The following is a 55,215-nucleotide window of genomic DNA, read 5'->3' as shown; positions in this document are numbered from 1 at the left end:
CATGTAGCGATCATAGGGCAGCAGTAGCGGATCGGGCGTGTTCGCGATGACGAAATTGCTGGTCACCTGCTCGCTGCCCCACTCGGCCCACTTCGCGTTACCAAGAAGGCGCTGGGCCTCGGCGGAGAAGGCTTCGGCAAGGCTGCGTCCGGCGGAACAAGGCGCGAAACCCGCGAAGCCCGAACAGCCCCGGACATACTGCACATCGCCGATACCGGGGATCGAAACCCGGTCCATGCGCTGTTCGATCAGGCCCTGCACATGGCTGGTGTCATAGACCTGCTGCTGGCGCGCGATCGCCGCGGCATCCATCAGTTCCGCTTCGACCTCGCCCCGCAAGGTGAAGGAGCGGCCATCGGCGATGGCCTGCACGACTTCGGGCATGGGTCCGCAGGCGACGACATCCGAATCGATCTGGATCACGTAATCCCCACGCCGCAGGTCGAGGATCGTCAGCAAGCGTTCCCATGTGCCCCCGCGCGGGCACTGCCCGGTATCGACTGAGGCGATGGAAATGATCCGCGGATCGCCGCAATGGTGTGCCAGTAGCTCGCGATCGTCAACGGTCAGCGTGCCGTCGTCGAGGATGACGACACGCCCCTGCCCCAGGCCCGCATGGACCGACTTGATCGCGACGAGGTAGGGCAGCAGCACGCGGGTGCCCATCATCGAGAACAGGATCACGCCGTCCTCACGCGGCACGATCGGCGCGGTCTCCAGAATGCCGCGCGCAGCCTTGTTGTATCGGGCCTGCGCGATCCGCTCGGCAATCTTGTCGAAGACATGTCTCATTGCGCGACGGGTATTAGCGATCCGCCGTTAAGGATAGCTTGCGGGCCGCGAATGCGCTTCGCAGACGCGGTACGGGCCCCGTTTTCAGACTGCCGCCGCCATCCGTCACCATGCCTCGCGATCGAACCGCCCACAGCAGCAGGAGGTCAGAGGGAGGCCGAGCCGATTACCAATCAGTCCATGACATTTCGCGCATCGGGAGGAGCTAAGCGGGTGGGCAAGCCTTGCTCACGGCGAGCCGACAGCCCATCTTCTGCGGCAATGCCTCCCGAAACTCCCTCGCAGCAGCGCCCGGCCGACGGGTGGCCCACCCTGCGCCGCTTCCTCCCCTACCTCTGGCCGAAAGACCGGACGGACCTGCGCATCCGCATCGTCATCGCGTTGCTGATGGTGCTGGTTGCCAAGGGCGTCACGCTTGCCCTGCCCTATGCATACCGCGCGGCGGTCGACGCGATGGAGACGCCCGCCAACACCGCCGCCATGGTCGCGATATCCTTCGTGGCCGCCTACGCCGCCGGGCGCTTCGCCAGCGTCGCGTTCGACAATGTGCGCAACATGGTGTTCGAACGGGTCGGCCAGGACGCCACCCGCCAGTTCGCCGAGGACGTGTTCCAGCGGCTGCACCGGCTTTCGCTGCGCTTCCACCTCTCGCGCCGCACCGGCGAGGTGACCAAGACGGTGGAGCGCGGGACCAAGAGCATCGACACGATGCTCTATTTCCTGCTGTTCAACATCGCGCCCACCGTGATCGAGCTGGTTGCGGTGGCGGTGATCTTCTACCTCAATTTCGGGATCGGCTTGGTGCTCGCCACCGCGGTGACGGTGGTCGCCTATATCACCGTCACGCAAATCATCACCGAATGGCGCACGAAACTGCGCCACGAGATGAACGATCTCGACGGGCAAGCCCTGTCGCGCGCGGTCGATTCGCTGCTGAACTACGAGACGGTGAAATATTTCGGGGCGGAGGCGCGCGAGGAAGAACGCTATGCGCACGCGGCGCGGCAATATTCCGAAGCGGCGATCAAGTCCGATTCCTCGCTCGGCCTGCTCAACATCGCCCAGGCGCTCATCACCAATCTGCTGATGGGCGGCGCGATGGCGTACACTGTGTGGGGCTGGAGCCAGGGCAGCCTGACCACCGGCGACCTGGTGTTCGTGAATACCTACCTCGTCCAGCTCTTCCGCCCGCTCGACATGCTTGGCTTCGTCTACCGTACGATCCGGCAGGGGCTGATCGACATGGCGGCCATGTTCCGCCTGATCGATACCGAGGTTGAGGTGAAGGACGTGCCCGGCGCGCCCGCAATCCGGATCGACCGCCCCGGCATCACCTTCGAGAATGTGCATTTCGGCTACGACGAGGATCGCGAAATCCTGCACGGGCTCGACTTCGAGATCCGCGCAGGCGAAACGGTCGCGCTGGTCGGCCCCTCCGGCGCGGGCAAGAGCACGATCGCGCGGCTGCTGTTCCGCTTCTACGACCCGAATGCCGGGCGCATCCTGATCGACGGGCAGGATATCGCGCAGGTGACGCAGGAAAGCCTGCGCGCCGCGATCGGTATCGTCCCGCAGGACAGCGTGCTGTTCAACGACACGATCGGCTACAATATCGGCTACGGACGCGCGAATGCGGACGAGGTCGCGATCCGCGAGGCCGCGCGCGGCGCCGCGATCCTGCCCTTTATCGAACGCCTGCCCGAAAGTTTCGACACGCAGGTGGGCGAACGCGGGCTGAAGCTGTCAGGCGGAGAGAAGCAGCGGGTCGCGATTGCGCGCACGCTGCTGAAAGACCCGCCGATCGTCATCCTGGACGAGGCGACCAGCGCGCTCGATTCGCGGACCGAGCAGGAAATCCTCGCGACGCTCAACCGCGTTGCGCGCGGGCGCACCACGCTTGCCATCGCGCACCGCCTTTCGACCATCGCCGATTCCGACCGCATCCTCGTGCTGGACCATGGCCGTCTCGCCGAACAGGGCCGCCATGTCGAGCTGCTCAGGCGCGACGGCCTTTATGCGGAGATGTGGATGCGCCAGCAGGCCGACGGCGACTAGCTCAAGGCGTGCATATCCGCGCATACAGCGCCCGGTGGTCGGAGCTATTGTCCGGCAGCACCTCGAACTCGGTCAGCTCCAGATCGCCCTTCAGCATCATCTGATCGAGCGGCCAGCCCGCTGCAAGGAAAGCGGAAGGAAACGTAGGGTAGGAGCCCCGGCCGATCCGCGGATCGCGCCATTTGCCGGTGCCGCGAAACTTCGTGGTTGTCCGCGACCAGGGAACATCGTTGAAATCCCCCATCACGAAGGCGTCTGGCAGCCGGTCCGGCGTCTGCGCGCCTGCCCTCACGATGTTCCGGTCGCGCATCTGGGTGTTCCACGTCGGCAACGGCGGCTTGGGATGCAGGCCGATGAATTCCAAGGGCCGCGAGCCGGGCCGCAGCGTGGCGTAGAGCGTCGGCGTGTCTCGGTGGGTGTTCTCGACGATATTGCTCTTCATCACCGGAAGCCGGGTCGCGAAGACGAGGCCGAAAGCATGCGGCTGCGGATGCCGATCGACATGCGGATACTCCGCCAGCACCGGCTCGAGCTGTTCGATCCATTCGCTGTCGGTTTCCATCAGGAAAAGCAGGTCGGGGTCGATCTGCCGGATCTGCTCTGCGACCTGCGCATACTGGTCGTTCTTGACCTTCACGTTGACCGAGAGGGCGGAAAAACAGGTAGATCCTGCGGCCTGCCCGTTATTCTCGTAGGCCAGCTGTGTTCCGGCAAGGAAGCTGTAGGGCCAGATGCGCCAGACATTGATCGCGATCACCAATGCCAGAAGCACGACGGTCAGCCACCGCCAGCGGAACGACACGAACAACGCGGCGAACAGCAGGGTCGCGGCAAGGTATGACATCGGCTCGCGCACCAGATCGACCTGTCGCACGAACCAGGCATCGGTGCTCGACAGCGATACGAGCACCGCAACGAGCATCGCGGTGGCGAGGCCGAGCAGCGTATATCCCAGAGCTTTCACAGTTTTCTCCCCGTTGCCCGATCGCTACCGGAACGGCGAAGCGCTTCCAAGTCCGCGGGACGGCCCATCCTGTGGGGTTGTGTTGCAGCGCAGCATCGTGCACGAGACATGCGTTTCAATCTAAATCGACGGACTTTTACATGACGCCCACCACCGGCGCGCACGCGCATGCATCCAGAACCCAGCGTTGGAAGGCCGACTGGTTCGGCAATGTCCGCGCGGACGTGCTGGCCGGCATCGTGGTGGCGCTGGCGCTGATCCCCGAGGCGATCGGCTTTTCGATCATCGCGGGCGTCGATCCGCGCGTGGGGCTTTACGCATCGGTCGCCATCGCGATGGTGATCGCCTTCACCGGCGGGCGCCCGGGCATGATCTCCGCTGCGACCGCTGCGGTGGCGGTCGTCGTGGTGCCGCTGGTGCGCGATCATGGCGTGGAATACCTGTTCGCAGCGACGATCCTGATGGGCATCTTTCAGGGCATTGCCGCGCTGCTTAAGCTCAACCTGCTGATGCAGTTCGTATCCCGTAGCGTCATCACCGGCTTCGTCAACGCGCTCGCGATCCTGATCTTCATGGCGCAGCTGCCCCAGCTCGATCCTACCAATGAGGGTGTGAACTGGATCACCTATGCGATGGTCGCAGGCGGGCTTGCGATGATCTACCTCGTGCCGCGGATCACGACCGCGATCCCCAGCCCGCTGGTGGCGATCATCGTGCTGACCTGCCTGTCGCTATGGCTGGGTTCGCCGGTCAACACCGTGTCCGACATGGGCGAGCTGCCGCAGGGGCTGCCCTTCTTCATGCTGCCCGACGTCCCGCTGACATGGGAGACCCTGGCGATCATCGCGCCCTATTCGCTCACCATGGCGGCAGTCGGATTGCTCGAAAGCCTGCTCACTGCGCAGATCGTCGACGACATGACGCACACCGGGAGCGACAAGCGGCGCGAGTGCGGCGGACAGGGCATTGCCAACATCGTCGCCGCCCTGTTCGGCGGCATGGGCGGTTGCGCGATGATCGGCCAGTCGGTCATCAACGTGACGTCCGGCGGCCGCGGGCGGCTTTCCACCTTCACTGCAGGCCTGGCGCTGCTCATCATGCTGGTCCTGCTCGGCGGGATCGTCGGCCAGGTGCCCATGCCCGCGTTGGTTGCGATCATGATCATGGTGAGTATCGGCACGTTCAGCTGGAACTCGATCCCCAACCTGCGCGTGCACCCGTGGCAGAGCTCGATGGTGATGTTCGTCACCGTCGCGGTGGTGGTGTTCACCCACAACCTCGCCATCGGTGTGCTGGTGGGCGTGCTGCTGTCGGGCATCTTCTTCGTCCAGAAGGTGATGCACATGTTCGAGGTGGAGCGCACCCGCACGGTGACAGAGGAAGGCGAGACCGCCACCTACACCGCGCATGGCGAGATCTTCTTCGGCAGCGTCGCACGGTTCGAAGCCGCGCTGGGCCCGGAAAGCCTACAGCCCGACCCGGCCGATCACGTGATCATCGACGTCAGCCGCGCGCACTTCTGGGACATCTCCGCCATCGGTGCGCTCGACAAGGTGGTGGAGCGCATGCGGATGCATGGCCGCAGCGTGCAAGTCGTCGGGCTGAACGAGGCGAGCGCCGACCTGGTCGACCGCCACGGCGCGACCGACCGCACGGGCGTGGAGATCGGCCTGGCGCCGCATCCGTGAAGATGCGGGCCTAGCCTGTCGGCCGGTCTCTGTGCCCGTACAGGCGGTAACCCATGAAGGCGATCGCGGTCAGCGTGAGGCACGACAGCAGGATCGCCAGCGCGGTGCCGTGCCAGCCATAGGCCTCGAACAGCGCGGTGCCCGCGATGCTGCCGATGCCGCCGCCGATGAACATCATCACGATGTAGATCGTGGTCAGTCGCGTGCGCAGCTCGGGCTCGAGCGAGAGGAACGTCATCCGGCTGGTCACGTCGATCGCGGGGCCCACGATATTGCCGAGCAGGATCGGGATCATCAGCAGCCACAGGTTGTCGCCGAAGGGCAGCAGCAGAGAAATGCCTGCCGCCTGCACCACCGCGAACCACACGCGCGCCTTGCGCGGGCCGATCCGGTCCGCCAGCCGCCCCCAATAGGGGGTCGAGAACACGCTCACCGCCGCGAAGCCGGCGAGGTAGCCGACCACATCGGTCCCGTATCCCATCTCCGGCCCGGTCAGGTGCAGCGCCAGTGCCAGCCACAGCGCGATGAACTGCGCGAAGCCGATCGCCTGGATGGCGCCCGACAGCAGGATCTCGCGCCTCTCGCGCGCCAGCGCGAGAAGCGAGACGATCAGCGCGCCATAGCTCAGCCTGCTCGGGTCCTTGTCGCGCACGCCCTTTTCCATGATGGTGGGCAGCGCCAGCGTGATCGCGATCATCAGCCCGCTCGCGATCCAGTAGACGGTGCGCCAGCCGTAATGTTCGGCGACAACGCCGGCGCCCACCCGCGCGACGAGAATGCCGAAAATCACGCCTGCGGTGAGCAACGCGGTCACCTGGCCCAGCCGCTCGGGCGCGACGCGCTTCGATGCGTAGGCGGGCAGCAGGTAGGGCGCGATGGTGAAGAAGCCGAGCAGCGTCGATCCGACGGTGAACAGTGTCAGCCCCTGCGCCAGCGTCATGACCACCAGCCCGCCGCACTGGCCGATGGTGAACAGGATGGTGAGCGTACGGTTGGAAAAGCGATCGCCCAGCGGCAGCAGCAGCAGGATGCCCAGCGCCAGCGCCAGCTGGTTGAGCGCCGGGACCAGCCCGATCTGCGACGCGCTGACCCCGAAATCGCGCGCGACGTCGCCGATGATCGGGTGGATGTAATAGGCATTGGCAGTCACCACCGCCGCCGCGACGGCGAGCCAGTATTCCTGCGCTGTGGTGAGACGGGTCGGTTCGTTCATGCGCGTCCGCCTTCGGGGGTGGAGGCAGTGCGGTCAAGCGGCGATGGCTGGCGCTGCTACCTTGCCGCCAGGTCGTTCTCGATCGCATCGAGGAAGGCACTGGTCGACCAGTCGAGATCGGTCATCTCGATATCGGCGGAATAGACTTCGCCCCAGCCGCGCTTGCGACCGACATAGACCTTGTTCGGAATCGTCACGATGCCCGGCCCGGCGGGCAGGTCTTCGGTGCGCACGTCCATATAGGTCGAATCGGCCGAAGACGGCGCACCGATCAGCGTCACGTTCTCGAACGGCGTGAAATAGTCGAGCGCGTCGAGACATGCGCTCGCGCAATTGCCCGCCACGATGACATAGACGGTCGTCGCGAAGTCGGTTTCGGGTGAGGTCTCGCGCGCCGTCTCAGCGGCGGTCTCCTCCTCGAGCGCGCTTTCGGCAAAGAACACCTCGCCGCGCTCGTGCGCGGCGCGCATTCCTTCGGCGAGGCGCGCGATGAAGTCGGCCACTTCATCTTCGCCATTGGCGCGGAAATCCGCCTCGACCGAGGCGATATAGGCGGTGTTGCCGGGGCTGGTGCGCCAGAGCACATCGGCCGAGGATACCGTTCGGGCCTCGACCGCGTCCTCGCCCCACAGGATGTCGGCCAGCCGCTCGCTCCACCGCGAGCCCCCACCGCCATTGCGGCGCAGGTCGAGCACGAGTGCGCGGGCGTCCTTCAATTCGTCGCGCCGCGCACGCACATCGGCATAGAGCGCGTCGAAGGCGGCCACGCCGGCTTCGTCAGGGTCGAAATCCTGCAGACCGATGAAGTAGATGCCATCGCGTTTCTCGCTCAGCGCGGTGGGTTCGCGGTCGCCCCAAAAGCCGATGCTGCGCCACTTTTCCTCGTCCTTGCTCAGCGGCCGCCAGTCGAATGCAACTTCGGTTTGCGCGCCGTCGGGGAGCTTGAAAGTGCACGATCTCGGCTGCTCGTCCTGCAGTCCGGCCGAAGCGTAGAACAGCTGCATGGGACGCACCCACCACTGCCCCGCCTCGTTCGGGCGGAAGTACCGCATCGTGAGGCGATCGCGCAGGAAGGCTTCGATCGGTTCTCCTTCGCAGGAGACGAACCGCGCGCCGTAGAGCGGATCTGCCTTATCCTGCGTGCGCACGAACAGCCCTTCGCCGCGCCATACCGCGATGAAACCCGGCCATACCGGCTCTCCATCGCTCTGGGAGCCGGAGGGAACGCCAGCCCCGGCGTGCCCGTCCTGCAGCACGGCGGAAAACTCTGCGAGCGCCCGCGAATAGCCGCGCAGGTCCTGCGCCTTTGCGGCAGCCTCCAGACCGCGGGCACGCGCCTGCGCCAGCTGCGCCGGGAAGCCCGGATTGGCGAGGTCGTAGATCCCGGGATGGTTGCGCACGAAGGCGTCGTAAGCGGCCAGCACGTCGCGCCGCGCCGTGTCGGCCCAGTCGGTCGGCTCCGCCGCGGACGCAGGCGTCGCCGGATCGCGCCCATCCTGCGCGAGCGCGGGCGCCGCGGGCGTGGAAAGAACCATAAGGGCGGCGGCAAATCGCGTGATCGAGCTCATCCGCCGGACGCTATCCGCGCGACAGACCGCGTCAATCCGCAACCAACGGCCGACGCGATCCATCGACGAACGTCATGCGATCACAGGATATACTTGCTCAGATCCGTATCCCTGGCGAGATCGTCCAGCCGCTCGCGCACGTAGGCCGCGTCGATGGTGACGGTTTCGCCCGCGTGCTCTTCGGCCTCGAAGCTGATGTCTTCCACCAGCCGCTCCATGACGGTCTGCAGACGACGTGCGCCGATATTCTCGACCGCCTCGTTCACCTGCGCGGCGATCTTGGCAACCTCGTGGACCGCCTCGTCGGTGATATCGAGCGTGACCTTCTCGGTCCCGATCAGCGCGGTGTATTGCTGGACGAGGTTGGCGCGGGTCTCGCTGAGGATCCGCACGAAGTCCTCTTCGGTCAGCGCGCGCAGCTCGACGCGGATCGGCAGGCGGCCCTGCAGTTCGGGCAGCATGTCGCTCGGCTTGGAGACGTGGAACGCGCCGCTCGCAATGAACAGCACGTGGTCGGTCTTCATCGGGCCATGCTTGGTCGCCACGGTCGTGCCCTCGATCAGCGGTAGCAGGTCGCGCTGCACGCCTTCGCGGCTCACCGTGCCGCCACGCTGGTCGGAGACGGCGATCTTGTCGATCTCGTCGAGGAAGACGATCCCGTTCGTTTCGGCATTCTGCAGCGCGACGCGGGCGACATCGTCCTGGTCCATGCGCTTTTCGGCCTCTTCGTCGACGAGGCGATCCCACGCTTCGGGCACGCGCAGCTTGCGGCGGCTGGTGGGCTTCTTGCCCATCGCCTTGCCGAACATGTCGGAAAGGTCGATCATGCCGACATTGCCGCCCATGCCGGGGATGTCCATCGTGGTCGCAGGCTGGTCCTGCACCTCGATCTCGACCTCGACGTCGTTCATCGCATTCTGCGTGATCCGTTCGCGGAAGCTCTGGCGCGTGGCCTCGGAGGCGTTGTCGCCCACCAGCGCATCGAGCAGGCGTTCCATGGCCGCGTCGCTGGCGCTTTCGCGCACGGCCTCGCGCCGCCGGTCCTTCTCCAGCCGGATCGCTTCTTCGACGAGGTCGCGGGCGATCTGTTCGACATCGCGGCCGACGTACCCGACCTCGGTGAACTTGGTCGCTTCCACCTTCACGAAGGGCGCTTCGGCGAGGCGCGCAAGACGGCGGCTGATTTCGGTCTTCCCGCAGCCGGTCGGGCCGATCATCAGGATGTTCTTGGGCGTCACCTCGTCGCGCAGGTCCGGGCCGAGGCGCTGGCGGCGCCATCGGTTGCGCAGCGCCACGGCGACCGCGCGCTTGGCTTCCTTCTGGCCGATAATGTGTTCGTCGAGAGCGGCCACGATGGCCTTGGGCGTAAGGTTATCTGTCATCGCCGGGGCATTTGGGAGGCGCACGCCTCCATCGCAAGGCGGCAGGGCAGAAAGCCTACACGCCGCACCGCATCCGCCGATTGAAACTGGCATGTGCCGCAAGGATGCCGGCAATGTCTCGGGGCTGCGGCGTCGCGTCCCAGACCCCGCGTTCGTAGGTACCGCCCAGCACGATGCCGTCGGGCCGCGGGAACATGTAGCCGACGGGTCCGGTATAGGCGTGCCTGATCTCGGATTGCGGCAGCAGGATCGCCAGCTGGCCACGGATAGGCACCAGGCCATCGTCCCCGAACAATGCGCGGGCGCCCAGCCCGGTGCAGTTGAACACCAGCCGCTCGGGCAGAGCCGCAATCTCTGCGGGCGAGGCAAATGCGCGCCGCTCGATCGTCGCGCCGCCGATCCGCAGGTCGCGCGTGAGGTGTGCGAGCCAGCGCCCGGTCTCTACATACATCGTGCGCCATTCGCGCATCAGCGGTTGCGGGAACGGATGCTCGCCCTCCCGCAGCAGGCGCGCGGCGGGCATGATCCGACGGTCCAGATCGCTCAGCGGTCGCCCACGCGTCGCGTCGTAGGTGGTGTGCCAGCGAACCCCGGTATCCTCGCCGACCGAGATCTGGAACCGGCGATAGCTGTAATCGACCGCCGCCGCGTACTGGCGGCGAAACGCGTCGTCGACCGCCGAGTCATCGAACACGCTGGTCGGATTGACCTGCCCGCCCGCCACGTTCGAGGTCGTATGCGGCGGCAGGTTCTCCGCATAGATGCGGACCCGATACCCGGCCTCCTGAAGCAGCTTCGCGGTCGTCAGGCCGAGCGCACCGGCCCCGATCACCGCGACCGGGCCGGAATGCCCCGGCAGGCCCAGATCGACCGCGAGACGCGAGCTGCCCCAGCTCAGCGTGATGCCTCCGCCGCCATGGCCATAGTTGTGGATGACGCGCGTCTCGCCCAGCTGTTGCGCGCGGACCACGAAGCCAGTTTCGCGAAAAGGCCGCAATCCAGCAACGGTCCGGATCACACGATCGGGGCTGACGTTCACGCGTGGCAGACAAAGGGGCGCAGGCGCGCTCGCCGGAACGGTCGATGACGTGGCGCACCCACCCAGGGCGAGCGAAAGGCCGCTGGCCCCACCTGCGGCCAGCAGCCGACGACGATCCAGCATCGTACCCGCCATAAAGCAGTGCCCCCGGTAATGCGTTCGATCCCGCAAAGCGCGTTATGCGCAGGCCGGTAGTAGCGCAACAACCGCGCGTCGTGACGAGCGGTTTGGGTGGCTCAGACCGTTTCGAGCGTGACCTGGTCGTTGGTAAAGACGCAGACTTCGGACGCGACCTGCATGGCGCGCCGCGCGATCTTTTCGGGGTCGGTCTCGTAGTCCGAAAGCGCGCGCGCAGCGGCGAGCGCATAGTTGCCGCCCGATCCGATCGCGGCGATCCCGCCTTCGGGTTCCAGCACATCGCCATTGCCGGTCAGCACCAGCAGCACGTCCTTGTCGGCCACAATCATCAGCGCTTCGAGATTGCGCAGGTACTTGTCGGTCCGCCAGTCCTTGGCCAGCTCGACCGCGGCGCGCATCAGCTGGCCCGAATACTGGTCCAGCTTGCGCTCGAGCCGCTCGAACAGCGTGAAGGCATCGGCGGTCGCACCGGCAAATCCGGCGACGACCTTGCCCTCGCCGATCCGGCGGACTTTGCGGGCATTGGGCTTCATCACCGTGTTGCCCATGGAAACCTGGCCATCACCCGCAAGGACGGTGGTGTCCCCGCGCTTGACGCCGATGATCGTTGTGCCGTGCCATTGTTGCAGGCCGTGGGCCGATGCGCTGTCTGTCATGCCGCGCGATATGGGGCGGGTGCGCGCGCTATCAAGCGCAAGTGCACGCCGATCAGCGGCCCGGACCGCCGCCCGGCGCACCGGCACCCGGCGCACCGACGGTACCGATATTTCCGAACAGATCTTCCAGGAAGCCGCGCTCGCGGCCCAGGGTCGGCGTCGCGTCGCCATCGGGGGTCAGATAGACCACCTCGTCGATTCCCGACTTGTCGGCCGCGACGACATTGCCCGCACCGTCGAAGCGCACCGCCAGAACATTCTGCTCCACGATCCGCGGGCGAACGAACGGTTTGCGGCCCGTGGTGCTGGACACATAGTACCAGGTTTCCGGTCCGAACTGGCTGGTGAAGGTGGGACGGCCCAGCGTCGCCTGGACCGACTGCTGGTTGTCAATCCCCGGCTGGACGAGGGAAATCAGCCGTCCATCGGCAAAATAGCCGCGCTTTTCGCGGATCGACGTGCAGCCGCCCGCCGACACCAGCAGCCCCAGCAGAACGACCGGAGCAATAGCCTTCACGATGCGCATAAACAGTCAAACCCTCTTAGCAAATCCAGCGTGCGCCCTTTTGTGCGCGGGCGCACGCGCTATATCGTGGCGCGAGCCTTACGGCCTCGCCCGTCCCCGCGCAATGGCACCGCATACCGAGTGTCCGCAACGCAGGGATCGCGGCAGATGTGGCCCGCTCGCTTGAATTGCCGCTGAATAAGGACTCCCGCCCGTGTCGTTTCTTTCCCGCCTGCTGGGCACCCAAGCCGATCCGCGCGAGTCTTGGCGCCCGCTGTGGCACACGTTGGTGGGCATCGCGCGCGAGGAACACTGGTACGCGACACGCGGCGCGGCGGATACGCTGGACGGGCGGTTCGACATGATCTCGATGCTCACCGCGCTGTTCATGCTGCGGCTGGAGAGCGAGCCCGAAGGCATCCCCGCCGCAGCGCGCCTGACCGAACTTTTCGTCGAGGATATGGAAGGCCAGATGCGCGAGGCGGGCATCGGCGATCCCACGGTTGGCAAGATGATGGGCCGGATGATGGCGACGCTCGGCGGCCGGGCGGGCACGCTGCGCGTGGCGCTGGCGCAGCCCGGCGACGAGGAACTGGCCGGCGTGGTGGAGCGCAACATGCACCTTGCGGACGAGGAAAACGGACCGCACGCCATCGCACAGGGGCTCCGGGCACTGCACGCGCGGCTGGTCCGCACCGATTACGCCATGCTTCAGCGCGGTGAGGTGGCCGAATGACCGACGACGCCATCCCCCCTGCCCCCGCACCCGCACCCGAATTCCGGCGCCCGATCTCGCTGCGCCAGATCCCGGGCCAGCCGGTCGAGCTGACGGCCACCGAGGCCGAGCGTACGGCGCTTGCAAAGCGCTTCGGCATCAGCGCGGTCGACCGGCTGGTGGCGCGCATCTCGCTCGACCGTCAGGGCGAGCGGATCTCGGCCGAGGGCACACTGGAGGCGGACATCGTGCAGCCCTGCGCGGTCTCCGGAGAGGACTTCCCCGTCTCGATCGAGGAGGACGTGGCCCTGCGTTTCGTACCCGAAGGATCGATCCACCCCTCGCTGCAGGAGGGCGACGATATCGAGATCGAGCTGGAAGAAGGCGACCTCGACGAGATCGAATATTCGGGCGACAGCTTCGACTTGGGGGAAGCCGTGGCGCAGACGCTCGCGCTGGCGATAGACCCCTATGCCGAAGGCCCGAATGCCGACGCCGCGCGCGAAAAGGCCGGGATCAAAACCGACGACGCGCCCAGCGGACCGCTGGCAGAAGCACTCGGCGCGGCGTTGAAGAAGGGCTGACGCGGCCCGCCGCCGGTGCGGCGGTCAGATGGCCGAGAACTTCTCGATATCGCGGATCCTGCCCGAGACGACCAGTTCGTCGTCGGGGAAGATGATCGTGTCGGGTACGGCATGGATGAAATCTTCGCCGTGGCGCTTCACGCCCACGACCGTCACGTCGTACTTCTTGCGGCATTCGCTGGTCACCAGCGGCAGGCCGTGGATCGGCTCGGGCGCGGCGAGCTTGGCGATCGCGAATTCGTCACCGAAGGCGATGAAATCGAGCAACCGCTCGTTCAGCAGGTGCGCCACGCGTTCGCCCATGCGCTGTTCGGGGAAGACGACATGCGTCGCACCGGTCCGCTCGAGAATCCGCGCGTGCTTGTCGTTTGTGGCCTTGGCCCAGATGTTCGTCAGCCCCAGGTCCGCCAGTGCGAGCACGGTCAGCACGCTGGCTTCGATATCGGTGCCGATGGCGACAACGGCTGCGTCGAAATCCTTCGCGCCGAGGCGTTCCAGCGTGGTCGTCTCGGTCGCGTCGGCCTCCACCACCTTGGTCAGGTCGCGCGCGAATTCCTGGACCAGCGCGCCGTCGGTATCGAGCGCCAGCACCTCGTGCCCCATCCGCTCCAGCGTCTTGGCGACTGCGCCGCCGAACCGGCCAAGGCCGATCACGAGTATGGGTTTGCGCCTGTCAGCCGACAATGGGGTTCTCCTGCGGATAGCGATAGGGGCGTTCGCGCCCGCCGAGGGCAAGCGCGGTGGCGACGGTGATGGTTCCCACCCGGCCTACGAACATCAGCATGATCAGAACCAGCAGCGCGGTCGGCGGCAGTTTGGCGGTGATGCCGGTGGAAAGGCCGACGGTGGAGAAGGCGGAGATTGTCTCGAACAGGATGTCGTCGAGCGGGAGCGGGCTGATCGACGCGATATAGGTGGTGGAAGCAAAGATCAGCGAGGCGGAGAGCACGGTCACCGCCAGCGCCTGCCGTTCGATCTCGCGCCCGAAGCGGCGCTGGAACATGCCCGCATCGCGGCGGCCGAACACCTCCGACAGCACGATCGCGAATAGGACGAAGAAGGTCGTCACCTTGATCCCGCCTGCGGTCCCCGCACTGCCCCCGCCGATGAACATGAGGAAGAAGTTCGTCATGATCGTCTCGTCGTGGAAGGCGCCGACATTCAGGCTGTTGAACCCGGCGGTGCGCGGCATGACCGAATGGAACGCAGCGTTGAGGATCTTCGCGCCCCACCCCATCGGGCCCAGTGTACCGGGATTGTGCCATTCCATCGCGAGGATCGCAGCGAAGCCGCCCAGCAGCAATGCGACGGTCCCCGCGACCGTGACCTTGGTGTGAAGCGACCAGCGACGCCAGACGACGCCGTTCGTGCGGATGTCCTGCATGACGGGAAAGCCCAGCGCGGTCAGGATGATGGACAGCATGATCGGGACCAGGATCAGCGGATCGGACTGGAAGCCCATCAGGCTGTCCGAATAGCTGGAGAAGCCCGCATTGTTGAAGGCGCTGACCGAGTGGAAGACCCCGTGCCACAGCGCCAGTGCGGGCGATTCGCCGTAGGCCAGCATCAGCCGCACGGCGAGCACGGCGGCCACGACGCCTTCCACCACAAGGGTGATCCTGAGGATCAGCTTGAGCGCGGAGAGCGCATCGCTCGTCTCCAGCCGGTTGCGTTCCACCTGCGTCGCCATCCGGTCGCGCAGCCCGAAGCCGCGCCCCGCCATCAGGCCGAGCAGTGTCGCGGAGGTCATGATGCCGAACCCGCCGACCTGGAACAGCAGCAGGATGACCCCCTGCCCGAAGCCGGACCAGTAGGTCGGCGTATCCTCCACGATCAGCCCCGTCACTGCGACGGCCGAGGTCGAGGTGAACAGCGCCGTCAGGAAGGGCGCGCGGACGCCCTCGCTAGTCGCGAAAGGCAGGCTGAGCAGGATCGTCCCTATCACGATCGCCCCGAGAAAAAGGAGCGGGATCAAACGAATCGGGTCGCGAAGCGCGGTCACATTGGCGCGTGTGCGCCTATCGCGCGCCGGAATAAAGAGGCTTCGCGCGCCGCCCTATCGCTTTGCCTGCCCCCGCCTGTTCTCGACGATCATCAGCACCAGTCCGGCGAAGACCAGCCCGAACCCTGCGAGATGAAGCCACTGGAAGGCTTCGCCCAGCAGCAGGTAGGAAAGGACGAGCGCGGTGATCGGCATGATCGCCATGGCCGTCGGCCAGCCCGGGGCCTTGCGCACGCCGGTGTACCAGATGACGGGGCGAGCCCGCTGGTCGCCGCGCCCCGGAAGGCAAGCGCGCCGAGCCCAAAGCCAGTGGCCTGGCTGAAATCGAACGGGCGGCCGTCGAACACCAGCGCGAGCGCGACGAACAAGCGTCGTCTCGCAATCAGCCAGGCGATGGTGCCCGGGGGGGGGGGGGCGGAGGATGTGTTTCCAGACGCCCGGGAAAGACCACCGGGCGGACGGGACGTTCCGGGCAGGCCAAGGCCGACGGGTCGCCGACGACCGCGCGTCAGAGCGAAACCGACCTTTCGATACCGATCGCTTCGAGAAAGGCCGGATCGTGGCTCACCACCAGAAGTGCGCCATCGAACGCGCGCAGCGCGTCCTCCAACAGTTCGAGCGATCCGATGTCGAGGTGGTTGGTCGGCTCGTCGAGGATCAGGAGCCAGGGCGGCGTTGGGCCAGCCAGAGTTACCGCCAGGGCGGCCCGCAAGCGCTCGCCGCCCGACAGCGTACCGACCGTGCGCAGCGCGTCGCGATTGCGGAAGGCGAAGCGCGCGCACTGGGCATGGGCGCTCTCCCGATCCAGTTCGGGGTGACGCGCGCGCAGATTGGCGAGGATCGTCTCATCCCCATCCAGCAGATCGAGGTGCTGGTCTAGCATCGCGATACGTCCCTGCGCCCGGTATACCTCGCCCGCGACCGGATCCAGCAGGCCCGCCGCAACCCGCAGAAGCGTGGTCTTGCCCGCCCCGTTGCGGCCGGTCAGCGCCACGCGCTCGGGCCCGTCGATCCGCAAGCTCCACGGGCCAAGCCGGCGGGTGCCGACAGCGGCTTCGACGCGATCCAGCGTGAGCACCCTCGCGCCCGATGGCAGGCCGCTTGCGGGCATGTCGATTATGAGCGGGGTCACGATCTCCACCCGCGATTGCGCCTCCTCCCGGCGCTTGGCGGCCTCGCCGATCAGCCGATCGCTTGTCGCACCCTCGCGACCGGCGGTGTTCTCGGCCCGCTCGGCCCGGGCATCGAGCACGATCTTCGGCTCCGATCCCTTTGCAGCGACCGCCCGCCCCACCTTGTCGCGGCGCGCCTTGGCTTCGCGCCGCTCCTGCGCCGAACGCCGGGCGGAGCGAAGCGCGGCATCGGCCCGCTCGCTCTCCTCGGCAGCGCGCGTCCGCTCTGCCTCTCGCGCGGCAGCGAAGGCAGACCACCCGCCCCCGAAGCTGCGGACGCCGATGGGGGTCAGCTCCACGATCCGGTCCATGGCTTGGAGCAGCTGCCGGTCATGGCTGGCGACCAATACTCCGCCCCGCCAATCGGCGATCAGCGCCGCGATAGCAGCGCGCCCGGCGGCATCGAGATTATTGGTCGGCTCGTCCAGTAACAGGAGATCGGGCGCGTCCAGCCGCAGGCGCGCGATTCCGATGCGCGTCCGCTCCCCGCCCGAAAGCGTGCCGATCCGCCGGTCGAGCGGCATGGTGGGCAGGCCGACCTTCGCCAGCGCCGCCTCGACCCGTTTTTCGAGCGACCAGTCCGCGTTGGCGAAATCGTCCTGCGTCCCCTCGCCCGCCAGGATGCGTTGCACCGCGCCCCGACGATCTTCTACGCCGAGTGCACGCGCAATCGTCAGCTCCGGAGGCACATCCTGATGCAGGACGCCGAGCGTGCCCAAGCCGTGGATGCTGCCGCTCGCAGGCCTCGCCGCGCCAGCAATCATGTTGAGCAGGGTCGACTTGCCCGAGCCGTTACGCCCGACAAGGCCAACACGCTCGGCACCGATCGTGAGCGTCAGGTCATGGAAGAGCGGGCGGCCGTCAGGCGTATGTGCGGAAAGAGAATCGAGCGTGAGAAAAGGAGACATGGAGTACCGTGACAGGAGTGGAGACAAGGCGGTTTGCGTTGTTCGTCCTTCTATTCACGGCACAATTTCCTTCTCTGGCTCGGCTCGAATGTATGGATCAGGCGGACGCGATACAAGCGGCTACAGTGCGGGCCGATTGCGCGGCCGCACACCGGCGGAATACGGCAGGTTCGGCGCCAAGGCGGTATATCCGGCTATTCGGATCGAGGCAGACAATCCGCACAGCGAACCGCTGGCCAGAGCGCTTTTACAGGAGCATCCAAAGTAGCATCCGTATGTTTTACTTGACAGTTTTTTACGTCAAATATAGTTAACGCAACACCTTCTGATCTATCGGCGGATCACAGAATCGAGGGCGGAGGTACGGATCGCATATTTGAACGAGGTGTAAGACCTATGGTCGACATCATTTTCGCTGCGTTCTTCGGAACGGTAACAGCGATCTCCTCCGGGGTAATCCTAATCGCCGCGCAACAGTTTTTTCTTCTCTCCAGAAGTACCTCGATCAAGCTTGCTCGATTGCGTCGCATAAAGTCGCAGCCGCAGGTAAAAAGACTGCAGGCGTCCAATTGTGTGCCCGAAACCACGGTTGAACTCCACGGACCGGAGCCGGTTTCCGAAGAAACCACACGGACCGCTGCTTGAGACCACTTTGAAGACGGGAATAATCCGCTATCATCGCTCGCGGGATGACGGGACTTCACCGACTGCGAGGTTGCACCTCAGGATTGCCGGGTGCCAGTTTCGGAACATGTACGAGATTTGCGGCGTTCATGTTTTGAAATAGAAGTCATGGTTGGCGTTTTGCCGCTTCCCCTAGGGGCATGACTTTCGGAGCATGGCATCATGACGCCGATATTCTGGTTTATCCTTGCATTCGCGCTGACCTCAGCGGCGGCAGCGGCGCATCTGCTGCTCGAACGCGGAAGACTGCGGGCGGCAACCGACAGCACCGAACGAGACCAGGCATGGCTCGCGCTCGCCGAAGATGTCGGCGCGATAGCCACTTGGAGCCTCTCGGTCGCCAGGCAGGAAATCACCTGGTCCGACCGCGTCTTTGCCATTCACGCGCGAGACAAGGCTGAGGGCACTCCGACGCTTGGGGAGGCCATCGGCTATTATCACCCTGAAGACCGCGACATGGTGCGCGAAAATCTAGACCGATCGCTGGAGGTCGGTTGTCCCTTCGAAATCAGGGCCCGGCTTGTCGACGAAAACGCCTTGGAAAAGACAGTGATCGCACGCGGGGTCTGCAAGGTCGGGCCGACAGGCGAGGTCGCGGAGCTTTTCGGCGTGTTGATGACCACCGCTCCCTCGATCTCGATCAACGACGTCGGAAACGACAATCCGGAGCAGGACTTCATCGAAAGCGGATATCGGGCGAGCGACTAGTGCAAGCGGACAACGGGTCCGGGCGCGTCTGTTGCGATCCGAACGTTGCGGGCCTGCGGGCGAGCCTCCGAAGCTCGGTCAAATTGTCAGCAGACAAGGCAATACGGCTTTCCTACTCGCCACGGATGGGCAAGACTGTTCGCCGCTCTTTCCTGTCGTCTTATCCCGGTGAAAATCTCCGCCCCGATGGGGCCAACCTTTTGTCCCTTAGACAGTGTGTCAGGTGTGTCAGAAACCCTACAAAAAGCCCGTCAAAACGGCGCTGGCGGGCCGTAGAACATCGTGACCTCGATGATTCGGGTCACGTCCCTCGGCCAGGTCATCGTGACTTCGATCGTCCAGAGGGGCGCGTTGCCGCCGTTGGGGGCGACCGTGATCTCGTAGCGCGGGAAGACCTCGCCCTTGGGTGACTTGCGCTCGATCAGCCAGACATCGTCGAGGTTCAGATCGACGAAGGCATCGCGCGGGCCGATGCGGTTCTGGTCATAGGATGCAGGCGCCCCGCTGGAGAGTTCGAAATAGGCCTTTTCGCCGTTCTTCAGCTTAGCCTGCTCGCGGCGAAGCGCACCCAGCACAAGGCTCGCCTCGCTCGCATCGAGAGAACGCAGGTGCTCGGCGGGAAGATCCGGCTGCGATTGTGCATGAAGCACGCCGGGCGCACCGAGTGCCCCGGCGAGCGCTGCGATCGTGACGAGACGGAGCGAATGCTTGTTCATCCGCTCACACTATCCCGCCGCGCTGTATCGTCAGTGAATCTCTCCAGCGACCTAGAACGGAATGTCGTCTTCCAGATCGTCGTAATTGGCACCACCGCCCGAGCCACCGCCCGAACCGCCCCCGGAACCACCACCCTGGTTCCAGCCGCCACCCTGATCGCCGCCGTTCGGGCCGCCGCCGTAGCCGCCACCCGAACCGCCGCCGCGCTGGCCGCCGCCGAAGCCGCCGCCACCACCGCCGCCGCCACCCTGGGCGCCGTCGAGCATGGTCAGCGTGCCGTCGAAGCCGCGCAGCACCACTTCGGTGCTGTAGCGGTCCTGCCCGTTCTGGTCCTGCCACTTGCGGGTCTGCAGCTTGCCTTCGATGTAGACCTTACTGCCCTTCTTCAGGAACCGCTCGACCACATTGACGAGACCTTCGGAGAAGATCGCGACAGTGTGCCACTCGGTGCGTTCCTGCCGCTCGCCGGTGTTGCGGTCCTTCCACGTCTCGCTGGTCGCGATGCGCAGGTTGGCGACCTTGCCGCCGTTCTGGAAGCTGCGGATTTCAGGGTCCGCGCCCAGATTGCCGATCAGCATGACCTTGTTGAGGCTGCCCGCCATGATTCGTATCCCTTCGTGTCTGTTGCGCCCGGCCTATCGAATGGGGCGCATCGGGGCCAGTAGGGAAAGCGCCGATGTGAACAGGCTCGCTACAGGCCCAGCGCGACTGCGCTCCAGTAAGTGATCCCCGCGAACACATAAGCCAGCGCGAACAGGTAGCCGACCATGAAGGCGGGCCATTTCCATCCGTTGGTCTCGCGCCGCGCGACCGCGATGGTCGAAAGGCACTGCGGGGCGAACACGAACCAGGCGAGGAAGGCGAGCGCGGTCGGCAGGCTCCACCGGTTCGACAGGGTTCCGGCCAGACCTTCGGCCTCTTCCTCCTCGTCGTCCGCATCGATCGCATAGGTCGTCGCGAGCGCCGAGACGGCAACCTCGCGCGCGGCCATCGCCGGCACCAGCGCGAGGCTGATCTCGCGGTTAAAGCCAATCGGTTCGAGCACCACGCTGAGGCCGCCGGCAATCTTCCCCGCGATGGAAGCGTCGACCTGGCTTTCGCCCGGCTCCGCCTGCGGGAAGGTGAGCAGCAGCCACAGGATCACGGTGGCGGCGAAGATGATGGTACCGGCGCGGCGCAGGAACACCCACGCGCGCTGCCACAGGCCAAGGGCAAGGTCGGCCAGGCTGGGCAGCTGGTAGCGCGGCAGCTCCATGATGAAGCCGGTCGCCCCGCCCTTCGTCACCGTGCCGCGCAGCACCAGCGCCACGATCAGCGCGGCGACGATGCCGGCAAGGTAGAGGCAGAAGAGGACGAGGCCCTGCAGACCGATCCCTCCCCACACGGTGCGCTGCGGGATGAAGGCCGCGATGATAATGGCATAGACCGGCAGGCGCGCCGAACAGGTCATCAGCGGGGCGATGAGGATGGTGGTCAGCCGGTCCTTGGGATCCGCGATGCTACGCGTCGCCATGATCCCGGGGATCGCGCAGGCGAAGCTGGACAGCAGCGGGATGAAGCTGCGGCCCGACAGGCCCACCCCCGCCATCAGGCGGTCCATCAGGAAGGCGGCGCGGGCCATGTAGCCGGTCGCCTCCATGATCAGGATGAACAGGAACAAGATGACGATCTGCGGCAGGAACACGATGACCGCGCCCACACCCGCGATGACACCTTCGGTCAGCAGGTCGCGCAACAGGCTTTCGGGCATTGCGCCCTCCACCCATGCGCCAAGCGCACCGGCGGCCGCGTCGAGCCCGTCGGAGAGAGGTGTGGCCCATGCGAACACCGCCTGGAACATCACGAACAGCAAGACGAGCAGGACAACCGGGCCGATCCAAGGGTTGAGCAGGACCGTGTCCAGCCGGTCGCCCATACGGCGCGCTTTGGAAGTCTGGTAGACGACCGCCTTGGCGATCGTGCGCGCTTCCATCCGCCGCTCGGTCGCGTCGATCTTCGGTCGATCGGCCACGGTGCCGATATCGGCGCGCGCCGCGGCAATAGCGGACTTGAGTTCCTCGATCCCGCGACGGCGCACGGCCACGGTCTCGACCACGGGCACGCCAAGCGCTTGCGAGAGAACCGTCGCGTCGAGCTTCAGCCCGTCGCGTTCGGCCATATCGACCATGTTGAGCGCGACGATGGTGGGCTTGCCCAGCGCCAGCACTTCCTGCGCGAAGACGAGGTGCTGCTCCAGATTGCCCGCATCCAGCACCAGCACCAGCACATCGGGCTCCGCCTCGCCGGGAAACTCGCCGCGCACGACCTTGCCCGTCACCTCTTCGTCGGGGCTCGATGCATCGAAGGCATAGGCGCCGGGAAGATCGATCGCTTCGGCCTGAGAGCCGTCGGGCAACGCGAGGACACCCGCCACCCGTTCCACGGTCACGCCGGGATAGTTTGCGATCTTCTGCCGCGCACCGGTCAGCTTGTTGAAAAGGGCACTCTTGCCGGCATTGGGGTTGCCGAGCAGCGCGACGCGAAAGGAATCAGACATTGTTCGAGCTCACGCAGCTTCGAGGGAAATCGCAGCCGCCTGGCTCTTGCGCAGCGCGATGGTCATGCGCCCGATCGTGATCGCGACCGGATCGCGCCCACCGAACACGCCGTGATGCGCCATCCGCACCTCCACGCCGCTATCGAAGCCGAGTGCGCGCATGCGCTTGGCGTCGGCGATGGGCAGCGCGTTCCAGTCGATGGTCGCGATGCGAGCGGTGGTACCGGGTTCAAGGCTCTCGAGCGTCATGGCCGGGCTTCTGGCAAAGCGCCCATCATAATGCAACTGATTATCAATAAACCTTTGAGGTTTCTCGAAACGCCCTAGCGAGCCGGGTACCGCAGCCGCCCGAGCAGGCGTGCCGGGCTGAATCCGTCGCGCGGTGCGCCGCCCATAAACTGGGCCTTGGCCTTTTCGAACTGCATCACGTTCTCGATCCGCCGGTCGAGGAACGCCAGGGTTTCGGCCTTGCCCTCGCTCTGGTCGTCGACCCAGACGAGCAGCGTGGCACTGTAGAGCGAGGCGAGGATCATGCGCTTGGTATAGTGGTTGTAATCGGTCGCGGTGTCGCCTGCGAGCCGCCACATGAGATCAGCGCTCTTCCACGCCCCCCGTAGCGATGCGCTCACATTCAGGGGCATGGCGCCGATCGCCAGCGCGCGGCGCATCGCCTCTTCCTGGCCAGCGACCGCATCGAGCCGATAGAGCACGAGGTCGCGAATCTTCTCCCGGATCTTGCGGTCCGCCAGCACGTCCTGCGGCAGGTCGCGCGCCATCGCCGCATCGATCGACTCGATCCACGCGGACACCATCGCCATCGGCCCGCCCTTGAACGCAAGCCGCGCGAGCGCCGGATCGACGCCCTCCATTTCGGCGGCGGAGGTTAAGGCGGCATCGGTCCACCCGTCGAAGATCGCCGAGTCGGCGATGGCGGGGGCGAGCGCGATGCGCAGTTCGTCGAGTGTGAGGTCGGCAGCGTTATCGATCATGATGCGATTGGGCCCCTAGAGGCTCGGCCCGTATTGCTGGGTCGAGTTTTCCTTGCGAGCTGCTTCGGCGGAGGCGAATTCCTCCGAAAGACGCCGCTCGTTGATCAGCGCAACGTAGTCGCGCGCCGAGCGGCCCGAATTGTCGGCATGGTCGGGGTCCGCGCCATTCGCCAGCAGGACACGTACCAACGGCACATCGCGGCTGTGCACCGCAAAGATCAGCGGGGTCTCGCCGGTGCTCGACAATGGATCGACCCGTGCGCCCGCTTTGAGCAGCGCGGTCACACTCTCGATATCGCCCAGACGCGTCGATACCATCAGCGGCGTCACGCCTTCCTTGTTCGCGATGTTGGGATTGGCGCCGTTGCCCGTCAGGAACTTGATCCACTGCGAATCGCGACGCGCCGCAACGATATGGAGCGCAGTCTCGCCGCTGGTGAGGTCGCGCGAATTGATCGCGGTATTGCCGCCCGCCTGCTTGACGATCTCGGTCACCTTGGTGCCATCGCCATCACGCACGGCCTTGAGAAACTTCGCGCCGTCGGAGGGCAGGCTGCTTTGCGCGGCGACCGCGCTTCCCAGCGCGACGAGCGACAGAACGACCACGCGGGCCCCATTGCGGAAAAACGGCAGCGACACCTTACACACTCCTGTTATAGCCCCTAGTTCGTTCGGGACATGCCCTTCCCCATCCGCAGTTAGCAGACGCTGAACCCGATTGCCATGAGCACACTGACCACCACGATACGACTTCTCGCCCCGCTCGCGCTGGCCTTGTCCGCCTGTTCGCAAGGGACGCAGCCTGCCGGCCCGCCACCGCTCGAAGGGGCCGCGATCGGCGGCGATTTCACTCTCACGGGCGAAGATGGCAAACAGGTGTCGTGGAGCGATTTCGACGGGCAGTATCGCACGATCTATTTCGGCTACACCTTCTGCCCCGACGTATGCCCGGTGGACGTCCAGCGAGCGATGGCGGGGCTCAAGCGGTTCGAGCAAAGCGATCCCGAACGCGCGGCGAAGATCCAGCCGCTATTCGTCAGCGTGGACCCGGAGCGCGATACGCCTGCTGCACTCACCGAATTTACCGATGCCTTCCACCCCCGGCTGATCGGGATGACCGGCAGCAAGGAACAGCTCGACAAGACGGTAAAGGACTTCGCCGCCTATTACCGGATCGGTGACAAGAGCGAGGGCGGCGGCTACCTCGTCGATCACACCAACATCACCTATCTGTTCGGTCCCGAAGGCGAACCGATCGCGATCTTGCCGACCGACGAAGGCCCCGAAGCGGTCGCTACGGAACTCGCCCGATGGGTGCGCTGAGGGACCGCTTCTGGGAGCGGCCGCTGAGTGAACTCTCGCAGGCAGAGTGGGAGGCGCTGTGCGACGGCTGCGGCCGCTGCTGCCTGCACAAGCTCGAAGACGAGGACACCGGCGAAATCGCCGAGACCAATGTCGCGTGCCGCCTGCTCGACTGCAAGACCGCGCGCTGCCGCGACTATGCCAACCGCAAGAGCTATGTGCCCGATTGCCTGCGGCTGACCCGCTCGCTGGTCGACAAGCTGCCGTGGTTGCCGGAAACCTGCGCCTATCGCCGCCGCGCCGAAGACCGCCCGCTACCTGGCTGGCACTACCTGCTCACCGGATCGCGCGAGGACGTGCACCACGAAGGCGCGGGCGTTGCCGGGCGGGTCGTCTCCGAGACGCAGGCCGGGCCACTGGAGCATCACATCGTCGAGTGGAGCCAGTGATCGACTGGCTGCGCGAGCCCGCCGACCCGGTGGTCGCGCTGCCCGGGGGCGACCTTCCGCTGGTAATCAGGCGCCATCCGCGCGCCAAGCGGATGACCTTGCGCCTGTCCGACGATGGCGAGAGCGTCGCGGTCACGCTGCCGCGCTGGGGGACCACGCGCGAGGCGTTGCGGTTCGCGCAGTCGCGGGCCGACTGGCTGGAGGCGCAGCGCCAGCGCAGGCCGGGTCACAGCGAACCGCGCCCCGGCGATACGCTTCCCTTCAGGGGCCGCGATCTCGTGATCGACTGGCGCGAGGATCGGCCCCGCCGGATCGTGGCCAGCGACTCCACCCTCTCGCTTGGCGGGCCGCATGACAGCCTTGCCCCCCGCATCAAGCGCTGGCTGCAGGGCGAGGCGCGCGCGTTGTTCGCCCCCGACCTGGCGTTCTACGCGTCGCGCGCCGGGCTCATGATGCCGAACTTCGCGCTCAGCAGCGCGCGTCGTCGTTGGGGCAGTTGCTCTTCGAACGGGACGATCCGCCTCAACTGGCGGCTCGCAATGGCACCCGATGCGGTCCGCCGCTCGGTCGTCGCGCACGAGACCGCGCACCGCGTCCATTTCGACCATTCGCCTGCATTCCACGCCCTGCTGGCCGACCTGTTCGAAGGCGACCTGCCGGAGGCGGAAGGCTGGCTGAAAGCGAACGGGCCGCAGCTTTTCGCACGCTTCGGCTGATACGGGCGCCACATCCGCACTGGCGGGGTCACGCTGCAACGCTTATGTTGGGCGAATGCGCATCAGCCCCAAATACGATGTCGCCGGCGGGATCGGCGATTTCTGGAAAGAGATCCGGCGTCCCCAGCCCTTCCGCATTCCGATCCTGATCGCGTCCTGCGCGTTCCCGGCGTTCTTCCTCTACTTCTTTTCGCAGGAGCGCGTGTTCGTGCCCCCTGCCCCGCCCGAGGTGGTGTATATCACCACCTTCGCGCCGGACCGGAGCGAGGAAGAGATCATCGCTTCCAACCTCGAGAATCAGGAGCGCAAGGAAGCGCGCCAGCGTCTTGAAGAAGCGCGAATCGAGAAGCGGCGCGAGATGTACCGCGCGCTGGGCCAGGCGACCGGGCTCGATACCGACAAGATGGAGGCCGAGATCGCGGCCGAAAAGGCGCGCGAGGAAGCCGCCCGGCAGGAACGTCTCGAGCAGGTAACGGGCGGATCGGTTGACGACACCAGCGCCGAATGATGCACGCTGGCTCGCCGCCGCGGCGCGGCTGGCCCTGCGCGCTCGCCCCGCCAGCAACCCCAATCCGCCGGTCGGCTGCCTCATCGTGCAGCACGACCGCGTGGTCGGACGCGGCTGGACACAGGCCGGTGGGCGTCCGCACGCCGAAGCGATGGCTCTGGATGCTACGGGCCATGCGGCGCGCGGCGCGGATGTCTACGCCACGCTCGAGCCCTGCGCGCACCAGTCTCCGCGTGGTCCCGCCTGCACCGACCGGCTGATCGAAGCGCAGCCTGCACGAGTCGTCATCGGCGAGATCGACCCCGATCCGCGCACCGCCGGACAGGGGATCGAACGGCTGCGTGCGGCGGGGATCGAAGTCGTAGTGCTCGACTGCCCGCACAGCGCGGCGAGCCTTTCCGGATACCTGACTCGCGCGGCGCTGAACCGCCCGCATGTCACCCTGAAGCTCGCGCTCTCGCTCGACGGGTGCATCGCGATGGCGGACGGGACCAGCCAGTGGATCACCGGAGAATCCGCGCGCGCGCACGTCCATTCGCGCCGCGCGCTGGCCGATGCGATCCTGGTTGGCGGCGGCACCTGGCGCGGCGACCGGCCCCGGCTCGACGTGCGCCTCCCGGGCCTCGAGCAGAGCAGCCCGCAGCGTTGGGTGCTGACCTCGCAGGGGGTGGACGGCGCGCAGGCCATTGCGACACCGCAGGACATCGCGCAGATCCCCGCGCAATACCTCTACGTGGAGGGCGGCGCGCAAACCGCAGCCAGCTTCCTCGCGCAAGACCTCGTCGACCGGCTGGAGATCTACCGCGCCCCGATCCTGATCGGCGGCGGCATGCCCGCCCTGCCCGATTTCGGCCTTGCCGAGCTTGCACAGGCGCACCGACGCTGGCAGCCGGTCGAGCATCGGATGCTCGGCCCCGACACCTTCGAGGCTTTTGCCCGCATCCGCTGAAGGAGCACCAATGTTCACCGGAATCGTCACCGCCATCGGCACCGTTTCATCGATCGAGCAGCGGGGGGACCTGCACGTGCGGATCGCCTGCCCCTTCGATCCCGAACGGATCGCCATCGGTGCCTCGATCGCCTGTTCGGGCGTGTGCCTGACGGTGACGGAGCGCGGCGGCACTCCGGGCGATGCGTGGTTTGCGGTCGATGTTTCGCAGGAGACGGTTTCACGCACTGTGCCTGGCCAGTGGGAGCAAGGCGCGCGCCTCAATCTAGAGCCGTCGCTGCGCCTTGGCGACGAACTTGGCGGGCACCTTGTCACCGGCCATGTCGACGCGGTCGGCGAAGTGGCGGAGAAGCGCAACGTCGATGGCTCGATCCACTTCGAGATTCGCGCGCCCAAAACGCTCGCCCCGTTCATCGCGCCCAAGGGATCGATCACGGTCGACGGCGTCTCGCTGACGGTCAACGCAGTGGAAGACGAGGCGGACGGCTCGGCCCGCTTCGCGCTCAACATCATCCCCCATACCGGCGAGGTCACGACGCTGGGCGCATTGACGCAAGGTGACCACGTAAACCTCGAAATCGATGTGCTCGCGCGTTATCTCAAGCGGATGCAGACCTTGGCCGGCTGATCGGGAGACAGGTGATAACATACGGGTTTTTGCTGCTGCTGGCGCTGTTCATGCGCTTTGGCCCGGACATCCCCTTCCGGCGGATGTTCAACGAGCATCTGGTCGAGCGACCTCTCCACATCCTGCTGGCCAGGAAGCGGCACCAATACCTCGCCGTGGTAATTGGAGGCGTCATGCTGTTGCTCGGCGGCGAGATGGTGCTCCTCTTCGGGCCGGAACTGGTGCTCTCCTATGCCGCGGACCTCGCGCTGTATATCGATGCCGTGATCGTTGCCGCTGCTGGTACGTCGTGGAGCCGGACGCAGGGCCTAGTCGCCCGCTACCGGCCCCGCTTCGAGCGCAATCTCGGGGGCCAGCGCAAGGCTAGCGCGGCCACACCGCGTTCCAAACGCACCCGGCACGCGCCCGCCTCTCTGACCAAGGCCAATGACGACGATAGCGACCGAGCCGGTACCGGATTCGTTGCGGCATCGCAGCCTTTTGCAATCGCGGCCTGACACACTTGGCACACAGTCTAAGAGAGAAATTCCCGCCGGCCCTTCGCGGCGAATTTCGGGCAGGTTCGACGCTTTGAAAGAGCAGGACCGGGCCTAGCAGTCCGAAGCGCTGTAGGACAGTTTCTGCGGGTGGCTCAGCGCTCTTCGCGTGGCAGGGCCTCGCGCCCGATGTCGGCCTGTTCGCCATCGTCGAATGTCTCGATGATCTTGGTAACGAGGTCCAGAAAGCGGGTCCGTTCTTCTGCCGAGAGGCCGGACAGGGCCGCATCGTTCACCCTCACCGCCGCATCGATCGCCGGCCCCTTCAGGCGCTTGCCCAGATCGGTTAGACGGATTTCCTGCACCCGCCCGTCCGTCTGGCTGCGATGCCGTGCGATCAGCCCGTCGCGCTGCATCCGCGCAAGCGTGTTCGCCATGGTGGCCTGCTCCACCCCTATCCGGCGCACCAGTTCGGTCTGTGTCAGGCCATCTTCCTCCCACAGCTGAACCATCACCGGGAACACCCCGGTCGAGAGCCCGATGGGCTTTATCTTCGCCTGTAGCGCAGCGGCAAAGCGGCGCGCGACATCGTTCACGAGATAGCCGGCAGAGGTGTCTTTCGAAAATTCCATGATCCCGGATAGATCGCCACAAGACGCGATGCAAGATTAGTATAGCTTGCTATTTATATGTAGAATAGCTAGCTATGTATCTGGCAGGCCGCGTTTCCCGCGACGCGCCATTAGCATCACGGAGCACCACAATGTCGAAATTCGTCCACCCCATCGCCGGAACCCTCGCGACATTGCTCGTCGCGGGCTTCTGGCTGTCGACCGTCGCAGTTGAAGCCATCGGCACCCACGCGCAGATCGCGTCGCTGAAGATGGCCCTGCCGTGGGCGTTCCTACTGCTCGTCCCTGCGCTGGCGGCAACCGGTGGCACGGGCATGATCCGGTCGCGCGGTCACCGTGGAGGGATTGTCGGGCGCAAGCTGCGCCGCATGCCGATTGTCGCGGCGAACGGCATCATCGTGCTGATCCCGGCGGCGCTGTTTCTTGCATGGAAAGCGCGCGCCGGCGAATTCGATACGGCGTTCTACGCGGTACAGGCGCTCGAACTGGTGGCGGGCGCGGTGAATTTCGCATTGCTGGCGCTGAACATGCGCGACGGCCTCCGCATGACCCGGCGTCTACCTGTGGCGCTGCGGCGGAGCTGACCGGGGGCTAGGCGGGCGCTTTCTCGTCCTGCCTCAGCGTCAGGACCTCCACCCCGTCCGCTGTCACTGCGACAGTATGCTCGAACTGGGCGGAGAGCTTCCCGTCCCGGGTCATGACCGTCCAGCCATCGTCGCGCGTGACAGTCGCCGCGCGGCCCAGGTTGACCATCGGTTCGATGGTGAAGGTCATCCCTTCGCGCAGGCGCAGGCCCCTTCCCGGCCGGCCATGGTTTAGCACCTGTGGCTCCTCGTGCATCTCGCGCCCGATGCCGTGGCCGCAATATTCGCGCACGACGGTGCAGTTGTTCTTCTTGGCATGTTTCTCGATCGCGTAGCCAACATCGCCCAGATGCGCGCCGGGCCGGACCGCGCGGATGCCCGCCCACATGGCGTCCTGCGCTATCCGGGCGATACGCTTGCCCTGCGGCGAGACGTCACCGACAAGATAGGTCTTGCTGGAGTCAGCGATGAACCCGTCCTTCTCCAGCGTGATGTCGAGATTGATGATGTCGCCATCGCGCACGATCACCTCGTCGGACGGCACGCCGTGACACACCACCTCGTTGATCGAGCAGTTGAGCACGTACTCGTAGCCGTACTGCCCCTTGCTCGCAGGGCGCGCGGCGCAATCTTCGCGGATGAAGCGCTCCACCAAGTCGTTGATCTGCATCGTCGACATGCCCGCCAGATCGACCGTGTCGAGCATTTCGAACACCGAGGCGAGCAGCCGCCCCGACGCGCGCATCAGCGCGAGTTCTTCCGTGGTCTTGACCATGTCAGGCGGCGGCGCGAGTTTCGCCATCCTCGCCCTCGCCCTCCTCGGCAAGAGCGAGCTGCTGGCTTACGATCTCGTTGAACGACAGCGACGGATTGGCCTCGGCCAGCCGCCCGATCTTCATCCAGAACTCGGCCTGCGCATTGATAGAGCGGCACATGACCGAACTGGCCCTGCGCACCTGTTCGTGCAGTTCGTCGTCGATCTTCACCAGCCCCATTGCGCACCCCTTAAGCGATTCGGATATGGATCATATATAGATCATCTCGATCCGTCGTCCACCAATCTGACGACCGCACTGTCGGAGGGGCGCATGAGGATTTCGAGGCGCAAGGTCGTGGCCACACCGAACCGACCTTCCCCTTAGTACATGTGCTGTCCGCCATTCATCGAGAGGGTCGAACCGGTCATGATGCCCGCTTCCTCGGAGCACAGGAACAGGACCCCCCGTGCAATCTCTTCGGGTTGTCCGAGGCGCCCGATCGGGATCCTGGCCACGATCGCCTCCAGCACATCCTCGCGCACATCGGCCACCATGTCCGTTGCAATATAGCCGGGCGCGATGACGTTGACGGTGACCCCTTTTCGGGCGCCCTCGAGGGCCAGCGCCTTCGTGAAGCCGTGCAAGGCGGCCTTGGCAGCCGAATAGTTCGCCTGCCCGAACTGCCCCGCCTGACCATTTATCGAGCTGATATTGACGATGCGCCCCCATTTGCGCTCGCACATTCCGCCGAACACGGCCTTGGCCATGTTGAAGCAGCCGCCCAGATTGGTCTCGACCACGGCGCTCCAGTCTTCCTGGCTCATCTTGAGGAACGAGCGGTCGCGCGTGATGCCGGCATTGTTGACCAGGATATCGACCGGTCCGTGTTCGCGCTCGATCTGCGCCACGCCATCCTGACATGCCTCGTAGGAAGCGACGTCCCAACGGTAGGTGGGAATGCCGGTCTCCTGCCCGAAACGTTCAACATGCTCGCCATCCGAGACATGCGTTGCGACGACGCTGAAGCCGTTCTGCGCAAGTGCCTTGGATGTGGCAGCTCCGATTCCACGCGTACCACCGGTTACGATTGCAATCTTGGGCATCGCCCTCTCCCTCTCACCACGATGATTGGCTCATCACATTTTCTGGTTCGGACGAAGCTAACATATTGGTCAACGATTACATACCACTCGAAGGGAAATACTGGGGCCGAACAGACACGCTCGAGGCGTGATGAATTCTTCGGTCATGTGTCTCCCGATGATGCGGATGGGCCGGAGCAATTGCTTCCCTCCCGCCGTGACGGAAGGATTGCGACCGGACAGAACGGCGCAGCCTGCACCCCGGTCGCACCCGCGATACGCCGAGACGAGCCAGCCCGATGGATGGCGAGCGGTCAACGCGTGTTGGCGGAGGTATTTAAATAGGTTATCGGGCGCGCCTTAGTTTTCGAGGGGATAATTCGCGTGCCGAATGAACAACGCCGGACGATCGGCGGAATCATGGAAGCCAACAAGGGGATCGGCCCCGGCTTCGATTCGTTGCGTGTCGCGCTGGCAGTGGCGGTCGTTTTTAGGCACTGTTTCCCCCTGACCTACGGCAATACCGAGGCCGCAAGCTCGGGCATTCTGTGGACGGCGACGCTCGCGATCGTGCCGATTTTCTTCATTCTTTCAGGCTTTCTGGTCACGGGCAGTGCCCTGCGCCTGTCGCTCGGCAAATTCGTCCTAAGCCGTGTCCTGCGCATCGTGCCCGCCCTCGCGGTCGACACGCTGTTTACGGTCCTCGTGATCGGCGCGCTATTTACCACGCTTCCGCTCGCGGACTATTTCTTCAACTGGCAGACCGCAGCCTATCTGCTGAACATGATCGGGGAGATACACTACTATCTTCCCGGCGTGTTCGAGGACAATCCGCTTCCGGGTGTCGTGAACGGCTCGCTCTGGACGATTCCGCCGGAACTCGGCTGCTACGTGATGATGTGCGGCCTGATGTTCTTCAAGCTCGCACGCGACTGGCGCTTCGTCAGCGTGGCGGCCGTGGCCGCGCTGGTCGCCATCGCGCTCGTCCCGATGTTCGAGGATTCGCTTCCCTGGATCGTGGTAAAGGTCGTGGGATATCAGGGCGCGATTCTCGTGCCGGAATTCCTGATCGGCGCGCTGATGTACCTCAAGCGCGACAAGATTCCCTATTCGCCGCTGCTGTTCGGGATCTGCGTGCTGGCGATTTTCGGATCGGGCTTCGTCCTTCCCCAGGCCGTTTACTCGCAGATGCCGATCGCCACGATCCTCGCGATCCCGGCCTATTGCTATGTGATGGTGTTTCTGGGCGTCACCCGGCTGCCGCTTCCGTGGCCATTCCGTCGCGGCGACTACAGCTACGGCATCTACCTGTACGGCTTCCCAATCCAGCAATCGATCGTTGCGGCGACTGGAATGGTCTCGCCGCTCTTGCTTTTCGTGACCGCCATGCCGTTCATCTTCGCGCTCGCAGTCTTGTCGTGGCATTTCGTGGAGCGGCCCACCCTCAAGCTGCGCAAGGGCTTTTCAATGGCCGCAAAGCGCGAAGCGCTACGACAGGCGGAAATAGAAGCAGCCCAGCGCGCCGATGAGGAGGCGGGGCATCCGTTCGTCGATGTGGATCAGAGCGATGCGCCTTCGACCAATAAGACCTCTCTTTGAAGGCAAAGTCAGGATGAAATGCGCCGCCGGTACCGGGCCACGAGCCTGCGCCCGGCGACCGCATCGAAACCGAATGTAAGGCTCGACCGGCGCTTAAAGCCTCGCCGGTCTGCTGCGTTATTGCCTCGGACGAGGGCTTCGACAGGCTTGATGAAGGCTCTTCGTCCGTGCCTGCCAGAGACCGGAGTGAGACGCGCAGGCCACTCTTGCGTAATCGTCCCCCGCCCGGTGCCCTGGAACAATCCTGCCTAGACGGTCCCTTGCGCCAACGGCCCGTTAGCGAAATCCGCTCGCGTGATCGCGTAGACGATGTGCAGGACACGCTTGCCCCGATGCTTGGACAGCTCGGTCCGCCGTGTCCGTATGGCCCCGATCTTCTCGAGCGCGATCCGGCTGCGCCAGTTCGCTTCGCCGACGCGGAAGTCGACGCGCTCCACGCTCGCCAGCGCGTGCGCCAGCATCAGCCGCTTGACCTCGCGGTTGGCGCCCTTGCCCCAGTAGCTGCGGGAGAGAAACGTCCAGCCAATCTCGACCCAGCTTTGCTCTTCCTCGTCCTCTTCGGCACTTTTGAGCGCCTGAAACCGTGACGAGCCTATGATGGCGCCCTCGCCGCTGTCGATCTTGCCCTTGTCGACAATCGCCAGCGCACCGCCCTTGGCCAACGCATCGTCGAAGAACGCACGAAACACGTCCTCCTGCCAGCGATCGGTCATCGGGTGCTGTTCCCACACGCCCGGGTCGGACGCGATTGCGTAGAGCGCGTCCCAGTCGTCCCCGGCCAATGGCCTGAGCTGGTACCGATCCCCTTCGAGGACCGGCTGCCGGTTCAGGTCAGCCCGCGACATCCGCCAGCGCGGCGACGAACTTGTCGATATTGCCCTTGGTCAGCCCGGCGATGTTGATCCGGCCCGAACCCGCCATGTAGACCGCGTGATCCTGGCGCAGCTTGCCGATCTCGTCCTTGTTCAGAGGCAGCATCGCGAACAGGCCGTTCTGCTCCTCGAGGTGGGCAAGCGGCACGCCATTCACCTTGTCTTGCGCCGCAGCGAGATAGGCGCGTACCCAGCGCAGGCGCTGGCGCATGCCGTCCAGCTCTTCCAGCCATTGCGCACGCAGTTCGTCGTCGCCCAGAATGATGCGTACCGCAGCGCCGCCGTGGTCGGGCGGCATGGACCAGTTGGCCCGCGCGAGCGCGGCGGCGTTCGACATCGCGGCGCTCATCTGCGCAGGCTCGGCGACCTTGGCGTAGAAGGCGCCCACGCGGTCGCGATAGAGGCCGAAGTTCTTGTCGCAGCTATAGGCGACCAGCGCATAGGGCACCTTGGCCAGCACCTTGCGAAGGCCGTACGCGTCTTCCTCCAGCCCTTCGCCCAGCCCCTGATAGGCGCTGTCGATGATCGGCAGCACGCGGCTGTCGGCGAAGGCATCGGCGATCGCGTCCCACTGCTGCGCCGTGTAGTCGATGCCCGAGGGGTTGTGGCAGCAGGCGTGGATCAGCACGGCATCGCCTTCGCGGCCCTGCCGGATGATCTCCAGCAGCGCGTCCAGATCGGCGCTGCCGTCTTCACGTGCATGCGGGAAGGTGACGGCCTTGAGCCCGACATCCTCGATGATCGGGATATGGTTGGGCCAGCTGGGCGTGCCGACATGCACGCGGGTGATGCCCGCACGTTCGGCCACTGCGACGGCAAGCCGCACCGCGCCTGTACCGCCGGGGGTCTGTACCCCTTCGATCAGTCCGCCCATGGTCCCATCCGCACCGGCTTCGGCGCCGAATATGATCGGCATGAGCGCGTGGACAAAGCCGCGGTCGCCCTCGGGGCCGAGGTAGCTCTTGGAGTCCTGCTCTTCCAACAGGCGCTTCTCGGCGCCCTTGATCGCCTTGAACACCGGCGTTGCGCCGTCATCGGTGCGGTAGACACCGACACCGAGGTCGATCTTGTCCTCCCGCTCGTCGGCGGCGAATTGCGAGATCAGCGCAAGCAGCGCATCGGGCGGGGTGTCTTTGAGGCGGTCGAGCATGCCCCGCCCCATGCTATCGCCGGGGCGCGAGGGCAACCGATAATATGCGCCGGGGCAGCCTCAGAAAGGCAACCACCGATGCTTCTTGGAAAACTTCATGTAACCTGCATTGATGCCGAGCCGCAGCCCCGCCCCCATGCGGATCGGGATGAGCACGGTGTCGCCCTTGCGCAGGTAGCTCGCGGTGAGGCCACCGATCAGGTAGGCCTGCCCCTCGCCAGCAGGGAATCGTTCGTAAAGCTGCTCCGTATCGAACAGGTTGTAGACCAGCACGAAGGTCTTGCCGCCATTGGCGCCGACATCGAAGCCGATCGACGGGCCCGTCCAGTAGACCGGCATCTGCCCTTCGATCTTGTGATACAAGGTGCCCGATCCGTAGCGCGCACCGACGATGAAGGCCCCGCTCGCCTCGCGGCCTACGATATAGCCATTGGGCTTGCCCTGGTCGGCCAGGACCCCTTCGATCATCCGTGCGATGCCTTCCGCATTCTCGCCGAAGAAATTCTGCGCCGCCCCGATCAGGTCGTCATCCTGCCAGGTTTCGGCATCTGCCGCCGGCACGGCGGGCGTATCCGCATAGGGCTGCGCATAGCTTTCGCCCTGCGCTGCGGTTGCGGCCGCGTCGTCCCGATCGGGCGAGAGATCGGTCCAGCCCGAAACGCCCGCTTGCGGTTCGGCAGGCGCAGGCTGCTGCGGCTGGGGTTGCGGCTGCTGGTTTGCCGGGTTGCCATAGACCGAAGGCTCACCGGGATTTTCGACGAGATCGCCGTCGATCGCCTGGTTGGGATCGACCTGTTCGATCGACTGGGCCGCAAGCGGCGCTGCGGCAATCGCGAAAATCGCGGTGAAGAGCGCCGCGAAGCGCCGGATGCTGTCGATGCGGGTCATGGGCCGCGCTCCTTTTGCGTGCTTTGCGTTGTCTGAACCCGGAGGGGCTTAGCCTGAATCGCATGAACCTCACGCATCAAGCCGGTTGGCGGCGAAGCGAATCGAAAACGCGGCGAGGCGAGTCATCTCTCGAAAACCTCGACCAAAGCGACCACGCCCCCCTTGTGCCCACCCCATGTGCTGGTTATAGCGCGCCGCTCGCAACGCCATGGATCATGGTGCGATGCGATGCGGAGACGTGGGTGAGTGGCTGAAACCAGCTCCCTGCTAAGGAGCCATACCTGGTAACGGGTATCGAGGGTTCGAATCCCTCCGTCTCCGCCACCTTCCTTCATAAATCGTTGATGTTACAGCTTTTTCCGAAGGATGGTTGCCCCGTCGCACAATCCGCCCCACAGCTTGAAGACGATTGATTTGGCGAGATTTCGCCGCTGTGGCGACGGTCCATCAAGAGATGTCTTCGGCTTCAGGCTCGCCATGATCATCGTCCGAATCTTCGTCGGTGATGCCCCAACGCGCCCGCTTTTCCGCTGTGATGCGCTCGTGACAATCATGGCAAAGCCCCAACAGCTCGAACAAAAATTCGTTGAACAGATGGTCATAGGTCATGTGGTGCGCTTCGGTCGCTCGGCGGTCCCGCACCCCTCGCAGACGCCGCCGCACCGTTTTAGCACTAGCGCCCGCTTTGCTTTCCAAGCGTCTGATTTCAGATACGCCGTGTAAGCTTCGGTGAACCTACCGCGTCTGGCATATTGTTTACGAGCAAGTGCAAGAAGCGCGGCGTGGTGTTCCGCGTCCCGCCGGTTTTTGTAGGAATTGATTAGCGCCGGGTCCGCCCAAGGAAGCGAATTGACCCAAGTTTTGTCCTTTTGCGGCTTCGCCAGCCCGACGCTTCGCCTAAATCTTCTTCGCTTTCGGCCACAATCGTCGCGAATGCGCCCTTGCGCGCTGGATAGGTGTAAAGTTGGTTTGGCTTGTAATTCGCCAAATATTCAATGTCGTCCGTCACCGCCTTTCGATACTACACAATTGGCGCTAGCAAAGCCGCACACAGAATGGCGGATGATACATCCGCCATCGCAGCCCGTTAATCGACGATCAGCGAATACTGAGAGGGCCCTCACCAGTTGATCGGGCCTTCGACCTCCCGGATTTTTCGGATCGAAGGGCGTGCTTCCAGCCGCTCCATGTAACCGCGGATGTTCGGGTAGGCATCGAGCGACAGCTTGGCTGGCAGCGACCAGTTGAGAACGATCAGGGCGTATCCATCGATTACCGAGTAGTCGTCGCCGAGGATATACCGGTTGTCGGCCAGCCGTGCTTCCAGGACCTTCAGGCGCCGCGCCACCCGGCCTTCGTAGAAATCGACGAGACGCGCCCGCTCGGCCTCGGTCTCACCTAAGCTCTTGTAGATGTATTCGATGATCACCGGGTGGAGGTCGGAAGCCACGAACGCCATCCAGCTGTCCGCATGGGCTCGCTCGCGCGTGCCGGGTTTCGGCAGAAGCGCCTTCTCCGGGGCGAGATCGGCGATATAGGCGAGGGTCGCGGCATTCTGGGTCAGGACATCGCCATCCTCGAGCACGAGGACGGGCGTCATCGCCATCGGGTTCAGCGTGCGCACCTTCTGGGCGATGGGATCGTCTTCGCGATCGAGATGCACCTCGATGGCTTCGTACGCGACCCCAGCGTCTTCGAGGGCGAAGTGGTTCGATGTCGAACAGGCACCACGGTGATAGTAGAGTGTCAGCATTTCAGTTTTCCTGGTTTTGGAGGCGGAGTGCGGCCTGCGCGGCCCCACATGGGGCGTAGCGATCAGGCCACTGGCTGCGACCGCGTGTCGATACGGGCATCCTGTCCGGCTGTGATCAGGCCGCGGATGCGGGGATCTTTCAGGACCGTGTAGGGAAAGATCTCCGGGATCGCGCTGACCCTGTCGAGGCGCTCGATCTCTTCTGCCGACAGGCGCAAATCGGCGGCTGCGAGATTTTCCTGGAGCTGCTTCAGACTGCGCGGGCCGATGATTGGGAAGATCCCCTTGGAGGCGACCCATGCGATGGCGACTTCGCCTGGCGTGACCTCATGGTCTTTGGCAACCGCGATCACGGTATCGAGGGTTGCCGTGCGTTGCGCAGTGTCTTCGGGATGGAAGGCCGCGCCGTTGAGCCCTTCCTCGCGACCGGTCGCGTCGAGCGGCTTGCGATATTTGCCCGTCAGGACGCCCCCACCGAGCGGGGAGAAGGCGGTGATCCCCAGGCCGAGGCCGTGGCCGGCTTCGATCAGCTCGGCTTCTGCGGTGCGCGCCACGAGGCTGTATTCCAGTTGCAGCCCCGCGATCGGGACGGTGCCGCGCAGCTCCGCCAGCGTCGCCGCCCGGGACACGCGCCAGGCCGGAAAATTCGAAAGCCCCGCATAAAGGATCTTGCCCTGTCGCACGAGGTCTTCGAGCCCGCGCAGGATCTCGTCCATGGGCGTCACACCGTCCGCGACGTGAACCCAGTAAAGATCGATCCGGTCGGTCTTCAGTCGCTTCAGGCTCGCTTCGAGCGAGGCGACCATGGCCTGGCGGCTATTGCCCGTGGTCAGGACGTTCGCCGTCTCGTCGGTGGCGACGGAAAATTTCGTTCCCAGTAGGAACCGGTCGCGGCGCCCGGCTAGCAGTTCCCCGAGGAATTCCTCCGCCTCGCCGCTCTGATAGCCGTTCGAACTGTCCAGAATGTTGCCGCCTGCCTCTTCATAGGCATCCAGCATCAAGCGGGCTTCGGGCAGTTCGGTGCCATGTCCCCAGCGGGTCCCGAAGTTGGAGGTGCCGAGCACCAGTTCCGAAACCCTGAGCCCCGTGTGTGTGCCAAATAGCTTGCAACGCATCATCGTCTCCAGAGCTGGGCTATGGTGCCGTCCTTTGAGCACCTTTCGCCTTTCCAATCCGAAGCGGCTTCGCTATATCCGGATCACTGCTCCGTTATAAGTGGATCAGTGATCCGTTTGTCAATGGCAGAAGTTGGTTTTCATATGCGTGCTGATGCCAAGAAGAATTACGAACACCTCCTCGCCGTAGCGCGCGAGGTGATTGCAGAGCAGGGGGTCGATGCGTCACTGCGCGATATCGCGCGCCGGGCCGACGTTGGTCTGGCAACGCTCTACCGCCACTTTCCGACCCGCGATACCTTGCTGGAAACCCTGCTGCAGACGGCTCTTGGCGACCTCATTGCGCAGTCTGAGATCGTGTCGCAGAAACACGCGCCCGGCGCGGCGCTGACCACCTGGTTTGTCGAAGCGACAAAGTTCGTCCACGTCTTCAACGGGATCGTCGATCTGATGGCCAAGGCCCTTGCCGATCCCGACTCCGCTCTGCATCAGTCCTGCAAGGATCTGCGTGCAGCGGGCGCGAAACTCCTGGATGATGCCCAGCAGGCTGGCATCGCGCGGCAGGACATCGACGGCGAGGATCTCTTCGCCCTCATCGGCGCTGCTGGCTGGATCGGTGACCAGCTAGCATTCACGGATCGGGCCGATCGCCTGTCCAACCTCGTCGCCAGCGCCCTGCTCTGTCAGTCGGCCGAGACTGGCAGCGCCTAGCCATTCTAACTTCCGAGCCGCCAGCCTCACTATCCGGTCGCACGTCGACTTCTCAGGAGGCGTTGGATTGTCGAGAACGTCTGCGGATAAATCGCCAGTGTATCGATGAGAGGAGAACGGCAGCTTTTGCCGTCCGCCGCTTAGGAAGTCGATGGTCTCCTCTCCTCCCGAATTTGACCACAGCGCTCTGAAAGCTGACATTGGAGGAGCGTCACCGTAAGATCGAGGGCCCCTCTTCTCAGCAGTTCCGGTCTAGATAGCGGCAGGCCCGAGTAGGCCTGCCGCGCTGATGAACGATGATGTTTGCCGGGGGTCAGTTTCCCTTGTCCACCTGACCCTCGGGCTGATCGTCCTGGAACGGCGGCAACACATCTTCGGGCTTCAGCACGGTGATCGGCAGGCCCAGCGGTTCGAGCTGCGGCTTGACGATGTCCGCATCGCCCACGACGACCCAGACCCATTGGGAAGGCGCAAGTGCGGCGTTCATGTCGGTCCGCACCTCGTCCAGCGTCACCGCCTTGTATTGCTCGCCCAGCGTCGAATAATAGTCGTCGGGCCGTCCGCGACGCACGTTTTCCTGCATGCCCGCCAGAACGCCACCAGCCGAATTGAACCAGCTGCTCATCGAACGCAGGCGGCTGTCGCGCACGAAATTCAGCTCTTCCTGGCTGATCGGGCGGGTGGTGACGAAATCCATCACCTCCTTGCGCAGCTCTCCCACAGCGGGGCCGGCCTTGTCCTGCTGAACACTTGTGGCGGCAACATAGGACGTTTCCTGCAGCTGATCGACAAAGCTGCCGCTCGCCCCGTAGGCCCAGTGCTTGTCTTCGCGCAGGTTCATGTTGATCCGGCTGAGGAACCCGCTGCCCAGAACCTGGTTGGCGAGATCCATAGAGACGAGATCGTCGCTGGTCACGCCTTCGACCAGCTGGCCGCCCGCTATCGTGGTCTGGGCCGAATCCACGCGGTCGATCAGCACGATCTGCGGCGAGGCCGGATCGGGCTCCGCGCGGGTGGGCATGGGCGGCGGCGTACCGGCGGCCTCCCACGTCCCGAATTCCTCTTCCAGCTGCGGCTGAAGCTGCGCCAGCGGCAGATCGCTGACCACGAAGATCCGGGCGCCCTCCGGCCTGACCCATTCGTCATGCGCTGCATCGAGCTGCGCAGGCGTGATGCTGGCAAGCACCGCAGGATCGCCGATGCCGTTATGGATCGCATAGGGCGAATTGGCATCGATCAACCCCGGCAGGACTTCCTGCACCAGAGCGTCAGGCAAGATCCGGCTACTCTCGTAGCGCGCGAGGTAATCACGCCGGATCCGGTCGATCTCGTCCTGCGGGAAGGTCGGCTCCTTCACGACGCTGCCCATCAGATCGAGCGCGGGCGCGAGGTTGATCGACGGGGCGCGGACATAGAGCGAGCTTTCATCGACCGTGGCACCTCCGCCCAGAGAGAGGCCCAGCCTCTCCTTCTCGGCTTCGATCGAGGCGGAATCGCGACCGGGAATGCCTTGGTCCAGCGTCGCTATCATCATTCCGAACAGGCCGTCCTCGCTGGGCGCATCCACTGCGGTTCCAGCCGGAAAAGACAGCAGGATCTGCGTGAAGGGCACGGTGTCCTTTTGCGCGTAGATCACCTCGATCCCGTTCGACAGCGCCGCGCGGGTCACTTCGGGGAAGCGCGTTCCGCTCGGCTCGCCCAGCGGCGGCATCGGCATGCGCTGCTTGCGCTCGACCTGAGTCAGCTCATCGGACGGCGTCGCCGCAGTCGGCGTTCCCGGTCGGGCCGCGGCCCCCTCTTCCTCGATCCGCGCGCCGGGTACGACAGTCAGCGCATAGACCGGGCGTGTCAGCCACTTGCGCGCCGTGGCAATGACATTTTGCGGTGTCTGCTTCGCGTAGAAATCGATATCGCGGCGGTACGCCCCGGCATCGCCGATCAGCACCTTGCCGGTGGCCAGCGCCTCACCCCGCGAGGCGAGCGATTCCTGCCCCATGGCATAGCCGACAACGAACGGGGTCACCCACCGGGTCACTTCGTCCTGAGTGGGCGTGCGCGCCATGAATTCGGCGATCATCTCGTCCAGCGCCTTCCCTGCCAACGCAGGATCGACACCGTCGGCCACCTGCCCGCGGATCGTGAACGTCCCGCCCCGGGCGAGGGTCGAATTGCCGGTGCCGATGAAGTCGAACAGCTTGCGCTCGCGGACAAGCACCCGTTCGAGCAGCGAATTGTCGATCTGCCCCATGACGCCCGCCACGATATCAAGGCCCAGGGCTTCGGTATCGTCATAGCCCGGCACGGCCCAGGCGCGCACGATGGTGGGCTGCGTGACCGGCGCGGTCACCGTCTCGTCGATCCTTTCAGGAAGGGTCGGGACGGGCGCGACGGTGGCCGGATTTTCCGGTCCGCGCGGGATTGCGCCGAAATATTTCGTGACCAGCCTGCGCCCCTCGCCCTCGTCGATGTCTCCCGTGAGGACAAGAATCGCGTTGTTGGGCCCGTAATGCTTGCGGAACCAGTCCCTCACATCGGCGAGCGTCGCGGCATCGAGGTCGGCCATCGATCCGATCACGCTGTGCCCATAAGGGTGGTCTGCGGGATAGAGCCTCGTGATCAGCCGGTCGTTGATCACCGAATAGGGGTTGTCATCGCCCTGCCGCTTCTCGTTCTGCACGACGCCGCGCTGTTCATCCAGCACCTCCTGCGTCACCGCGCCCAGCAGGTAGCCCATCCGGTCCGATTCCATGAACAGCGCGCGCTCCAGCGCGGAAACCGGCACGGTTTCGTAATAGTTCGTGCGGTCATAGCTGGTGGTGCCGTTGATCCCGGTCGCGCCAGCTTCCTCCAGCGGCTTGAAAAAGTCGCCCGGCACATTCTCGCTCCCGTTGAACATCAGATGTTCGAACAGATGGGCGAACCCGCTGCGCCCCTCCGGCTCGTTCTTGGATCCGACATCGTACCAAATGCCGATCGAGACCTCGGGGGTGGTCCGGTCGGTGTGGACGATCACGGTCAGCCCGTTGTCCAGCGTGAACTCGCTATGGGGGATGTCGATCTGCGAGACGAAGGCTTCGAGCGGCGCGGCGACCTCCGCAGCATCGGTCGCTTGCGAAGCGACTTCCTGCGCCTGGGCAGCGACCGGGAGGGGAAGCAGCGACAGAGCGCAGCCGGCAAGAAAGAGGGCTTTGAGGTTCATGTTGGGGCTCCGGGGGAATGCGCGCAGGTGCGGGCCGGCACGCGATTGCGCCAGCCCGCAGCCACGAATCAGAAGGACTTGGTGAGCGTCAGGTAGAAATTCGTCAGCCGCGGGTCGGCATTGCGGCTGTAGAAGATCGGCGATGCGAGCGTGTCGATCGGCGGTTTGCTGCCGAGCACATTGTTGATCCCCGCACGAACCTTTAACCCGCGATCGAAATCGTAGGTTGCCGCGATGTCGTGATAGAACACGCTATCCACCTTGGCCGAACCCTGGGTCGCAACGAAGGACCGATCCAGTTCAAGGTAGTAGCTGTCGACATAGCGGCCCTGCCACGCGATCGAGAGAGGCCCCTTGCTCCAGCGTATGCTGCCATTGCCGCGCCAGCGCAGCGCGCCGTTTTCGCCATAGCCTTGGCCGTAACTCACCGTGTTCACGCCGGCGTAGTCTTCCTCGGGCTGGCCGGGATAGGTCTCGACAGACAATTCGCGCACCCAGGTCGCCGAAGCGGAGAAATCGATCGTCCCGCCGAACAGTTCGTCGCTGTAGTCGAGCGAGAAATCGACAGCTTCCGCCGTCGACCCGACGAGGTTGGCCAGCGAGATATCAATCGAGGTGATCGGGCCGACGTCGTAGCCGTCCGACGCGGGGCCGCGCTCCACCCTGTCCGGATAGCGTTCGAGGAAGATTTCCAGCGCTTCCTGCGTGGCATCGTCGTACGCGTAGAGCAGATTTGGCGTGAAGTAGTTGTCTTCCTTGCGGATCCGTGTCCAGTCGGCCGAGAACCTCAGGCCGGGCAGGAAACGCGGCGTCAGGATCACGCCGATGGTCCATGTCTCGGAGCTTTCCGGCTTCACGTCGGGGTTGCCGCCGTAATAGCCCTGAATCTCATACCCGAACGCGGTCGGCGTCCCGATCGGCTCACCACCGCGCAGCGGGTCGCGGGCCTCCACGCCCAGAACGCCCTGAAGCTTGGTCAGCTGGTCGAGCGTGGGCGGCAGGTAGCCGGTGGTGTAGGAGCCGCGGAAGGTCACGTCTTCGATCGGCGACCAGCGCACGCTGACCGACGGGTCCGTATGGCTGTTCTCGGTCGTCGCCAGGCCGAGGTCCGCACCCTGCGGCGGGCAATCCTGATAGATGTCGTCGCTGGGCAGCGCGCCGAACCCGAACTGGCAGATGATATTGGCCAGCGCGCCTTCGCCCTTGTACTGCTCGTGCCGGGCGGCGATCCGCAGTTCGAGCGAGCGGATCAGCGGAACCTCGTTGTCCACCCCCACGATCGGGAAGGCAATCTCCGCAAAGCCGGCCAGAATGGTCTGTTTGCGCTCGGGCGTGTAGGTCACGCTCGAAAACTCGCTATTGATCGCGGAGATCACGCTGCCGGCCACCTCGACCGAACGCTCGACATTGAGCGTCATGCGCGGCTGCCCGCCCGGCAGGTCGATCGGCACCGGCCCCGCCAGCCGCAGCGACTGGGTCGCGATGGTGGTGGTGGCGGGCGTTGTGATCGAGCCGAAATCGCTGTCGATATAGGTTAAGTCGAGTGGATCATCTCGCAGGTCGCGCAGCACGTCCTGCGATCCGGCCCCCAGCAGCATGGTCAGGCCGGGGGTGTAGTTGGAAGGCGACTTGTCCGCAGTATAGCGGTTCTTGGCCCAGGAAAAGTCGGCCACCGCCTGCCAGTCGAAAGGCAGCTTCACGATCGCGCCGGCGACCCCGCGCAGCTGGTCGTTCCGGCTCGAGACGTCGGCCTCGGCATTGCCCTGCGGCAGAGCGACGTTGATGTCCTGTGCGAAGGGATTGTTCGGCGCATCGGCGAGCAGCGTCACGCTCGAGGGCGCGCGGGTGACCGTGTTGCGCGAGATCGCCCGCGAAGCCGCGCCTTCGACATAGACGCTCAGCCAGTCGTTGAACTCGCGCCGCACGGCGAGCGTACCGGCGAGATTTTCCGCACCGTAGAGCAGCGGTGCCAGCTTCCCCTCACCAACGGCGCTGATCGGCTGATCGAAATTGTAACTGCCGATCGTCGCGATGAGCGGATCGACCCCGTCCAGCGCCACCCCGCGATAGCCATTGGGCACATAGGCGATCGGGCTGTCGAACAGCGTACCGCCATATTCGGGATCGAGCTGGAGCGGGCTGCCGTCGATGCTCTGGATATTCGGGGTCGCGCCAGAGGGCGGCAACGCGTCGTAGAAGGCCGAGGGATCGTTTTCGAGGATCCGCTGACGCCCGCGCTCGAACAGTTCCGAACGGTCGCCGTAGAGCAACGGGGCCTGCTTGCGCCAGCTGCCGGTGAACGAGATGTTGGTCCGCCCGCCCTCGATGGTCGTCGCGCCGGTGAAGTCGATCCGGAAGTCCGGCTGCGCGAAATCATAGGTGTCGGAGTAGTTGGCACTGATCTCCGCACCCTGGTAGTCGCGGCGCAGGATGATGTTGATGACGCCGCCGCTTGCGCCGCTGCCGTAAAGGCCCGAGGCGGATGATGCGAGCACCTCGATCCGCTCGACCGCGGCCAGCGGGATGCCGGTGATCTGCGGCTGGTTGATCTGCCCCTGCCCCAGATTGATCCCCGGCTGCCTGCGTCCGTCGACCAGGATCAGCGTGTCGCGCGAGCCGAGGCCGCGCAGGTTGATATTGCTGAGGCCGCGCTGCGTGTAATTGGTCCGCCCGCTCATATCGCTGGTCGAGGGTGCGGAATTCACGTTCAGCTGGTTGCGCAGGAAGGTGTCGAGGTCGGGCGCGCCGGACTCCTGAATGTCCTTCTGGGTCAGGACGATGAACGGCTGGCTGTCGTCCTCGCTACGTTCGATGCCGGTGTTGAGCGACCAGTTGCGCTTTCCGGTGACGAGGATTTCCGGGGTGGCGTTTCCCCGCGCCTCCTGCCGGACAATCGCAATCGCGCCGCTCTCGTGGAAGGCGACGCCGAAGCCCGTTCCGTCGAGAATCCTCATCAGTGCCTGTTCGGGCGTAAGAACCCCGGAGACGCCCTGGGTGCGCACCTCTGCGATATCCGCCTCGCGATAGACCAGTTCGCGGCGCGACTGGCGCGTCCAGCGGTCGAGCGCGCTCTTCAGCGTGCCTGACGGAATGGCGAATTCCTGCCTGGTGGAAGCGACCTCTTCCTGCGCGAAGGCAACCGTCGGCGTGGCCAGCACTCCGCCCGCGACGCCGGCCAGCAGTAGTGAAACTGATTTTGCGAATGTCATATAAAAACCCCCCGGTTTCTCCTGCCGGCACGCCTGACTTGGGCCGGCCTCGAACACAGGGACAAGCGAGCGTCACCGATCCGTAACGCCGTTCTCAAAAAAATGTCACCGCCGTGAAATTTTCAAGTCGGGTGCAAAAAGATGTTACGGATTTGCCGCGTTCGATTGTCGTGGCATTCGTGACCGCAAAGGAAATGGCGTCGGCAGGGCAATGGTGGACGACACCCAGCTTCAGATATGGTTCTGCGAGGAGGTTCTCCCCCTCGAACTCTCGCTGACGCGCTATTTGCGCAAAAACTGGCGTACCGAGGAAGACGTGACCGATCTGCGACAAGACGTATACGAGGCCGCCCTGAACGGCGCGCGTCGCGGCTTGCCCGATCGCACGCAGGGCTATCTGTTCACGATCGCGCGTAATATTCTGATCAACCGGGCCAAGCGCGACCGCATCGTCTCCTTCGAACAGGTGGCCGATCTGGAAAGCGCGGCGAACGCGCACATAGATATCGAAGGTTCGGAGCGTCATCTTGCCGCGCGCGATGCCCTGCGGCGGGCGCAGGCGGGCATGGAAGGTCTGCCCCCGCGTTGCCGGGAAGTGGTCCGCCTGCGCAAGGTGGAAGGGATGTCGCGGATCGAAGCGGCCGAGGCGATGGGCGTCGGGCTCGACACGATCGACCGGCAATTGCGGCTCGGCATTCGTGCCATGGCCGACGCCATGCTGGGCGGATCGGGTCGGATTCAGCGCGAAGAACCCCAACGCGCGCGGCGGAGCAAATCGCAATGAGCGCCGCAGAGATCGAAGATGTAGCAGCCGGCTGGCTGGCAAGACGCGAAGAGTCCGACTGGACTGAGCAGGACGAGGCGGAGTTCGCCGCGTGGATGGACCGCTCCATGGCGCATAAGGCAGCGTATTGGCGGCTTGAACACGGCTGGCGGGAGGCCGATCGCATTCCCGCATTGGGCGACACGCCGTCTTGCGTTGAGGAAGAGGAGGCTCCGGGCCGCCGCCGGACGGTTTTCGCGCTTGTCGGCGCGCTGGCCGCCTCGCTCGTCCTGGCACTGACCGGGATTGCGATGTGGAATCCGCCGGTCCCGACCGAGCCCCCTGCCCGGTACGAGACGGCACGCGGGGCGCGCGAAGCGGTGAAACTCGCCGACGGGAGCACGGTGGAACTGAACACCGCAACCAGGCTGCGGGCTGCCAGCGGCCGGGACGCACGCGAAGTGTGGCTGGATGAGGGCGAGGCCTTTTTCGACATCGTGCACCGCCCGGATCGCCGGTTTATCGTCCATGCCGGTCCCAGGCGGATCGTGGTTCTCGGCACGCGCTTCTCGGTCAAACGCTCCGGCGACGATGTGACGGTGGCCGTGGTTTCGGGACGGGTGAAGGTAGAAGATAGCGCCAGCGCCGAGAGCGCGGGTGCAGCGATCGTATCGACCGGCGATGTCGCCTACATCCGCAAGCAGAACACGCTGGTGGTCGGATCCAATGGAGACGAGGTCAACGCGATGACCGCGTGGCGCGAGGGGTTGCTGGTGTTCGACAACACGCCGCTGCGCACCGCCGTGACGGAATTCAACCGCTATTCGGGCAAGCCGATACAGGTGGCCCCGGATATCCAGCAGCTCAGGATCGGCGGCTCGTTCCAGACGCACAACGCCGATGCCTTTCTCGACCTGCTTGAGTCGGCCTATGGTCTGCGCGTGGTTAGGCACAAAGACCGGATCGATTTGCTTCCACAAGGGTAGCAATTCGGTGCTCAAAACAGCGCATGCCAAGTGAGTAAGGAAATCTCCCGGCTCTGATCCGGTAGTTCGATGAACATTGGTCTTTTGAGGCTCGCCGCATTTTGTGCAGAGATCGCCGTAAGCAAACTAAAAAGCGATCTCCCCGCGCTACAATCTTTGCTACAATTTCAGCAGACCCCAATTCTCTAAGACGCTGCTTCCAAAGCGATAAAATCCAGAGGTTGAGTATCCCTCCGTCTCCGCCCTTGCTGCCGTAGGCTGCCCCCTGCACACACGGACGACATCGTGCAGCGGCAAGCCAGTGGCATATCCGGCCCCTTTTTGATCGAAACAAAGGCGCAAGGCGTCTTTGATGCGCATAGCGCCCTTATCCGGCGCGCTTGGCGCGATGCAGCCCTATGGTCGTGGTCGTTGGCCTGCGCTGGTTCGATATCGAAACGTGATTTTTCTCTCCCCCAGGTCCGCTCAGATCTCGGTTTTTCCTAGAATTACGGGACGCTTGGCAATGGAATTGCAGGGCCCCGCCGCTATATTCAACAGCCATTGAATATAGCCCTGCCGCCCCTTATGTTGCGACGCACAAGGAACGGTGAATGACTGAGCGACGCGGGCGTGGACGCCCTAACAAGACGGATACCGATACCGGCCGGGCGATCGCTCGCGCAGCGATGCACCGGTTTGCCGCGCAGGGATTCGATGCGACCGCGCTGCGCGAAATCGCGGCGGATGCCGGGGTCGACGTAGCGATGATTTCCTATCACTTCGGCGGTAAGCAGGGCCTGTGGAAGGCGATCGTCGCGCAGGCGGGGCGCGAACTGCGCGCAGCCCTTGAGGCGGCACTGGCAGATGCCGAAGAGATCGGTGCCCAAGCCCGGCTCGACCGGTCGGCGCGCGCATTCCTCGCGCATCTGCTCGAGCGTCCAGAAATTCCGAGACTGCTGCTGCGCGACATCACGTTCGACAGCGACCGCTCGCAATGGCTGCTCGAGACGCTTTCGCTGCCGCTGCACTGCCACTTCAACGAGCTGGCGCAAGCGGCCGCGCAGGACCGCGCCGATCCGCCCGCCTATCTCCAGTTCCGCGTGGCCAATTTCATCTACTGCGCCGCGAGCTCGGTCGTCCGGCGTGAGCGTCTCGGCAAGCTTGTCGACGGGATTGCCGGCGATGCGGAGTTTGCCGCCGCGCTCGAGGGCACGCTGGTCGAGGGGGCGCTGGCACTATGAGCGAGCATCCTCATTTCGTCGACACCGTGGGCGGCTATCGCTTCAAGCCCCACGAAATGCCGGTCCTCCCCGGCTCGCCCGCGAATCCCGACCATCCGCACGCACGCCGCGCGATCTATTTCGCAATCGGAATCTTCATGGGGCTGCTCGGCGGATCGCAGAACGGCTTCCTGCTCGCGAATGCGCCCGCCCTGCAGGCCGAATTCGCGCTGACGCCGGTCGAGGCTGGATGGCTGACCGTGGCCTTCTATTCGACCTATGCGACGATGAGCATGCTGCTGTTCCGCGTGCGGCAGCAATTCGGCATCCAGCCCTTCATCCGCTGGGCCATGGCGGGGCTGGTCGCGGCCAATTTCGTGCAGATGATCGGCCCGGGCTACTATCCCGAACTCGCCGCGCGCGCGGTTGCGGGGGTGACGGCGGCGGGGCTGTCGGCGCTCGCCATCTACTACCTGATGCAGGGCCTGCCTTCCGCCATACGGGTGGCAGGGCTGGTGATATCGATCGGCCTGTCGCAGATTGCCTTCCCGCTCACCCGCGCGCTGTCGCCGGCGCTGCTGGTAGATGGTGACATGAGCCATGTGTTCCAGTTCCAGTTTGCGCTGTCGCTGGTCGGGCTGGCGCTGGTCTATGCGCTGCGCCTGCCTCCGGGCATCCGCAAGCCGACGTTCGAGAAGCTCGACATCCCAAGCATCGCGCTGTTCGTCATCGGAGTAGCGGCACTGTGCACCTTCCTGATCCAGGGGCGCATCCAGTGGTGGGACACGCCATGGCTCGGCTATGCGCTGGTGGTCGCGATCCTCGGACTGGGCGGATGCTTCCTGATCGAAGCCCATCGGCATAGCCCGATGCTCGACCTCAGCTGGCTGTCGAGCCGGTCGATCCTCGTCCTGGCGCTGATTGGGGCGACCGTGCGCGTCCTCGTCGCCGAACAGGGCTTCGGCGCGAGCGGACTGTTCTCCGCCCTGGGTTACGGCAGCCAGCAGCTGACGAGCTATTTCTGGATCCTGACGGGCGCGACAATTGCCGGGGTAGCGCTGTCGGTGGTGCGTCTCGATCCGCGCGACCTCACACGCCCGGTGCTGTTCGCCATTCTCGTGATCGGCGTCGCTGCCTTCGCCGATACGCGCAGCGGCGTGCTAACCCGCCCGCAAGACATGTATCTGACGCAGGCCGCGATCGCCTTCGCCGCCGTCTTCGCGATGGGGCCGATCATGATGGAGGGCATGCTGCGCGCGCTGGCCGCGGGGCCAAGCTATGTCATCAGCTTCATCGCCGTTTTCTCGCTGTCGCAATCGGTCGGCGGCCTTGCCGGCATCGGGCTGCTGTCCGCCTTCCACACGGTGCGCCTCAAGGCGCATCTCATCGACGCAGGCAGCACGCTGACGATGGCCAACCAGCAGCTCGCGCAGACGATCGGGAATGCCGGGCGCCGGGTCGCATCGCTCCAGGGCGATCCCGCGCTGCAACAGCAGACCGCGATGGCGAACGTCTCGCGAGAGATTAGCCGCGAAGCCGCTGTGCTGGCCTTCAACGACGTCTTCTTCCTCATCGCCACGCTGTCGGCGGTGACATTTGCCGCGCTGTTCGTGCCGTGGCTGATCAACAAGATTCGCGGGCGCAATCCGCTCGCCAAGGAACTGGCCTTCATGGAGGCCATGCGCGCAAGGACGAAACAATGACGCAAGCAACCCCGGCCGAAGCCGATCTCGAAACGGACGCCGAAACCGCGGCCGCCCCCGAACGCCGGACGGGCTGGTCGCCCGATCCCTCACGCCGCCGCATCGCAGTTGCCGTTCTCCTCCTCTTGGTCGGCGTGCTCGCCGCCCTCTACGCCTGGGGCCTGCCGCCTTTTGCTGGCGGCGACGAGACCACCGATAATGCCTATGTCCGCGGTCGCACCACGGTGGTGAGCCCACAGGTCGGCGGCTATCTTGTCGAAGTGCCCGTGGTGGACTTCCAGCGGGTAGAGAAAGGCGATCTGCTCGCGCGGATCGACGATGCGCCGTTCCGCGAAAAGGTCCGGCAGGGCGCGGCCAATTCGGCGGCGCAGCGCGCCACGCTCGCCAACAGCGCGCAGAGCCAGCGCTCGGCGCAGGCGCAGCTCGAGTTGCAGGATGCCGCAGTCGCTTCCGCACGCGCCGGGCTGCAGAAGGCGCAGGCCGACATGAACCGCATTTCCGAACTGGTCGACGAAGGCTCGGTCTCGCTGCGGGAGCGCGACCAGGCCCGCGCCGCACTGCAACAGGCGCAGGCCGGCGTGCAGCAGGCGCAGGCGCAGCGGGCCATCGCGGCGGAGAACCTGCGTTCGGTCAGCGTCGGTCGCGGTGCGCTCGAGGCGCAGGTCGCAGGAGCCGAGGCGTCGAGCGGACTGGCCGAGTTCGAGCTGGAGCGCACCGAGATCCGCGCCCCGCGTGCAGGGCGGCTGAGCGAAGTCGCCGCGCGCGTCGGCCAGCTGGTCAGCGCGGGCACGCAGCTGATGTTCATCGTCCCCGACGACCTGTGGGTGGTCGCCAATTTCAAGGAAACGCAGACGGCCGAGATGGCTGTCGGCCAGCGCGCCACGCTGGAGGTGGATGCGCTCGGCGGGGCGAAGCTGACGGGCCGCGTCCAGAGCATCGCGCCCGCCGCCAGCAGCGAGTTCAGCCTGGTGAAGCCCGACACGGGTGCGGGCAATTTCGTGAAAGTGCCGCAGCGCATCGCCGTGCGCATCGTACTCGACAAGGGTCAGGCCGCCGCAAAGCGCCTCGGCCCCGGCATGTCGGTGGTCGCCACCGTCCATACGGAGGACTGATCGTGAAGCGCCGCTCCCTCGCCCTCGTCGCCACGTCCGCCCTCGCCCTGAGCGCCTGCGCGCCCACGCTGCAGCAGGCCCCTCCGGGTACCGCAGTCTCCGCCCCGGCGCAGTGGCGCACCCAGCTCGACGGCACCGCCCCGGTAGAGCAGGACTGGTGGAATGCCTTCGGCGATCCGCAGCTTTCGCGCCTCGTCGAACAGGCGCAGCGCAACAATCCCGACGTGCAGATCGCCGCAGCCCGCGTGGAGGAAGCGCGCGCGACCGAGCTGGGCTCGCGCGGGTACCTGCTCCCCACGCTCGGCGCGGGCGCGGAAGGTGCCTACCGCCGCGAAGTCTCGCCCTTCGGCCAGCCGCGCACAGCGGCGGTCGCGCAGCCTGCGTTCCGCGCCTCCTACGAAGTCGACCTCTTCGGCAAGAACGCCGCGCGCGTGGATGCCGCGGAGGCGGGCGTCGCGGCGAGCGCTGCCGCGGAAGAGGCAGCGCGCCTCTCGGTCAGCGCGGCGACCGCCAGCGGCTACATCACCCTGCTGGCACTCGATCGGCGGCTCGCCATTCTGGAGGAAACGCTCCAGGCGCGGCAGGAGGCGGTGAAGTTCGCCCGAGACCGGGCCGAAGTGGGCTATACCTCGCAGCTACCGCTGCGGCAGGCGGAGGCCGAATATCAGGCCGCGGTGCAACTGGTCCCGCAGCTGAAGACGCAGATCGCGCGGCAGGAGAACGCGCTTTCGGTGCTGACGGGTGAGCTGCCGGGCGCGATCGTGCGCGGCGGGACGCTGGCGGACCTGCACCAGCCTGCCGCCCCCGCGACTCTCCCCGCCGAGCTGCTGCGTCGCCGCCCCGACGTCGCCGCCGCAGAGTACCGCATTGCGGCTGCCGACGCGAAAATGCGCGTGGCCCGCGCCGATTTCATGCCCTCGATCGACCTCGGAGCATCGGCCGGTGTGGCGCTGTCCGACCTGCTCGCCGACCCCATCGGCATCTGGTCGCTGGGCGGCAGCATCCTCGCGCCGATCTTCCAGGGCGGGAAGCTGCAGGCGCAGCTCGACGGCGCCACGGCGCAGCGCGATCAGGCGGCATGGGCCTACCGCTCGACCGTGCTCGACGCGTTCCGGGAAGTGGAGGACCGCAAGGCGGTGCTGGCCAATCTGAAGGATCAGGAGGCCGCGCTGGTTGCCCAGCGGGCGGCGGTCGCCGATGCGCTGCGCCACGCGCGCAACCGTTATCGCGCCGGCTACACGCCCTATATCGAACAGGTCGACGCCCAGCGCGCCCTGCTGGGCGTGGAGCTGTCGCTGGTGCAGGCGAAAGCGGACGAACTGACGGCGCTGGTCGGGCTCTATCAGGCGGTGGGCGGAGCGCCCAGATAGCTGGACCAGCCCCGCCTCACCTAACCATCAGGAGCGCAGAACCCGAGGTCGTGGATCCCGCGCAGGTTATGTTTCCCTATCCGGCGTTCACGCCCCTGCTCCGATACCGTTTAGCGTATCGACAGCCTCCGCTGAAAGCTCGAGATTGGCTGCCGCAACGTTCTGGCGCAGATGGTCGACCGAGCTCGTGCCGGGAATCAGCAGGATATTGGGCGAGCGCTGGAGCAGCCAAGCGAGCGCGACCTGCATCGGCGTTGCGTCCAGATCCTGAGCCACGCTTTCCAGCGTGTCCGACTGCAGGGGGTCGAACCCGCCGAGCGGGAAGAACGGGACATAGGCAATCCCTTCCCCTGCAAGATGATCGATCAGATCGTCGTCGCCGCGATTGGCGAGATTGTACATGTTCTGCACGCAGACGATCTCGGTCATCGAACGCGCCGCCTCGACCTGTCCGGGCAAGGCATTGCTGATCCCCAGCGCGCCGATCCGGCCCCGTTCCTTCAGGGCGATGAGGGGTTCTAGCATCGGCCTCACATCGCCGGGAGCAGGCCCCGCGTCGCCTTCGCCGAACATCAGCCGGAGGTTCGCGATCTCGATCCGCTCGACGCCGAGATTGTCGCAATTGCTTTCGACCGCGTCGATCAATTCCTGCGACTTCATTGCGGGAAGCCAGGCGCCTTCGTCATCGCGGCGTGCGCCGAGCTTGGTCACGATCGTCAGCCCTTCGGGAAAAGGCGCGAGTGCTTCACGGATCACGCGGTTGGTGTGGTGCGGGCCGTAGAAGTCGCTCGTGTCGATATGGTCGATACCGAGCGCGAGTGCTTCGCGCAGCACGGCGATCGCACCCTCGCGGTCCTTTGGCGGGCCGAAAACATGCGGTCCGGCGAGCTGCATCGCGCCGTAGCCCATCCGATGGACGGTGCGGTGGCCCAAGGCGAAGGTGCCCGAACGGGCGATGGCGTTGTCTGTCGTAAGCATTGGCAGTTCCTTTATACGTGATCGGGTTGGGGTGTCGGAGCCAGTGCGGCGGCGAGTGCTTCGTGCAGCGGTGTGGGTTTGCGGCCGAGGAGGTTTTCGAGCGTCGGATCGACCGTGCTGAAATCGCCCCGGCGAGAGGCGCGGAAAGTGCCCAGCAGCATTTCGGCGTATCGGTCGGGCACACCGGCAGCGACCTTCGCCGCTTTCCATTCCGCGTCCGAAACAATGGTGTGGCGAACCTTGCGGCCTGTGATCTGCGAAGCGAGCTCGGCAATCTCGGCCATGGTCCATGCGCGCGACGCCGTGAGCGGCGGGGTCGCCCCGTCGAAGGTCGCCTCGCCTGCGAGGAGTGCCGCGTCCGCCTGTGCCAGATCGTCGCGCGCCGTCCAGCAGACCGGGCCATCCTCGGGCACGCGCAACTCGCCGCCCTCCAGATCCTCGCCGATCATCTGGAGACAGCTTTCGGCATAGAAGCCATGCCGCAGCGCCGTAAACGGCGTGCCGCTTGCCTCGAGGTCCGCTTCGCTCCTGGCGTGCTGGTCTGCGGGCGGAAAGGGCGATCCTTCGCGCGCACCGGCATGGGATGCGTAGAAGATGCGTTCGACACCCGCTTCGCTGGCTGCGACGATCGCATTGCGATGCAATCTGCGCGCCTCCTCCCCGAGCTTGTCGACCGAGACGATCTCGATCCGCTCGATCCCCGCGAAAGCGTCGGACAGGCTGGCCGGATCGGCGAAGTCCGTGTGCCGCACGGCGACCCCGTTGGGGAGAGAAAGCGAATCCGGCGCGCGCGAGGCGGCGATGATTTTCGCCGGAGCGGTGCGTTCCGAAAGATATTCGACGATCCCGCCGCCAAGATGGCCATTGGCGCCTGTGACGAGGATCATGGCTGCACTCCTTCCACTGATATTACCGATTTGTTATCGTTGATAACAGCGATACGCAATCGACGCTATCATTGTTCCCGTATCGTCGATAATGATTGGCCATGACGAAGGACGAAGCCACCGACACCGATACCAGGCGGGCAGTGCTCGATGCTGCTGCCGAACTCATCGCAGGCGGGGGAACAGCTGCGCTGACGACGCGCGCGATCGCCGCCAAAGCGTCGATCCAGCCGCCCACGCTCTACCGCATATTCGGCGACAAGCGCGGGCTGCTCGACGCCGTGGCACAAGACAGGCTGGCGCGGTTCGTGGCGGAAAAGGAAGCGCATCCGCCGCATCCCGATCCGGTCGAGGACCTGCGGCAGGGGTGGAGCCGCTACGTCGCCTTCGGGCTCGAGAATCCGGAGGTGTTCGCGATCATGAACGAAATCGGTTCGCCTCTGGCGCAGTCACCTGCGTCGCTGGCCGGGATGGCAGCCCTGCGCCGCCGCGTGGCGCAGATCGCGCAAGCTGGCCGGCTCCGCATTGCGGAAGAGCGGGCCGTCGCGCTGATCCATGCCTCCGCGGTCGGCATCGTGACCACGCTTCTGGCCTTGCCGCCCGAGGAACGGGACGAGCA

The 55,215-nt window shown here is 65.1% G+C and carries 55 protein-coding genes and 1 tRNA gene (2 of these 56 running past the window's edge); 24 read left to right on the top strand and 32 right to left on the bottom strand.

The window, feature by feature from the left end:
• A protein-coding gene (locus ACYQ0L_RS12830; RefSeq protein ID WP_459789660.1) for a hypothetical protein crosses the window boundary here: on the bottom strand, positions 1–792 show its 5' portion. 156 nt of this gene lie to the left of the window's left edge; 792 of the gene's 948 nt are visible here — the first part of the coding sequence; it begins with the start codon at positions 790–792; its stop codon lies beyond the left edge, outside the window.
• Positions 793–1,053: 261 nt separating this feature from the next.
• Between ACYQ0L_RS12830 and ACYQ0L_RS12825 the strand changes: the two genes are divergently transcribed.
• Positions 1,054–2,847, top strand: a complete 1,794-nt coding sequence (locus ACYQ0L_RS12825; RefSeq protein ID WP_459789658.1) for an ABCB family ABC transporter ATP-binding protein/permease — start codon at positions 1,054–1,056, stop codon at positions 2,845–2,847.
• 1 nt (position 2,848) lies between these two features.
• On the opposite strand, the gene ACYQ0L_RS12820 is transcribed toward ACYQ0L_RS12825, so the two are convergent.
• A complete protein-coding gene (locus tag ACYQ0L_RS12820; protein ID WP_459789657.1) occupies positions 2,849–3,811 on the bottom strand; it encodes an endonuclease/exonuclease/phosphatase family protein in 963 nt (320 codons plus the stop codon).
• A 140-nt stretch (positions 3,812–3,951) separates the two neighbouring features.
• Between ACYQ0L_RS12820 and ACYQ0L_RS12815 the strand changes: the two genes are divergently transcribed.
• Positions 3,952–5,499, top strand: coding sequence for a SulP family inorganic anion transporter (locus ACYQ0L_RS12815; protein ID WP_459789656.1), 1,548 nt, complete (start codon positions 3,952–3,954; stop codon positions 5,497–5,499).
• 10 nt (positions 5,500–5,509) lie between these two features.
• Here ACYQ0L_RS12815 and ACYQ0L_RS12810 read toward each other — a convergent pair whose 3' ends face one another.
• The 6 genes from ACYQ0L_RS12810 to ACYQ0L_RS12785 form a co-directional block, all read right to left on the bottom strand.
• Positions 5,510–6,712 (bottom strand): MFS transporter, encoded by a 1,203-nt coding sequence (locus ACYQ0L_RS12810; protein WP_459789655.1) that lies wholly within the window; start codon positions 6,710–6,712, stop codon positions 5,510–5,512.
• A 56-nt stretch (positions 6,713–6,768) separates the two neighbouring features.
• A complete protein-coding gene (locus ACYQ0L_RS12805; RefSeq protein ID WP_459789653.1) occupies positions 6,769–8,280 on the bottom strand; it encodes a S41 family peptidase in 1,512 nt (503 codons plus the stop codon).
• Between the two features lie 80 nt (positions 8,281–8,360).
• Positions 8,361–9,662, bottom strand: coding sequence for an ATP-dependent protease ATPase subunit HslU (hslU, locus tag ACYQ0L_RS12800; RefSeq protein ID WP_459789652.1), 1,302 nt, complete (start codon positions 9,660–9,662; stop codon positions 8,361–8,363).
• Positions 9,663–9,717: 55 nt separating this feature from the next.
• Positions 9,718–10,824, bottom strand: coding sequence for an FAD-dependent oxidoreductase (locus tag ACYQ0L_RS12795; protein WP_459789651.1), 1,107 nt, complete (start codon positions 10,822–10,824; stop codon positions 9,718–9,720).
• Between the two features lie 113 nt (positions 10,825–10,937).
• The gene (hslV, locus tag ACYQ0L_RS12790) at positions 10,938–11,495 is read right to left on the bottom strand and encodes an ATP-dependent protease subunit HslV (protein ID WP_459789650.1); all 558 of its coding nucleotides are present in this window, start codon (positions 11,493–11,495) and stop codon (positions 10,938–10,940) included.
• Positions 11,496–11,547: 52 nt separating this feature from the next.
• Complete coding sequence (locus ACYQ0L_RS12785; protein ID WP_459789649.1) at positions 11,548–12,021, bottom strand: outer membrane protein assembly factor BamE; 474 nt, start codon at positions 12,019–12,021, stop codon at positions 11,548–11,550.
• Positions 12,022–12,214: 193 nt separating this feature from the next.
• Here ACYQ0L_RS12785 and ACYQ0L_RS12780 point away from each other — a divergent pair, with 193 nt between their 5' ends.
• A complete protein-coding gene (locus ACYQ0L_RS12780) occupies positions 12,215–12,736 on the top strand; it encodes a ubiquinol-cytochrome C chaperone family protein (RefSeq protein WP_459789648.1) in 522 nt (173 codons plus the stop codon).
• Positions 12,733–13,299 carry a YceD family protein gene (locus ACYQ0L_RS12775; RefSeq protein WP_459789646.1) on the top strand — a complete coding sequence of 189 codons (567 nt, stop codon included), beginning with the start codon at positions 12,733–12,735 and terminating at the stop codon, positions 13,297–13,299. The genes ACYQ0L_RS12780 and ACYQ0L_RS12775 overlap by 4 nt, the downstream gene beginning before the upstream one ends.
• Before the next feature lie 24 nt (positions 13,300–13,323).
• On the opposite strand, the gene ACYQ0L_RS12770 is transcribed toward ACYQ0L_RS12775, so the two are convergent.
• The 4 genes from ACYQ0L_RS12770 to ACYQ0L_RS12755 form a co-directional block, all read right to left on the bottom strand.
• Positions 13,324–13,983 (bottom strand): potassium channel family protein, encoded by a 660-nt coding sequence (locus tag ACYQ0L_RS12770; RefSeq protein WP_459789644.1) that lies wholly within the window; start codon positions 13,981–13,983, stop codon positions 13,324–13,326.
• Positions 13,973–15,274, bottom strand: coding sequence for a TrkH family potassium uptake protein (locus tag ACYQ0L_RS12765; RefSeq protein WP_459789643.1), 1,302 nt, complete (start codon positions 15,272–15,274; stop codon positions 13,973–13,975). The genes ACYQ0L_RS12770 and ACYQ0L_RS12765 overlap by 11 nt, the downstream gene beginning before the upstream one ends.
• Before the next feature lie 81 nt (positions 15,275–15,355).
• Complete coding sequence (locus ACYQ0L_RS12760; RefSeq protein WP_459789642.1) at positions 15,356–15,535, bottom strand: EamA family transporter; 180 nt, start codon at positions 15,533–15,535, stop codon at positions 15,356–15,358.
• 274 nt (positions 15,536–15,809) lie between these two features.
• Positions 15,810–17,381: an ABC-F family ATP-binding cassette domain-containing protein gene (locus ACYQ0L_RS12755; protein ID WP_459789641.1), complete on the bottom strand. Its 1,572-nt coding sequence runs from the start codon at positions 17,379–17,381 to the stop codon at positions 15,810–15,812.
• A gap of 396 nt (positions 17,382–17,777) precedes the next feature.
• Between ACYQ0L_RS12755 and ACYQ0L_RS12750 the strand changes: the two genes are divergently transcribed.
• Positions 17,778–18,026, top strand: coding sequence for a hypothetical protein (locus ACYQ0L_RS12750; RefSeq protein ID WP_459789639.1), 249 nt, complete (start codon positions 17,778–17,780; stop codon positions 18,024–18,026).
• Positions 18,027–18,227: 201 nt separating this feature from the next.
• Positions 18,228–18,773, top strand: a complete 546-nt coding sequence (locus tag ACYQ0L_RS12745; protein WP_459789638.1) for a PAS domain-containing protein — start codon at positions 18,228–18,230, stop codon at positions 18,771–18,773.
• Positions 18,774–19,024: 251 nt separating this feature from the next.
• Here the strand turns inward: ACYQ0L_RS12745 and ACYQ0L_RS12740 are convergent, their stop codons facing one another.
• The 6 genes from ACYQ0L_RS12740 to ACYQ0L_RS12715 all read right to left on the bottom strand — a co-directional run bounded on the left by ACYQ0L_RS12740 (position 19,025) and on the right by ACYQ0L_RS12715 (position 23,654).
• On the bottom strand, positions 19,025–19,489 hold the full coding sequence (locus tag ACYQ0L_RS12740) for a hypothetical protein (RefSeq protein WP_459789637.1): 465 nt from the start codon (positions 19,487–19,489) through the stop codon (positions 19,025–19,027).
• Positions 19,490–19,540: 51 nt separating this feature from the next.
• Entirely contained in the window at positions 19,541–20,092 is a 552-nt protein-coding gene (gene ssb / locus ACYQ0L_RS12735; protein WP_459789635.1) for a single-stranded DNA-binding protein, read from the bottom strand.
• Between the two features lie 89 nt (positions 20,093–20,181).
• Positions 20,182–22,026, bottom strand: coding sequence for a ferrous iron transporter B (gene feoB / locus ACYQ0L_RS12730; protein ID WP_459789634.1), 1,845 nt, complete (start codon positions 22,024–22,026; stop codon positions 20,182–20,184).
• Between the two features lie 9 nt (positions 22,027–22,035).
• Complete coding sequence (locus ACYQ0L_RS12725) at positions 22,036–22,275, bottom strand: FeoA family protein (RefSeq protein WP_459789633.1); 240 nt, start codon at positions 22,273–22,275, stop codon at positions 22,036–22,038.
• Between the two features lie 74 nt (positions 22,276–22,349).
• Positions 22,350–23,015 (bottom strand): COQ9 family protein, encoded by a 666-nt coding sequence (locus ACYQ0L_RS12720; protein WP_459789631.1) that lies wholly within the window; start codon positions 23,013–23,015, stop codon positions 22,350–22,352.
• A gap of 15 nt (positions 23,016–23,030) precedes the next feature.
• Positions 23,031–23,654, bottom strand: a complete 624-nt coding sequence (locus ACYQ0L_RS12715; protein ID WP_459789629.1) for an ankyrin repeat domain-containing protein — start codon at positions 23,652–23,654, stop codon at positions 23,031–23,033.
• Positions 23,655–23,738: 84 nt separating this feature from the next.
• On the opposite strand from ACYQ0L_RS12715, the gene ACYQ0L_RS12710 reads away from it, so the two are divergent.
• The 7 genes from ACYQ0L_RS12710 to ACYQ0L_RS12680 are packed head-to-tail and all read left to right on the top strand — an operon-like array spanning position 23,739 to position 28,064.
• A complete protein-coding gene (locus ACYQ0L_RS12710; RefSeq protein WP_459789628.1) occupies positions 23,739–24,338 on the top strand; it encodes an SCO family protein in 600 nt (199 codons plus the stop codon).
• Complete coding sequence (locus ACYQ0L_RS12705; RefSeq protein ID WP_459789627.1) at positions 24,326–24,766, top strand: YcgN family cysteine cluster protein; 441 nt, start codon at positions 24,326–24,328, stop codon at positions 24,764–24,766. The genes ACYQ0L_RS12710 and ACYQ0L_RS12705 overlap by 13 nt, the downstream gene beginning before the upstream one ends.
• Positions 24,763–25,482: a M48 family metallopeptidase gene (locus ACYQ0L_RS12700; RefSeq protein ID WP_459789626.1), complete on the top strand. Its 720-nt coding sequence runs from the start codon at positions 24,763–24,765 to the stop codon at positions 25,480–25,482. Before ACYQ0L_RS12705 ends, ACYQ0L_RS12700 begins: the two co-directional genes overlap by 4 nt.
• A gap of 55 nt (positions 25,483–25,537) precedes the next feature.
• Positions 25,538–25,990: a hypothetical protein gene (locus ACYQ0L_RS12695; RefSeq protein WP_459789625.1), complete on the top strand. Its 453-nt coding sequence runs from the start codon at positions 25,538–25,540 to the stop codon at positions 25,988–25,990.
• Complete coding sequence (gene ribD, locus ACYQ0L_RS12690; RefSeq protein WP_459789624.1) at positions 25,968–26,939, top strand: bifunctional diaminohydroxyphosphoribosylaminopyrimidine deaminase/5-amino-6-(5-phosphoribosylamino)uracil reductase RibD; 972 nt, start codon at positions 25,968–25,970, stop codon at positions 26,937–26,939. The genes ACYQ0L_RS12695 and ribD overlap by 23 nt, the downstream gene beginning before the upstream one ends.
• A 10-nt stretch (positions 26,940–26,949) precedes the next feature.
• Positions 26,950–27,567 carry a riboflavin synthase gene (locus ACYQ0L_RS12685; RefSeq protein ID WP_459789623.1) on the top strand — a complete coding sequence of 206 codons (618 nt, stop codon included), beginning with the start codon at positions 26,950–26,952 and terminating at the stop codon, positions 27,565–27,567.
• A gap of 29 nt (positions 27,568–27,596) precedes the next feature.
• Positions 27,597–28,064 (top strand): hypothetical protein, encoded by a 468-nt coding sequence (locus tag ACYQ0L_RS12680; protein WP_459789621.1) that lies wholly within the window; start codon positions 27,597–27,599, stop codon positions 28,062–28,064.
• A 134-nt stretch (positions 28,065–28,198) separates the two neighbouring features.
• On the opposite strand, the gene ACYQ0L_RS12675 is transcribed toward ACYQ0L_RS12680, so the two are convergent.
• A complete protein-coding gene (locus ACYQ0L_RS12675; protein ID WP_459789619.1) occupies positions 28,199–28,675 on the bottom strand; it encodes a MarR family winged helix-turn-helix transcriptional regulator in 477 nt (158 codons plus the stop codon).
• A gap of 131 nt (positions 28,676–28,806) precedes the next feature.
• Between ACYQ0L_RS12675 and ACYQ0L_RS12670 the strand changes: the two genes are divergently transcribed.
• Positions 28,807–29,259, top strand: coding sequence for a hypothetical protein (locus ACYQ0L_RS12670; protein WP_459789617.1), 453 nt, complete (start codon positions 28,807–28,809; stop codon positions 29,257–29,259).
• Between the two features lie 7 nt (positions 29,260–29,266).
• Here ACYQ0L_RS12670 and map read toward each other — a convergent pair whose 3' ends face one another.
• The 3 genes from map to phbB form a co-directional block, all read right to left on the bottom strand.
• Entirely contained in the window at positions 29,267–30,034 is a 768-nt protein-coding gene (map, locus tag ACYQ0L_RS12665) for a type I methionyl aminopeptidase (protein ID WP_459789672.1), read from the bottom strand.
• A 1-nt stretch (position 30,035) separates the two neighbouring features.
• On the bottom strand, positions 30,036–30,254 hold the full coding sequence (locus ACYQ0L_RS12660) for a ParD-like family protein (RefSeq protein WP_459789615.1): 219 nt from the start codon (positions 30,252–30,254) through the stop codon (positions 30,036–30,038).
• Positions 30,255–30,397: 143 nt separating this feature from the next.
• Complete coding sequence (gene phbB, locus ACYQ0L_RS12655; protein WP_459789614.1) at positions 30,398–31,120, bottom strand: acetoacetyl-CoA reductase; 723 nt, start codon at positions 31,118–31,120, stop codon at positions 30,398–30,400.
• Between the two features lie 363 nt (positions 31,121–31,483).
• Here phbB and ACYQ0L_RS12650 point away from each other — a divergent pair, with 363 nt between their 5' ends.
• Positions 31,484–32,698, top strand: coding sequence for an acyltransferase family protein (locus ACYQ0L_RS12650; RefSeq protein ID WP_459789613.1), 1,215 nt, complete (start codon positions 31,484–31,486; stop codon positions 32,696–32,698).
• A gap of 248 nt (positions 32,699–32,946) precedes the next feature.
• On the opposite strand, the gene ACYQ0L_RS12645 is transcribed toward ACYQ0L_RS12650, so the two are convergent.
• From ACYQ0L_RS12645 to ACYQ0L_RS12635, 3 genes are read right to left on the bottom strand one after another with little or no spacing between them, the layout of a single operon-like run.
• A complete protein-coding gene (locus tag ACYQ0L_RS12645; protein ID WP_459789611.1) occupies positions 32,947–33,543 on the bottom strand; it encodes a GNAT family N-acetyltransferase in 597 nt (198 codons plus the stop codon).
• Positions 33,530–34,720 (bottom strand): amino acid aminotransferase, encoded by a 1,191-nt coding sequence (locus ACYQ0L_RS12640; protein WP_459789610.1) that lies wholly within the window; start codon positions 34,718–34,720, stop codon positions 33,530–33,532. Before ACYQ0L_RS12640 ends, ACYQ0L_RS12645 begins: the two co-directional genes overlap by 14 nt.
• 60 nt (positions 34,721–34,780) lie before the next feature.
• Positions 34,781–35,608 (bottom strand): DUF1134 domain-containing protein, encoded by an 828-nt coding sequence (locus tag ACYQ0L_RS12635; RefSeq protein ID WP_459789609.1) that lies wholly within the window; start codon positions 35,606–35,608, stop codon positions 34,781–34,783.
• 232 nt (positions 35,609–35,840) lie between these two features.
• Here ACYQ0L_RS12635 and ACYQ0L_RS12630 point away from each other — a divergent pair.
• A tRNA-Ser gene (locus ACYQ0L_RS12630) sits at positions 35,841–35,932 on the top strand.
• A 123-nt stretch (positions 35,933–36,055) separates the two neighbouring features.
• Here the strand turns inward: ACYQ0L_RS12630 and ACYQ0L_RS12625 are convergent.
• The 3 genes from ACYQ0L_RS12625 to ACYQ0L_RS12615 form a co-directional block, all read right to left on the bottom strand.
• Positions 36,056–36,217 (bottom strand): hypothetical protein, encoded by a 162-nt coding sequence (locus ACYQ0L_RS12625; protein ID WP_459789607.1) that lies wholly within the window; start codon positions 36,215–36,217, stop codon positions 36,056–36,058.
• A 511-nt stretch (positions 36,218–36,728) separates the two neighbouring features.
• Positions 36,729–37,361 carry a glutathione S-transferase family protein gene (locus tag ACYQ0L_RS12620; protein WP_459789606.1) on the bottom strand — a complete coding sequence of 211 codons (633 nt, stop codon included), beginning with the start codon at positions 37,359–37,361 and terminating at the stop codon, positions 36,729–36,731.
• A gap of 62 nt (positions 37,362–37,423) precedes the next feature.
• Positions 37,424–38,476 (bottom strand): aldo/keto reductase, encoded by a 1,053-nt coding sequence (locus ACYQ0L_RS12615; protein WP_459789605.1) that lies wholly within the window; start codon positions 38,474–38,476, stop codon positions 37,424–37,426.
• Positions 38,477–38,599: 123 nt separating this feature from the next.
• Between ACYQ0L_RS12615 and ACYQ0L_RS12610 the strand changes: the two genes are divergently transcribed.
• The gene (locus tag ACYQ0L_RS12610) at positions 38,600–39,187 is read left to right on the top strand and encodes a TetR/AcrR family transcriptional regulator (protein WP_459789604.1); all 588 of its coding nucleotides are present in this window, start codon (positions 38,600–38,602) and stop codon (positions 39,185–39,187) included.
• Between the two features lie 313 nt (positions 39,188–39,500).
• Here the strand turns inward: ACYQ0L_RS12610 and ACYQ0L_RS12605 are convergent, their stop codons facing one another.
• Together ACYQ0L_RS12605 and ACYQ0L_RS12600 are read right to left on the bottom strand one after the other, a co-directional pair.
• Positions 39,501–42,386: a M16 family metallopeptidase gene (locus ACYQ0L_RS12605; protein ID WP_459789602.1), complete on the bottom strand. Its 2,886-nt coding sequence runs from the start codon at positions 42,384–42,386 to the stop codon at positions 39,501–39,503.
• 68 nt (positions 42,387–42,454) lie between these two features.
• Positions 42,455–45,595, bottom strand: coding sequence for a TonB-dependent receptor (locus tag ACYQ0L_RS12600; protein WP_459789601.1), 3,141 nt, complete (start codon positions 45,593–45,595; stop codon positions 42,455–42,457).
• Positions 45,596–45,806: 211 nt separating this feature from the next.
• Between ACYQ0L_RS12600 and ACYQ0L_RS12595 the strand changes: the two genes are divergently transcribed.
• The 6 genes from ACYQ0L_RS12595 to ACYQ0L_RS12570 all read left to right on the top strand — a co-directional run bounded on the left by ACYQ0L_RS12595 (position 45,807) and on the right by ACYQ0L_RS12570 (position 52,731).
• Entirely contained in the window at positions 45,807–46,379 is a 573-nt protein-coding gene (locus ACYQ0L_RS12595; RefSeq protein ID WP_459789600.1) for an RNA polymerase sigma factor, read from the top strand.
• Positions 46,376–47,344 carry a FecR family protein gene (locus tag ACYQ0L_RS12590; RefSeq protein WP_459789598.1) on the top strand — a complete coding sequence of 323 codons (969 nt, stop codon included), beginning with the start codon at positions 46,376–46,378 and terminating at the stop codon, positions 47,342–47,344. Before ACYQ0L_RS12595 ends, ACYQ0L_RS12590 begins: the two co-directional genes overlap by 4 nt.
• Before the next feature lie 593 nt (positions 47,345–47,937).
• The gene (locus tag ACYQ0L_RS12585) at positions 47,938–48,567 is read left to right on the top strand and encodes a TetR family transcriptional regulator (protein WP_459789597.1); all 630 of its coding nucleotides are present in this window, start codon (positions 47,938–47,940) and stop codon (positions 48,565–48,567) included.
• Entirely contained in the window at positions 48,564–50,249 is a 1,686-nt protein-coding gene (locus ACYQ0L_RS12580; protein WP_459789596.1) for an MFS transporter, read from the top strand. Before ACYQ0L_RS12585 ends, ACYQ0L_RS12580 begins: the two co-directional genes overlap by 4 nt.
• Entirely contained in the window at positions 50,246–51,361 is a 1,116-nt protein-coding gene (locus ACYQ0L_RS12575) for an HlyD family secretion protein (protein ID WP_459789594.1), read from the top strand. Before ACYQ0L_RS12580 ends, ACYQ0L_RS12575 begins: the two co-directional genes overlap by 4 nt.
• A gap of 2 nt (positions 51,362–51,363) precedes the next feature.
• The gene (locus ACYQ0L_RS12570; protein WP_459789593.1) at positions 51,364–52,731 is read left to right on the top strand and encodes an efflux transporter outer membrane subunit; all 1,368 of its coding nucleotides are present in this window, start codon (positions 51,364–51,366) and stop codon (positions 52,729–52,731) included.
• Between the two features lie 87 nt (positions 52,732–52,818).
• Here the strand turns inward: ACYQ0L_RS12570 and ACYQ0L_RS12565 are convergent, their stop codons facing one another.
• Positions 52,819–53,709: an oxidoreductase gene (locus ACYQ0L_RS12565; RefSeq protein ID WP_459789591.1), complete on the bottom strand. Its 891-nt coding sequence runs from the start codon at positions 53,707–53,709 to the stop codon at positions 52,819–52,821.
• An 11-nt stretch (positions 53,710–53,720) separates the two neighbouring features.
• On the bottom strand, positions 53,721–54,596 hold the full coding sequence (locus tag ACYQ0L_RS12560) for an NmrA family NAD(P)-binding protein (protein ID WP_459789590.1): 876 nt from the start codon (positions 54,594–54,596) through the stop codon (positions 53,721–53,723).
• Between the two features lie 101 nt (positions 54,597–54,697).
• Here ACYQ0L_RS12560 and ACYQ0L_RS12555 point away from each other — a divergent pair, with 101 nt between their 5' ends.
• Positions 54,698–55,215, top strand: partial view of a TetR/AcrR family transcriptional regulator gene (locus ACYQ0L_RS12555; protein ID WP_459789589.1) — the 5' portion only. 184 nt of this gene lie beyond the right edge of the window; the window shows 518 of its 702 coding nt (coding positions 1–518); it begins with the start codon at positions 54,698–54,700; its stop codon lies beyond the right edge, outside the window.

This window comes from Alteriqipengyuania triglochinis (genome assembly GCF_054655655.1).
The sequence above is the reverse complement of the archived record's forward strand: the minus strand, read 5'-3'. Positions and strand labels throughout refer to the sequence as shown.

Bases quoted from the DNA above. Each gene is read 5' to 3' on its own strand.
- ACYQ0L_RS12595 (WP_459789600.1), top strand. From the start codon at position 45,807: ATGGTGGACGACACCCAGCTTCAGATATGGTTCTGCGAGGAGGTTCTC.
- ACYQ0L_RS12625 (WP_459789607.1), bottom strand. From the start codon at position 36,217: ATGACCTATGACCATCTGTTCAACGAATTTTTGTTCGAGCTGTTGGGG.
- ACYQ0L_RS12640 (WP_459789610.1), bottom strand. From the start codon at position 34,720: ATGCTCGACCGCCTCAAAGACACCCCGCCCGATGCGCTGCTTGCGCTG.
- ACYQ0L_RS12565 (WP_459789591.1), bottom strand. From the start codon at position 53,709: ATGCTTACGACAGACAACGCCATCGCCCGTTCGGGCACCTTCGCCTTG.
- ACYQ0L_RS12785 (WP_459789649.1), bottom strand. From the start codon at position 12,021: ATGCGCATCGTGAAGGCTATTGCTCCGGTCGTTCTGCTGGGGCTGCTG.
- ACYQ0L_RS12705 (WP_459789627.1), top strand. From the start codon at position 24,326: ATGGGTGCGCTGAGGGACCGCTTCTGGGAGCGGCCGCTGAGTGAACTC.
- ACYQ0L_RS12740 (WP_459789637.1), bottom strand. From the start codon at position 19,489: ATGAACAAGCATTCGCTCCGTCTCGTCACGATCGCAGCGCTCGCCGGG.
- ACYQ0L_RS12825 (WP_459789658.1), top strand. From the start codon at position 1,054: ATGCCTCCCGAAACTCCCTCGCAGCAGCGCCCGGCCGACGGGTGGCCC.
- ACYQ0L_RS12600 (WP_459789601.1), bottom strand. From the start codon at position 45,595: ATGACATTCGCAAAATCAGTTTCACTACTGCTGGCCGGCGTCGCGGGC.
- map (WP_459789672.1), bottom strand. From the start codon at position 30,034: ATGGTCAAGACCACGGAAGAACTCGCGCTGATGCGCGCGTCGGGGCGG.
- hslV (WP_459789650.1), bottom strand. From the start codon at position 11,495: ATGACAGACAGCGCATCGGCCCACGGCCTGCAACAATGGCACGGCACA.
- ACYQ0L_RS12615 (WP_459789605.1), bottom strand. From the start codon at position 38,476: ATGCGTTGCAAGCTATTTGGCACACACACGGGGCTCAGGGTTTCGGAA.
- ACYQ0L_RS12670 (WP_459789617.1), top strand. From the start codon at position 28,807: ATGTCGAAATTCGTCCACCCCATCGCCGGAACCCTCGCGACATTGCTC.
- ACYQ0L_RS12710 (WP_459789628.1), top strand. From the start codon at position 23,739: ATGAGCACACTGACCACCACGATACGACTTCTCGCCCCGCTCGCGCTG.
- ACYQ0L_RS12750 (WP_459789639.1), top strand. From the start codon at position 17,778: ATGGTCGACATCATTTTCGCTGCGTTCTTCGGAACGGTAACAGCGATC.
- ACYQ0L_RS12745 (WP_459789638.1), top strand. From the start codon at position 18,228: ATGACGCCGATATTCTGGTTTATCCTTGCATTCGCGCTGACCTCAGCG.
- ACYQ0L_RS12660 (WP_459789615.1), bottom strand. From the start codon at position 30,254: ATGGGGCTGGTGAAGATCGACGACGAACTGCACGAACAGGTGCGCAGG.
- ACYQ0L_RS12590 (WP_459789598.1), top strand. From the start codon at position 46,376: ATGAGCGCCGCAGAGATCGAAGATGTAGCAGCCGGCTGGCTGGCAAGA.
- ACYQ0L_RS12795 (WP_459789651.1), bottom strand. From the start codon at position 10,824: ATGCTGGATCGTCGTCGGCTGCTGGCCGCAGGTGGGGCCAGCGGCCTT.
- ACYQ0L_RS12695 (WP_459789625.1), top strand. From the start codon at position 25,538: ATGCGCATCAGCCCCAAATACGATGTCGCCGGCGGGATCGGCGATTTC.
- ACYQ0L_RS12560 (WP_459789590.1), bottom strand. From the start codon at position 54,596: ATGATCCTCGTCACAGGCGCCAATGGCCATCTTGGCGGCGGGATCGTC.
- ACYQ0L_RS12635 (WP_459789609.1), bottom strand. From the start codon at position 35,608: ATGACCCGCATCGACAGCATCCGGCGCTTCGCGGCGCTCTTCACCGCG.
- ACYQ0L_RS12775 (WP_459789646.1), top strand. From the start codon at position 12,733: ATGACCGACGACGCCATCCCCCCTGCCCCCGCACCCGCACCCGAATTC.
- ACYQ0L_RS12645 (WP_459789611.1), bottom strand. From the start codon at position 33,543: ATGTCGCGGGCTGACCTGAACCGGCAGCCGGTCCTCGAAGGGGATCGG.
- ACYQ0L_RS12610 (WP_459789604.1), top strand. From the start codon at position 38,600: ATGGCAGAAGTTGGTTTTCATATGCGTGCTGATGCCAAGAAGAATTAC.
- ACYQ0L_RS12815 (WP_459789656.1), top strand. From the start codon at position 3,952: ATGACGCCCACCACCGGCGCGCACGCGCATGCATCCAGAACCCAGCGT.
- ACYQ0L_RS12685 (WP_459789623.1), top strand. From the start codon at position 26,950: ATGTTCACCGGAATCGTCACCGCCATCGGCACCGTTTCATCGATCGAG.
- phbB (WP_459789614.1), bottom strand. From the start codon at position 31,120: ATGCCCAAGATTGCAATCGTAACCGGTGGTACGCGTGGAATCGGAGCT.
- hslU (WP_459789652.1), bottom strand. From the start codon at position 9,662: ATGACAGATAACCTTACGCCCAAGGCCATCGTGGCCGCTCTCGACGAA.
- ACYQ0L_RS12725 (WP_459789633.1), bottom strand. From the start codon at position 22,275: ATGACGCTCGAGAGCCTTGAACCCGGTACCACCGCTCGCATCGCGACC.
- ACYQ0L_RS12620 (WP_459789606.1), bottom strand. From the start codon at position 37,361: ATGCTGACACTCTACTATCACCGTGGTGCCTGTTCGACATCGAACCAC.
- ACYQ0L_RS12805 (WP_459789653.1), bottom strand. From the start codon at position 8,280: ATGAGCTCGATCACGCGATTTGCCGCCGCCCTTATGGTTCTTTCCACG.
- ACYQ0L_RS12810 (WP_459789655.1), bottom strand. From the start codon at position 6,712: ATGAACGAACCGACCCGTCTCACCACAGCGCAGGAATACTGGCTCGCC.
- feoB (WP_459789634.1), bottom strand. From the start codon at position 22,026: ATGTCTGATTCCTTTCGCGTCGCGCTGCTCGGCAACCCCAATGCCGGC.
- ACYQ0L_RS12755 (WP_459789641.1), bottom strand. From the start codon at position 17,381: ATGTCTCCTTTTCTCACGCTCGATTCTCTTTCCGCACATACGCCTGAC.
- ssb (WP_459789635.1), bottom strand. From the start codon at position 20,092: ATGGCGGGCAGCCTCAACAAGGTCATGCTGATCGGCAATCTGGGCGCG.
- ACYQ0L_RS12575 (WP_459789594.1), top strand. From the start codon at position 50,246: ATGACGCAAGCAACCCCGGCCGAAGCCGATCTCGAAACGGACGCCGAA.
- ACYQ0L_RS12605 (WP_459789602.1), bottom strand. From the start codon at position 42,386: ATGAACCTCAAAGCCCTCTTTCTTGCCGGCTGCGCTCTGTCGCTGCTT.
- ACYQ0L_RS12675 (WP_459789619.1), bottom strand. From the start codon at position 28,675: ATGGAATTTTCGAAAGACACCTCTGCCGGCTATCTCGTGAACGATGTC.
- ACYQ0L_RS12580 (WP_459789596.1), top strand. From the start codon at position 48,564: ATGAGCGAGCATCCTCATTTCGTCGACACCGTGGGCGGCTATCGCTTC.
- ACYQ0L_RS12585 (WP_459789597.1), top strand. From the start codon at position 47,938: ATGACTGAGCGACGCGGGCGTGGACGCCCTAACAAGACGGATACCGAT.
- ACYQ0L_RS12720 (WP_459789631.1), bottom strand. From the start codon at position 23,015: ATGATCGATAACGCTGCCGACCTCACACTCGACGAACTGCGCATCGCG.